The following is a 57,671-nucleotide window of genomic DNA, read 5'->3' on the forward strand; positions in this document are numbered from 1 at the left end:
AGGACGATGTTCTTTCTTGGCCCGTAATGCGCGTCGAGAGAGTGTACGCTGAGCTTTGGCTAATTTGCCCTTGATTGACCGGTAGAATCTCGGATTAGCGATTACGTTGGCATTGGAATCGGTCAGAAAATTATCTGTGTTTAAGTCAATTCCAATGGCTGATCCTGGTTTTGGCGTCTCTGAATCAACGAACGGCTGGTCGGATGCTAACTGCAAGGAAACGTAGTAGCGGCCTGTCGCGTCCATCGAGATCGTCGTTGTGCCAATACGGACCTGGGCTTTACGGGTAAGAATCTTAGTTGGCATGCCCTTAAATCGCAACCTTCCCAGTTTAGCTAGCCGGATATGGTTATCATCTAACAAGCGGACACTGCCGTTAAGCATATTGGGCAGATCATGCTTACGGTCATAGTGATTTGAGGTTTGGTATTTTTGTTCGGTTCGTTTCTTGTGGAATACTGGTGTCCCTGCGCGATGGACTTTATGGAAATTTATCCAAGCGCTGCGATAATTCTTGATGGCATTAGCCTTCATATCGCTGTCAATTGCTTTATCATTCAACCAACCGTGAATATTGGAAATATTAATCGCCGGATGCTTTAAGCGCTGCTTCAATATCTCGATTCGCGTCTGAACTAGCTTAATGGGTATTTTAACTTGGCGTAAAGCGAATAACTCCCGATTCATGCCGTTCATTTCGTTGTAAATAAAGCGACTGGCATCACTATTCAGCTTAATCAAGCGTTTCTGTTCATTTGATGGAAACACTCTTAGTTTTACCCCGTAATGATACGGTAACTGGGCCATCGTTTTACGCAAGTCAATTCCTCCCTTCACGGTGGAATTATGATATCATATAAGCCAATCAGATCGTACTAAAAACACTTATAAATAAAATCATAATAGAATACGGATGAGTAAAGAAATAACGAAAAACACATCGATAACCAATGCATCAAGAATCCTCGAAAAATAGTGACTGACATTCCTCTCCTGATTGAAATCAGAAGATTCCTGCCTTAGATATCATTGAAGAGTTCACGTTCTAAGAAATGGAAACGTTTACTGATTATAAGTTTAAGTGATTGGCCTTTGTGCGAACCAAATTAAAATCCATTAGGTAATGTAGGTAGTAGTTTACCGAAGATAAATTATCCCCAATGGGTCGAAATAATGGTTTAATCAATGGCATAAATCGTTTATCGGGCCATTTGCAATTCTACGGTATTAGATTTCTTCACAGAATACCAACGAGATATTTGCGCTGAAATTTAATCCAACCTGATATCCTTTTTTTGCAAAAAACAAAGAGTGACGACAGTTATTGTTGCATTAAGACTTATGGCTACAAAAGTTTTTTTGATAAAGCGTGATACTTGAAACTAGTTGGTTATTTTTAGTAGAATGTTAGTTATGGATAAAAATGAAGAATCAACTTTAGGTGAGATTACACAAATTATGGTTTTTAAAGCCTTAGCAGATCCTGTAAGACTGCAGATAGTTCAATATTTAAAGCACATAGAGCACGAGGTTGCATGTGGAGAGGTAGGTAAAGCGATTAATATCAGCAAAACCTCAGGTTCATATCACTTTAAGTTATTACAGTCCGCTGGATTGATAACAGCACGTAAAGAAGCAAGAGAGAAATATGTGACTTTAAATAAACAAACCTTTGATCAATTTGTTACTAATTTTTACGAAAATCTTTAAGGTATTTTTTTGAAACAGTATATGAAGAAATTTCTTTAACGAACAGGAATGCTTAAGTGCATTCCTGTTTTTTTACACGTTTTTTCTTGTCATATAATTTGTTGCATGTTAAGGTTAAATAGTTCAAAACTTGTTGAACTATTTAAATGACTTTTAGGAGATTAGGAATGCAAACGATGACATCAGCAACCGATACTTCGGTAATCAATGCAGCCAACTTAGATGCATTGATTACCGAAGCTGTTGAACAAGCACCAGAACAAAGCATCACTTATGTAGGTTCAGATTCAACTTAAACTATGTCACATCAAGCAACACTTGATGATGCAAAGAAAATGTTGGTCAATGATTCCTGAAGCATACCACATTGTACCAGTTCAAAGCCCAGGTAGCTTTATTTATAGTAGCCACAAATAGTTTTGTCGAAGGGAACGTTGATTAATGGAAAATAAAAAAACGAGTTCTGCATGGATATTGAGTTTAACCTCACTTGGCTTTTTTATGTCAATGATGGATTCAATGATTGTCACAACAGCGTCCACTGCTATTAGAACTGATTTTCATATTTCAGTTGATACACTCCAATGGGCATTGAATGCATATAATATCACGATTGCTTCGGTATTACTTGTTGGTGTTTCATTAGGCGAACGAATAGGGCGTCGTAAAGTATATAATATCGGGATTTTAATCTTCACGATTGGATCTATTTTATGTGCCATGTCAAACAACATTTCTTTTCTTGTTATAGCTCGGATCATTGAAGGTGTTGGTGCCTCAGTTATGACACCAATGTCCATGGCCATTTTAACAAACACACTACCTGCTTCGGAACGTGGTAAGGCATTAGGGATTTGGAGTGGCATTGGCGGATTGGCATTAATTGTTGGACCTTCATTAGGTGGATTTATTGTTGCAAGACTCGCATGGCAATGGATTTTTTGGATTAATATACCGATTGGCATCGTTGCTATTTACTTATCGAACAAAATGCTGCCAGAAAGTACAGGCAATAGCGATAAGATTAGCATATTAGACTCAATTTTAATTATGCCTTCTTCAGCCGGCATTATTTGGGCACTTTCAGAAATGACATCACCAAAACTTAGCATTGCCACAATTGTTGTTGGCCTAGTGAGTTTGACCATTATAATTTGGTTTGTACTTCGTCAGAAAAGAGAAGAAAAACCAATGATCCCGTTGCAATATTTTAAGTCAATGACGTTTACTGGTGGAAATGTGGCCACCTTTCTCTTATACGCGGCCATGTATGGCGTTGTTTTCTTTTTACCACAATTCCTACAAGTAGTAGGTGGTGCAGATTCGCTGCAAGCGGGACTTGAGATTTTACCGTGGACCGGAACTTTAGTTGTTGTTGCGCCATTTGCAGGTAAAGCGGTCGACTTGTTTGGTGAAAAATCAATTGCCACATTAGGCCTATTTCTTCAAGGGTTAGGTTACCTATTAATTGTGGTCTTTGTACATCAGCAAAGTTCGTATTTAGTTATGGTCATTCCATTGGCGGTAGCAGGAGTGGGTTTATCACTGGCAGGTCCAGCACTACAAAAAGGAGTTTTAGGTGCTGTTGAGCCTAAAGCTATTGGGAAAGCGTCTGGTATCTATAATGTTTTCCGCTTGTTAGGTGGGGCTGTTGGAACAACAGTTTCAGTAATTGTTTTCTACAAATTTGGTAGTGTAATTAATACGAACCAATTCGCGAGTGGTTTTAGATCAGCTATGTTGAGTGCAGCCACTTTATCATTTTTAGGTATCATTTTCTCATCCCAATTTAAAAGGGCGCAATAAGTTAATATACAAAGGCAAAATTGACTTTGAAAAGAAAGTTTTATGTTGCCGGATTTACTGTAATGCTCGTTCTGATGTGTCAATGGAAATTTGATAAGAGTAGAAAAGCTTGACTTGAAAAAAATGACTAGTTGACTTTAAATATAAAAAATAGAGTTAAATCAACAGCATGTGCTGGTTTAACTCTATTTTTTGATGTTCAGTTAATTTATAATGATCATTTCACGGATATAAAGTACGCTTTTTGCCAAAAAAACTGGGAAGTTTTACTTATTGCGTGACTTATTTTAATGAGAACTACATTTTCTCCAAGCCCTGCCGTTGTTCCTCATCAATAATGTGTGTGTACAGCCCCGTCGCGCTGGTTGAGTTCTGGCCGAGCTGGGTGGCTACTAACTGCTCATTTTTGGTGGCCAGGTAGAGCTTAGAAGCCAGCGTGTGCCGGAGCTTATGGGGCGTAATTCGGACCTTGAAGGCCGCCGAATATTTTGCGACCATCTTTTCCATGGAATTGGCCTGCATCCGCGAGGCCTGACCACGATAACTGCTGAGAAATAGGGCACGGTCGTTGCTGAGGGCGTGGTAAGTGGCCGTGCGGTGGTCGACATAATCCTGTATATATGGCAGCGTCCACGGTGCAATCGGGACGGTGTCGCGCTGGCCGCCCTTACGGATAACCCCAATCGTCCCGGTCTTGAGGTTTAGATGCCGCAGGTCGGCGTTGGCCGCTTCGGATACCCGGAGGCCACTGCCCAGTAGCAGGGCGTTGATGGCCAGATCCCGGCGTTTATCCCGGTGGAAGTAGCGCTTCTTAGCCGGCGACAAGAGCGCCTCATATTTCTGATCGATAAAGCCTAAGTAGTCGTGGTCGGTGTTGCCCAGCATGAGCTTGGTCTTGAGGTTGGCCGCCCGGGTGGCGTAGGTCTCGCTGGTGCGGACCAAAGCAATCTTGTGCATGACATTCCGGTCGAAGTAAGCCTCACCGTTGTCGTCTTCCGTATTTTCGGTTAGGTATTTAAAGAGTGAGGAGAGGGCGTTGAGCGAGCGATTGATCGTGGGGTGGGTACGGCTACCAGGTGCGCCGGTCAGTTTAGTCTGGTTCAGCAGGGCCGACTTATACAGTTCCACGGTTTCTTTCTTTAACGTCGCCAAGACCTGAATGTTGATATCGGCAGGACGTGTAGCAGGGGTCAAGCCTTCGCTAATCAGCCAGTTAAAGAAGCGGCGGAATTCCGTGAGATATTGGTATAACGTGGCCGGTGACAGGGGAATTGTGGCCTTGGCCTGGTAATATTCCTGCACGTACCAGGGTGCCGTGGCCAGTTCTTCGTTGATTAATTTTAAATAGTGCTGCTTTTCCATAGAAGAGGCCTCCAAACATATGTTCTCATTAACCATGATACCGGGGAAAAGAAAAATTAGCAAGTCCCCCCGTCTAATTTTTGCCTATTACTATCTTTAAAATATTTGTTTTAATGAAAGTAGTCGTAGAATTCGTTATCGTCAAAGCCTAGGTCACCTAAAATTGACGATATCACGGACACGTTATCAGATAGCAAAGAAACGCTGTTGTGACTGCGTTTAGCGTCATCTTATGCCGATTGAGACGTATTTTCTTTAAATTGATCGACCATTAGCATCAAATACCGGTATATCAACGATTATAACGGATTAAGGGACTTGGATTGGGGTTAAAATCCACGTTGCAAGCCTAATATGAGCCAGCTATGAAGTCGGCAGCGACCTTATTTGAATTATCTGGAATTACCCACAGACTAACGCAAGCAACATTAGCAGCTTAAGTATTGGCCGCTGAGTTTTAGGTACATTAGACTAGCTTAAAGTGACGATCGGTCGTTCAGCAGTCGCTTCGTCAGCAATTAAATCGACCGGCTCACGCCAGACCTGCATGGAACGGCAGTCACTGAGCCAACCAGTCTCAAGCGCTTATTTTAGACGTCGATTCTGAGCACACGTTCAGCAATTGGATGGAGACCTGACCACGAAATTAACGCAGAATACGCCTTAAAATAAAGCTAATCTGTGTCATTTTCGTACGTAACGACCGCAACCGGTGAAGCGGTGAGTTGCCATCGCATCGAGAACGGCTGGTAAAAATTCTGCTGTGATCTTTGACGAAGTAAATATAATCTCACCAGAATCTAGCGAATTAATTCACCTAGGAAGTCGTTAATAAAAATAGACAAGTAAATTGTGCGCTCAATCAAAACGGAATGGGGGCACCACCAAAACTCATGAAGAAAGTCATTTCATCCTCTACTTTACATAATATATATTATCGAAAGTAGACTCAAACTCAAAAAAATAAGGGCGTCTACGCGATCTGGTCCTTGGACCTTAATAATCGCGCTTAGCCCTTATCTTCTTAATTTAAATCTTGCCTTCACGATTCAACGCTTGTAAAATTCGTTGCGTGATTGGCGTGAGTTCTGCTGGCAACTCATCCAACGGAAAATACATGGCGCTGCTGGTTTCGGTTTGGTCCGCGTACAGCTTGCCGGTCGCCGTGAGCTGATAAACTGCGGTTACGGAATCAATCTGATCACCGTTGGGATACGTGTATTGCATGCCACGTCCACTGACCACCGTCAGCAATTTTGGTTGCCGGCCCGTTAAGCCCGTTTCTTCGTGGAGCTCGCGACCAGCCGTCATGGCCAGATCCTCTGTGAGTTCCTTGGAACCCGCGGGCAAGCCCCAAAGCGCGTTATCCGTTCGTTTAACCAATAAGAGCTGTTGTGCTGAAATCACCACGGCTGCCGCACCAACCACGATTAACGGTTGTGATCCAATCGTTTGGCGCAAGTCTAAAACGTAGCCCATACCGTTTCACCATCCTTTAAGCTAATTGTAACGCACTGATGGACAATTAGGCTTACCAATTTTTACGAATAAAAGCTTGCCGACCGCCCATTTCCTCGATCTGGTAACGCAATGGATTCTTACGGTAGAAGTCCTGATGTTCTTCTTCGGCGGGATAAAACGGTTGTGCTGCTTCAATGGTGGTCACGATTGGTGCGTCAAATTGCCCACTAGCCGCCAACTTGGCCTTGGAAGCCTCGGCGATTTTTCGCTGTTCCGGACTATTGACGTAAATCACTGGACGGTAGCTGTCGCCGCGATCCTGAAATTGGCCGCTGGCATCGGTGGGATCGGTTTGCCGCCAATAAATCTCAACGAGTTGGGCATAGCTGATGACGGCCGGATCAAATGTGATCTGGACCGCTTCGGTATGACCAGTGGTATGGCTAGCTACCTCGGCGTACGTCGGATTGACCGTATGACCACCGGTGTAGCCTGAGACGACGGCTTCAATACCGGGTTGGGTGTCAAACGGTTGGACCATGCACCAGAAACAACCGCCGGCAAAAGTTGCTGTATCCATATTTACAAAGTCCCCCTTTTTTATTTCTGATCGGGAAAAAGCTGTTCAAAGTCATGGTAACCTTGAGTTTCAAGCTCACTGGCAGGAATGAACCTCAACGCGGCCGAGTTGATGCAGTAGCGTAAGCCGCCGGATTCTTGCGGGCCATCATTAAAGACGTGGCCTAAGTGAGAATGCGCATCAGCACTGCGTACCTCTTGGCGGACCATCCCAAAGCTGTGATCCGTGTTTTCCTTGACGTTGTTGGCGTCAATTGGCTTGGTAAAGGACGGCCAGCCACAGCCGGCATCATACTTATTGGTGGAGCTAAAGAGCGGTTGGCCACTCACCACGTCCACGTAGATCCCGGGTTCATAAAAGGCATCATATTTGCCGGTAAAGGCCGGTTCTGTCGCGGCTTTCTGTGTCACCGCGTATTCTTCTGCGGTTAAGCGCTCTTTTAAATTTGCTGCTGATTCTGGTTGTTTCATCGTTCATATCCTCCAATCAATTGCGCACAATCTTTTGCTTAGTTCTAGTTTAGGACTCTTCGGCAAAAAGGCAACTAATTTGCCTAATGCCATTACAATATTAGTGTCCCAATTAGTCCCCTAACTAGCGGGGTATTCCTTTAGTCACCGATTCAAAAAAGCGCCGTTCCCTAAAGAACGACGCCTAACTCCTATTCAGCTGATTAGCTGGCTTGTCCAGCCGGTGTTTGATAGCGTTTCTTGACCCCATTGATATCAACCTGTTGGATGCCAACAGACCGGTTCTGGTAGTACATCACGCTATGCTTAGATGGATTGTGTGCCAGACCCATCGTGTGACCTAATTCGTGTTCTGCAACGTGTAAATCATCTGATCGAGAATAGCCGTAGCTGTGAAGCAAGGACGGGTTGAGCTCCGAATTGATCTTGTAGAAGTAATCATTTCTCGCCCAGAATTCTGTCAAACCAACATCCATGCCTAACCGCCGTGCTTGACTCTTTGAAGCCGTGCTTAGTTTAATCTGAGCCGACTTTTGGGATGCGAGTCTGAAGGTAAAGGCCCCCGTTTTGTTCCAGGCCTTAATTGCCGATCGCCAAATTTGTTGATAATACCCTGATTTGGTCGTAATCGCATAAGTCGCATGATCCTGTGCGAATCTTTCAGGGCCAAACGGCGTTGTGGTGGCTGCCGATGCTACAGCGCCACCAATTTGGCTGACAAAAAGACCGATCGCAACAATAGCTATTACGATTTTTTTGTACCAAGTACTTCTTGTCATGCATAATCCCTCTCTCTTATCAGAGGAAAATGCCCGACGCCTACCATCAACTTTTATTATATTCGGGTCGGCCCAAAGTTACGATAAAAACGCCCCACGAGGATCGATTTTCCTCGTGGGGCGTCAAAATTATTGTAAATTAACCGAATTAAGCGTTAAAAGCTTCAGTCAATGGTGGAACGACTTGCTTCTTACGAGAAACCACACCCGGTAAGCTGGCCCGATTAGCTGCCAACTTGGTGTTAAAGGCCTTCTCAACAACGTCCTTAGGTTCACCAGCAACGATCATTTCGGAGTCACTGTTTAAGACGTTCGTAGCTAACGTGATGAATAAGTCATAGCCGTCGGCGGCGATTTCGGCGTTCATTTCCTTTTCCAGTCCAGCTTGACGAGAGATAACATCGTCCAAGTCAACCGTGTTAATTTGACCGATACGAACACTGTGACCACTCATGTCGAAGGACTTGGCGTCACCATCGATCAGTTCCTTGTCGCTCTTAGCGGCCAGGTTGGTGCCGGCCTTCAACATGGCAATCCCGTAGCTTTGCACGTCGACGTCGGCAATTTCGGCCAAGGCGCGAACGGCTTCACGGTCTTTGTCCGTCGTAGTTGGGGATTGGAGCAACAACGTGTCGGAAATGATGGCGGATAACATTAACCCAGCCAATTTAGCAGGAATTTCGATCTTTTCTTCATCGAACATTTCCGTCAAGATGGTGCTGGTACAACCAACGGGTTCAGCCCGGTAGTACAGCGGCTGATCCGTTTGGAAGTTCGCAATCCGGTGATGGTCAACGACGAAGGAAACCTGCACCTTGTCCAAGTCGCTAACACTTTGTTGGGCTTCATTGTGATCGACTAACATAACTTGATCGACTTCGTTGGCCACCGTCTTGACCACCCGGGGTGCTGGTTCGTCAAAATGGTTTAAAACGTAGTTGGTTTCCATGTTGGGGTCGCCCAAGGCAACGGCTTCGACATCATAGCCCTTTTGGGTTTGGAAGTAGGCAAAGGCCTTGGCTGCCACAATGGCATCCGTATCTGGATTCTGGTGACCGAAAATTAACGCTTTACTCATGAGTAAAAAACTCCTTTAATCAATAATTTTAAATTTATTTGTTACGCAACTGTTTAAGACGCGAGATGTAATCGTCCGTGTGAAGATAACGGTCAAACTGCGCGAGAAAGTGGCTGATCCGTGGAATCTCCGCCTTGCCCTTGCGGAAGACAAAGGCTAAATCGAAGCGAATGTTGGGATCAAAATGCGCCGTCCACGTTTGGGGTAAGCTGTCTTGCCCGACCATAAACGAATTGGGCAACGCCGTTGATGCCCCGGTCTGCATCGAGAAATGCAGTAACTGGGTTGGCGTGGTGAAATTAGCCACACCCTTAGGAAAATCGGCCAATTGATTCTTGTAGGCCTCATGAATCGTCTGGTTCAGATAGTAGCCATCCGGATACATGGACCAGACGTTTGCCGTGGTGTCCTTGAATTTAATCCGGTGCTTCTTGGCCAACTTTTCATCGTGATGAATGAACAATAGGTCATCCGAAATAATCTTCTTGGATTCATAGGGCTTCCAATTCTTGATGGAATCATCCGGCAAATACATGATGGCCAAATCAATTTTGTTGTTTTCCAGCCGCTCCCAGATTTCCTTTCGCGTTAACATGTGAAAAGAAATCTTGAGTTCGGGGTTGTTTTGGTAGGACAAGATGGCAAAGTCTTCAAAGACGGCATCCTCAATGGAAGCCAATAAGCCAATGTTAATCTCCCCCTGAGTCGCACTGGTGGACTGCTGAATCTCGTCGGTCGCTTGATTCAAGATGGCATAAATCTTGTGGGTTGCGTCCAACATGGTATATCCAGCGTCCGATAACCGTAGTTTCTTCCCAACTGAGTAGAAGAGCGGCGCCCCCACAGTTCGTTCTAACTTCTTAATCTGCTGGGTCAAAGCTGGTTGGGTGATGCCCAAAATCTGAGCAGCCTGCGTATAATTCATGGTTTCTGCAAGTTGCAGAAAATACGTCAGGGTTTTAGAAGAAAAAATACTTTCTTGTTTCGTCTTCATCCGCATTTACTCCTTATGACTGGCGTGACGAACCGTCTAGCCGACACAACGTCAGCCTAATAGTAACTATTAATCTCTATAATAGGCTGTTTTGAATGAAAGCGCAACGATTACCGCTCGTAAATCCATGGACTAGGCTAGTCCAAAACGAGTTCGGCCGGTTTAACCCGTAGTGAGACGGGTGTCCCTTCCACGTCCGTATCGACGACGAATGACCCATTCGAATAGCGCCCACTCAGGGGATGTTCCGTCGGTAAGACATCGTGGGTTCGTTCGCGACTGGTCCTGATTTCCAGCGGCGGATTGCCCGCTGGAATGGTCATGAAGTCCACGACCCTGTGTGGATCACGCTTCAACTCGCGAAGCACGAGAACTCCACGGCGAGCCCGACTGGTGACGGAGAGTTCCTTCATGGCGAGGCGTTTGAACCCACCCCGCTGGGTAATCATGGCAATGGTATCGGCGTCGGTCACTAACGCTAGGTTCACGACCTCGTCATCATCGCGAAGATCCATCGACCGCACGCCAGTCGTCCGTGCACCGTTGATGGAAACCTCATCGACGGGATAACGGAGCGCATATCCATTCTTGGAAATCAACAGAATCCCCTGTTCGACGGGTTCCGTCAGGTAGGCGACGTGCACCACACGGGCATCGTCGTGCTTGAGTTTCTCGTAAACCGCCGCACGACTCTTGTACGTCCGGCCCGGGGTCAGATCACTAAAGGCGGTCTGCTTAACGTAACCATCGCTGGTCGCAATCAGGAAACGACCGGGTTCCTTTAATGACTTGAAGGCAAAGGTGGCGACAATCTCCTCATCACTGGCCAAGCCAATCGTCTGGGAGATGTGTTCGCCGGTTTCCTTCCACTTCACATCACTAATTTCGTGAACGGGACGGTAAATGAGGTTGCCCTTACTGGTGAACATCATCAGGTGATCGAGGGTGCTGAGCTTCTCCATAAAGATCGGATAGTCTTCATCCTTGAGCCCATTGTCTTCAGGATCAGACGCCGTATAAGACCGCACACCGGAGCGCTTGAGATAGCCATCATGACTCACTAGGACGACAACCTCTTCGTCCGCAACCGTTACCGTGGTCTTAATCTTCAGGTCCTCAATTTGGTCCTGAATTTCGGTCCGGCGGGGGTTCCGGTATGTCTTGGCGACGTCCTTGAGTTCCTTGCGCAGAACGGCATTTAGGGTCTTAGGTTCGGCCAGAATCTTATGATCCTGTTCGATGGCCGCCGAGAGTTTGTCGGATTCGGCCTGTAGTTGTGTCACGTCCGTATTGGTTAAGCGGTAAAGCTGCAGGGCCACGATGGCGTCCGCTTGCTTTTCCGAGAAATCATAGGACTTAACCAGATTGTCGCGGGCATCGCGTCGATCCTTGCTGGCCCGAATGGTGGCAATCACTTGGTCCAGAATGGACAATGCCTTGATGAGCCCCACCACAATGTGTTGACGATCTAAGGCCTTCTGAAGGTCGTACTTGGTGCGTTTCGTGATGACGTCGCGTTGGTGGTCAAGGTATGCCGTCAAAATGGTCTTCAAGCCCACGTGTTCCGGACGCATGTGGTTGATGGCCACCATGTTAAAGTTGTAGGTGATTTGTAGCTCGGTGTTCTTGAACAGATAATTCAAGACCCCTTGAGCATCCGCGTCCCGTTTTAATTCAATCGCAATTCGTAACCCATCGCGGTCCGTTTCGTCTCGAACTTCGGCGAGTCCTTCGACCTTTTTGTTCAGGCGAATTTCGTCGATTTTCTTGACCAATTGCGCCTTGTTCACTTCGTAGGGAATTTCGGTCACAATAATCTGACTTTTGCTTCCCCGTAGCGGTTCAATGGCCGTCTTGGAACGGACCACTACCCGGCCACGGCCGGTCTCGTAGGCTTTGACGATGCCGTCTTTACCTTGAATGATCCCTCCGGTTGGAAAGTCGGGACCCTGAACAAATGACATGAGTTCTTCAAGGGTCGCCTTGGGGTGACTGAGTAAGTAAACCAGCGCGTCCACGACCTCGCCCAAGTTGTGCGGCGGAATTTCCGTGGCATATCCGGCGGAGATCCCGGTGGACCCGTTGACTAACAGATTGGGAAAACGGGCGGGCAAGACGGTGGGTTCGTATTCGGTATCATCGAAGTTCAGAACCATTTCTACCGTGTCCTTGTCGATGTCGCGTAACATTTCACCCGCAAGCTTACTGAGCCGGGCCTCGGTGTACCGCATGGCGGCCGCCGGATCACCATCCATGGAGCCGTTGTTCCCGTGCATCTCAACTAAAGGCTCGCGAACCTTCCAGTCCTGACTCATCCGGGTTAAGGCTTCGTAGATGGAACTATCCCCATGGGGGTGAAAGTTACCCATGACGTTACCAACGGACTTCGCCGACTTACGAAACCCTTTGTCATAAGTGTTGCCATCCTTATTCATGGCAAATAAAATCCGGCGTTGAACGGGCTTGAGCCCATCACGAATGTCGGGTAGCGCGCGCTCTTGAATAATAGACTTGGAATACCGGCCGAACCGGTCGCCCATGACTTCTTCCAGAGTTAATTCTTGAATATTTTGTCCTTCACTCACGAAATATGTGCTCCTTTCACCGGTTATTTATCCGTTGATTCTGCGGATTCGGAAGCTTCCAGCAAGCTGGTGTTATCGTCTTCCAACGTAAACTGCACGTTATTTTCAATCCACTTGCGCCGGGGCTCAACCTTATCGCCCATCAACGTGGTTACGCGCCGTTCGGCCAAAGCGGCGTCATCGATTTGAACCCGAATTAAGGTTCGTTTGTCTGGGTCCATGGTGGTGTCCCACAGTTGTTCGGCGTCCATTTCCCCCAGTCCCTTGAACCGCTGGAGATTATAGCCATGCTTGGCAATCTTCTTGGTCTTCTGCTCGAGTTCGTCATTGGTCCAGGCGTATTCGATCGTCGACTTCTTGCCGGTCGTCTTAATCCGGTACAGCGGTGGTAGGGCAATGTAAACCCTTCCGGCGTCAATCATGGGCCGCATGTACTTGTAGAAGAAGGTGAGCAGTAGAATCTGAATGTGTGCCCCATCGTCATCGGCATCGGTCATGATGATAATCTTATCGTAGTTGGCGTCCTCAATGTTAAATTCGGCCCCAACCCCGGCGCCGATGGTATAAATCATAGTGCTAATTTCTTCGTTTTTCATAATATCGGGCAGCTTGGCCTTCTCGGTGTTTAAGACCTTCCCCCGCAACGGCAGGATGGCCTGAAACTTCCGGTTACGCCCCTGTTTGGCGGAACCACCGGCGGAATCCCCTTCGACCAGGAACAGTTCGTTCTTCGCCGAATTCTTGGATTGCGCGGGGGTCAGCTTACCAGACAGCAGGCGTTCGTGCTTCTTGTGACGTTTGCCATTACGACTTTCGTCACGAGCCTTGCGCGCGGCTTCACGGGCTTGACGAGCCTGGGTCGACTTGCGAATCAACATCTTCCCGAAGTCCCCGTTTTCCATGAGGTAGTAGCCCAGCTGTTCACTGATAATACTATCCACGGTCGCCCGAGCTTCCGGCGTCCCGAGCTTTTCCTTGGTCTGGCCTTCGAATTGCAAGAGGTTTTCTGGAATCCGCAGGGAGATCACGGCTGACAGGCCTTCTCGCACGTCGGTTCCTTCCAGATTCTTATCGCGATCCTTGAGTAGGCCCACCTTGCGCGCATATTCGTTAAAGGCCTTGGTCCACCCACTGCGCATACCGACTTCGTGGGTTCCGCCGTCCTTGGTGCGGACGTTGTTGACAAAGGACAGTAGGTTTTCCGTATAGCCGTCGTTGTACTGGGCGGCTACTTCAACCTCGATACCATCCTTTTTGCCATCGAAATACATGACGTCACCGAGGGTATCCTTATCCTCATTGAGATAGCTCACGAACTCCTTAATACCGTCTTCAAAATGGTATTCTTCGGCCTTCTCCTGGCCTTCGCGTTCGTCGGTCAGCGTGATCTTGACGCCCTTCAGTAGGAAAGCAGATTCACGCAGACGTTCCGACAGCGTGCCAAAGTTATAGACCGTTGTGGTGAAAATCTGGCTATCTGGCTTGAAGGTGATGGTCGTCCCGTTGTGGGCCCGCGTCTTGCCCTTCTTTTCGAGGGTGCCTTGCGGGTGGCCCCCCTTGGCAAATTTTTCTTGATACCGCACCCCATCGCGAACAATGGTGACGGTCAGTGAGCTGGAGAGCGCGTTAACCACGGAAGCCCCCACACCGTGTAGACCACCGGAAGTCTTATAGCCGCCTTGGCCAAATTTACCCCCGGCGTGTAGCACCGTCAGAATGACTTCGGGCGTGGGTAACCCGGAGGCGTGCATACCCACTGGCATACCCCGGCCGTGATCCACGACCGTAATACTATTGTCCTGGTGGATAGTCACGTTGATTTCCTTACCGTATCCGGCTAACGCTTCATCAACGGCGTTATCGACAATTTCATAGACCAGATGGTGAAGCCCCCGGCCGTCAGTGGAGCCGATATACATCCCAGGACGTTTACGGACAGCTTCCAATCCCTCCAAGACTTGAATAGAGGAATCGTCGTATTTAGGTTGTGTTTTCGCCATGCGTAAGTCCCCTTTACTTTTACTAGTTTCGAATTAACTTTACGATACCCTTTAGTTTACCGCAATGCGAACATATGTTCAAATGAATCGTTTAAATCGCATGGGGCGGGTTTTCAGTAACCACATTATCATACCACAGGAAACTAAAAGTTGGCGACTTTCCTGATATAATTGGCGGAACGACTAAAACATGCTAAAATATAGAACAGCTTATTAGTGGTACCGGTCACCCTGGGGTGGTCGGTACCGGGAGAAAGAGCGGAGGAATGACGTGTGAAATTAATTGGGTTACTCATTGTGGCCTACCTCTTAGGAGCGATTCCCAATGGCGTATGGGTGGGAAAGACCTTCTTCCATACCGATATTCGGCAATCCGGTTCCGGGAACATCGGAACGACCAATACCTACCGAGTGCTGGGCCCCTATGCAGGGACCGTGGTGATGGTTCTCGACATCGCTAAGGGAACCGTGGCCACCTTACTACCAACCTGGGGACACGTGACCACGGTATTGGGAACGGCAACGCCCCTACTATTTGGCCTGTTTGCCGTCCTGGGACATACCGTATCGGTCTTTGACCACTTCAAGGGTGGCAAGGCGGTTGCCACATCGGCGGGGATGCTGCTGGCTTACAACCCGATTATGTTCGTGATTGCGGCTGGCTTGTGGGTCAGCCTCATCTACTGGACCAGCATGGTTAGTCTGGCTAGCATGATCGCCTTTTCACTGATTACGGTGATTTCACTGGGCTTTCACGACTGGTACTTGACCGGAATTGCGTTAATTCTCACGATTTTCGTCTTTTATCGGCACCGGACGAACATCAAACGGATCAAAAACGGGACGGAATCACTGGTGCCGTTCGGGCATGGTTATCGGAAACGTCACGCTAAATAAGAACACGAGAGGCTCTCAACGACTTTTGTCGCTGGGAGCCTTTTTATGGTGTCACTGTCTGTTTAAAAATAAGTGATTTCGTATGCCGCGTTGAACGCTTCCTTGCCCGCCAACGTTTGAATGGCGACCTTACTGGTCAGATCGCCCGTGGCTTGGACGTCGTCGGCGAGGCCCCACCAAGGTTCCAAACAGACGAAGGGCGCCTGCTTCGGATACGGTGACCAGATTCCCAGGTATGGTGCCGCCACCGTCAGCGCGATACCGTGGTCGTCCGCTGGCGTGCTCAGCATGACCGTCGTCTCATGGTTGTCGAGCGTTAGCACCTGCGCGTCGTGATCGAATAGGTCGTGGTGCAAGGTTAGCGGTTGCGTAAGGTCCAGCGGCACGCTGTGGGTCGTATCGCTGTATGGTCCCACCAGCGGCACGCGTTGATACGTCTTCTTGGGCGAAACGGTCACGTGGTAGTCGGAGAAGTCGGCAGCGGCCCCCCCGAACGGCACGTTAAAGCCGGGATGCGCCCCAAACGAAAAGACCATGGGGGTGGTTGCCGGATTGGTTACGGTCGCTTGGACCTTGAGCTGATGATCAACCAGTTCATAGGACAGCGTCAGAATGAAATCTTGCGGGTACAGGGCCTTGGTCTGGTCGTCTGCCGTAAGTTCAAGGCTCACCTGAGTGGTGGTCTGGTCAATCACGTTAAACGTGCGATCACGGGCAAAACCGTGTTGTGTCAGGTGGTACGTTTGCCCGCCGAGTCGATACTGGTTGTCCTGCAATCGACCGACGATGGGAAATAAGATGGGGGCGTGCCGGCCCCAGTAGGCCTTATCGGCTTGCCACATATACTCTAAGCCGCTTTCGTTATCCTTAACGCTGGTTAATTCGGCACCCAGCGGATTAATCTCTACGGTCAGGTAATCATTCTTCAACGTAATCATCACAAAAGTCCTCCCACTTCACTTTGGTTCGAGTTGCTCCTATCATACCGTATTCAACGCAAAAGAGCCAAGACAACCGTCCTGACTCCCTGATCCGTTTATAGGATATACCGTGACAAGTCCTTGTTTTGAACAATGTCGCCAATCTTATCGTTCACGTAGTTTTCGGTAATCGTGACGTCACCGGTCCCCATGTCAGGCCCTTCGTAAAGCAGGTCTTCCAGAAGCTTTTCCAGGACCGTCTGTAGCCGCCGTGCTCCGATGTTTTGGTTCTCATGGTTGAGCTCGAAGGCCAATTCGGCAATGCGTTCAATGGCTTCCATCGTGAAGGTCACCTTGACGTTGTCGGTCCCAATCAACGCAATGTATTGCTTGATCAGCGCGTTGTTAGGTTCCGTTAAAATCCGGACAAAGTCTTGCTTGCTGAGGTCGTTTAATTCAACCCGAATTGGGAAACGACCTTGTAATTCGGCAATGAGGTCACTTGGCTTGGATTCAGCAAAGGCCCCGGCCGCAATGAAGAGAATGTGGTCGGTATCGATGGTCCCATACTTGGTCTTAACCTGTGTTCCTTCAACGATTGGCAGGATATCCCGTTGGACCCCTTCGCGGGAAACGTCGCCACTATTTTGGCCACTGCCCTTGGCAATCTTATCGATTTCATCGAGGAAGATAATCCCCGTGTTTTCGGCCCGCTTGATGGCATCGTGATTGATATCGGCGTTGTTGACCAACTTTTCGGATTCTTCGCTGACCAAGATTTCACGGGCTTCGGCCACCGTAACGGTCCGCTTAATCCGCTTCTTTGGCATAATGGACCCTAAGGTATCGTTCAGATCAATGCCCATTTGACCCAGCATATTGTTGTCGGTCGCACTCGCTTGTTGGGGATCGTCCATTTCGAGTTCAACGGTGTGATTCTCCAACAGGCCTTGGTTGAGTTGCTCCGTCAAGGATAGCCGTTCGTTGCGGATTTCATCGGTGACTTCTTCTTGTTCGCTCGGTGCGGTTGGCATCTGACCATTTTGCATCTGGGAGAACATGTTCATCATGTTCGAGAAGTCGTTGTTGTTCTTGTTTTCCTTCTTCTTAGCGGGGGCTAGCAGCTTCACCAAGCGCTTGTTAGCGGCTTGGGTCGCGTCGGTCCGAACATTCTTAAATTGATCCTGCTTTTCCATGGCGACGGAAACTTCAACCAGATCACGAACCATGGATTCCACGTCACGGCCAACGTAGCCAACTTCGGTGAACTTGCTGGCTTCGACCTTGGTGAATGGCGCATGCACAATCTTGGCTAACCGCCGCGCAATTTCGGTCTTCCCAACCCCGGTTGGTCCGATCATGAGCATGTTCTTTGGTGAAATTTCTTCTTGCATGGCAGCATCCAGCTGCATGCGCCGGTAACGGTTCCGTAAGGCAATGGCGATGGCCTTCTTGGCTTCATCCTGGCCAATGACGTATTGGTCCAGTAAGCCGACAATCTCTTTAGGTGTTTTATTAATGGCGTCCACTGTGCAGTCCTCCAGTTTTAAAGTTCTTCAGAAATAACGTTTTCGTTGGTAAAGATATCGATCCCACCGGCAATGTGAATGGCGCTTTCGGCAATTTCCTTGGCACTCATGTCGGTTGCGTGGTGGTGTAAGGCCGTGGCGGCGGCTAAGGCAAAGTTACCGCCGGACCCGATGGCGAGGATGTCATCATCGGGGGCGATGACTTCGCCGGACCCGGAGACCAGGAGCATCTCGTCCTTGTCCATGACGATCAGTAAGGCCTCGAGCTTTTGTAAGGCTTGGTCGGACCGCCACTGCTTGGCCAGTTCGACGGCTGCCCGTTGTAGATTGCCGCTGTATTCGTTGAGTTGGCCTTCGAACTTTTCTTCGAGATTAAAGGCATCGGCGACACTACCGGCAAAGCCGACGACCACTTGGTTATTATAGATCCGCCGAATCTTATGGGCGGTTCCCTTCATGATGACCTTTTCGCCCATCGTGACTTGGCCATCACCGGCCATTGCGTTGTGACCGTTGTGCCGAACCGCACAGATGGTCGTTGCTTCAAATTTTACTGGCATAATTATAATCTCCTTATGATTGTTTCGTGTGCGTGTGACCTTCAGTCGCCCGCGGGAAGAATTGGCGATAGTCGCGTTGCAAGTGCTCTCGCGTCACATGTGTATAGATTTGCGTCGTCGACAGGCTGCTGTGACCCAACAGTTCCTGCACCGAACGCAGATCCGCCCCGTTGTTCAAAAGATGGGTGGCAAACGTGTGGCGCAGCATGTGGGGATGAATCTCACTGGTGAGACTGCTGCGTTTGATGATCTGATTCAGCAAATAGGTCACCCCCGCCGTGGTCAGCTGACCACCGTGCGCGTTGATAAAGACAAAGTCGTGCTGTTGCTGGTAGCGCGTCATCAATGGCGTCCGCGCGGCCGTGAAATAGGTCGTCAGGGCATCGCTAGCGTAGTGGCCAAACGGCACGTAACGCTCCTTATTGCCCTTCCCGTGAATCAACATGATCCGATTATCAAAATCAATATCGTGCAGTGTGAGGTTGACGCACTCGCTGACCCGAATACCCGTTCCATACAGCACCTCGAGTACCGCCGAATCTCGGGTCGCCAACTGTCGATTGGCATTGCCCGCGGCGGCCGTGAATAGCGCCGTCATTTCCCGTTCGTAGAAGAAACGTGGCAGGTGATTCTGGTGATGCTTGAGCTGAATGTAGGCGAACGGATCATCCGTGGCTAGACCGTTACTCATCAAGAAGCTGTAGAACGACCGCAGAGTTGACAGCTTCCGCGCGATACTGGTTCGCGCGTAGTGGCGGTCGTAGAGGTTGCTGAGATAGACCTCCACGTCCAGCTGATCAATCTGCGTCCAGGGCTTCTCTCCGCCGTTGTCGCGAAGAAACTGGCTGAATTCGCTCAGATCTTCCTGGTAGGCCTTCACGGTTTCGGGTGAGTATTGCCGCTCCCCCTGCAGATACGTCATAAATTGTTCGACTGCTGAAGCCACGGCTGTCACCTCCTGTACGTGTTAATGCTAGCAAACGCGGTCTAAAAACTCAACTAACTCATCAAAAAATGGGCGCCCGGATAGTCCCCCTGCTGATGGAGTGCCGATTGTGACTATAATTGGTTGATAATCCGTTTACGATTATAATAAACAGAATTAATTCGGAGGCTTGGAGTCGAAGACAAAAATCAGATGACTGTCAGCTATATTCGAACGAAATCAGCCAATTGATTTAATGACTGTGTTGACAAATATGATAAACATACGTATGATGATAATCACTGGAGGGATACACGATGGCTCTAACCGATTTAACTTTAACCGAACTTGAACAGGGCTGGCATCAGACCGAGACCGCTTTCGTTTGTAATTACTGTGAGGCGACCTTTGAGACGACTCAGGTCTTTCCCGTTGCCGGTAAATTCTACCCTGCTGCGGAAATGATTCGACAGCATCTTACCACTGCCCACCCCAACGCCGTGGCCGATTTAATTCACACCTCAAGCAAATACAATCCGTTAACGGCGAAACAACAAGCCTTACTCGTTGCCTTTGCCAGCGGAAATAAGGACGCCGAGATTGCACGAGAAATGGGCGTTGCCGCCGCAACGATTCGGCACCAAAAGTTTACTTTTCGGGAAAAGGCAAAACGGGCGAAACTTTACCTGGCCATTTACGATCGGGTCTTTGATCAACCCGCCGCCGAGGATGCCCTGATTACCTTACCGGAGCAAGGTGGAGCGGAAGATGATCGATTTGCCTTGACCACCTCGGAGTACCAACAGATGCTGGCGAAATACTTTACGTCCATGAGTCCACTACGGTTACAACGTTGGCCCAAGAAGCAAAAGCCAATCTTGGCTGTTCTCAGAGCCGTTGCCGCCACTATCCCCAGTGATCAGCGTTTCACGGAATCGGCATTGACGGCCCGTCTAAAGCCTATTTACGCAGACTATCCGTTGTTGCGGCGCTATCTCGTGGATTATGGTTTTCTCAAGCGAACGACCAGTGGGCGTGCCTACTGGCGCAATTCCGATTATAAGATCTAACGCAGAAATGACTGCATGAACAAGCTAAAGGAGCTATTATGACCGACTTAAATACTGACTTCACCCCAATTGACCAACAGAACTGGTCTCGTCGCGACTATTTTTACTATTTCACCAAGATGATGCCGACCGGCTTTACCCTAAACGTGGACATAGACGTCACGACGACTAAGACTTGGCTGGCGGCGCGGCAGTTAAAATTTAACGCCGCTTACCTGTACCTCATCTCTAAGGTCATCACTCAGATCCCGGAATTCAGGATTGCGCGAACCCAGGATCAGCAATTGGTCCGATACGCCGTGCTTCACCCCGCCTACTCGGTAATGCACGCGGACGATCATAGTATTTCCAGTCTTTGGACGGCCTACGATCCGGACTTTCGGCAATTCTATCGCAATTATCTGACGGATCAGGAAACGTATGGGGCCCAACATTCGCCGATGCCCAAAGCCCCGCAAAGTGAAAACACCTATATGATTGGCAGTATCCCGTGGACCCATTTTACCAGCTACACCCCGCTACCCTTCACGCCGCTAAACACGTTTTTCCCCGTGATCCAAGCGGGTCGGTACACGTTGGTCGACCAACGGTGGCAAATGCCGCTGTCGGTAACAATTCATCATGCGGTCGCGGATGGTTACCACGTGAGTCAATTCTTAAACCAGGTACAAGCGGCGTTCAATCACCCAGAGACTTGGCTGATGACTGCATCGGGTGATGACTAATTTAATGGTGATAAGCCTTACCAGCTGGGGACTGGAGCGTGTTCGTGAACTTTCAACCTTTAGTAAAACCAGCCTTAAATTTGATGAAGAGGTCTGAGACAAGCATTTCAGGCCTCTTTTCATTTGCGCAAAAAGAGCCTGGGATACAGTTATCCCAGGCTCCGTCTTAAATCGCTTAAACTGTTGGTTACTTCTGTGGTGCTTCTTCATAATCGCCGTTTGGACAAACGATCTGAACACCGCCACGAATCTTCTTGGCAACCAGATAGTGACCATCCTTAGGACAATCACGACCGACTGGTTTATCCCATGACACGAAGTCACAGTCCGGATAGCGAGAACATCCGTAGAAGATCCGGTTCTTCTTAGACTTCCGTTCGATGACCTGACCCTTATGGCAAACGGGACAGGTGACGCCGATTTCCTTGACGATTGGCTTCGTATTTCGGCAATCTGGGAAACGTGAACAAGCGTAGAACTTCCCGTAACGGCCCATCTTGATGACCATAGGTGCCCCACAAATGTCACAATCGAAGCCAGCAGGTTCGTCACGAATCTGAATCTTCTCAATGGCATCTTCGGCATGTTCGACTTCGGTTGAAAACGGCTTGTAGAAGTCATCAATGACCTTGACCCAGTCTTGCTTACCTTCTTCAACCCCATCGAGCTCACCTTCGAGGTCGGCCGTAAAGCCAACGTCCACGATGTCGGGGAAGTAGTCCTTGATAATCTTATCCACGATTTCACCCAGTTCGGTGGGTTCAAACCGTCGTCCTACCAATTTAACGTAGTAACGGCGTTGAATCGTATCCAACGTTGGGGCATAGGTAGATGGTCGACCAACACCGTTTTCTTCCAGTGCCTTAATCAAATTGGCTTCGGAATACCGTGCTGGCGGCTGCGTAAAGTGTTGGGCCGGATCGGTCTTGGCCAGTTTCACTTGGTCACCGATCTCAAGGTCGGGTAGGAGGTTATCCTTTTCCTTACCGTCCTTGTAAATCTTCAAGAACCCTTCAAACTTCATCTTTGACCCGTTGGCCCGGAACGTTACGCCATTTTGTTCCAACGTCACGGCCATGGTGTCCATCACGGCATTGGTCATTTGACTCGCAACAAACCGATTCCAGATAAGCTGGTATAACCGGAATTGATCCTTGTTCAGTCGTTCCTTTAAGCTGGCTGGCGTCCGGAATACGGAGGTCGGCCGGATGGCTTCATGGGCATCCTGTGCGCCTTCGGGTAATTTCCCCTTGATGGGCTTGGTGGCGGCGTATTCGGCACCGTACTTTTCATGAATAAACGTGGATGCTTCATGCTTTGCAATCGTCGAAATCCGCGTGGAATCGGTCCGCATATAGGTGATGAGCCCCTGCGTGCCTTCCTTGCCCAGGTTAATCCCTTCGTACAACTGCTGGGCGGCCATCATGGTCTTACGCGTCCGGAAGTTCAACTTCCGGTTGGCGTCCTGTTGCATGGAACTCGTAGTAAATGGAGGTTGCGGCGAGCGTTTCCGTTCCTTACGTACCACGTTGGTGATGTCAAAGTCGCCCTTTTTATCGAGCTTGGCCAAGACATCTTGGACCGCGGCGTTGTCCTTCAGACCCGCCTTCTTCCCGTTAAGCCCGTAGAAACTGGCGCCAAACGTGTGCCGTGATTTTTTGAAATCAGCGTCGATTGTCCAGTACTCTTCCGGTTGGAACGCCTTAATTTCTTTTTCGCGTTCCAGAATCAGTGATAGGGCAATGGACTGTACCCGACCGGCACTTAGCCCCTTCTTAACCTTCTTCCACAGTAACGGCGAGATGGAATACCCCACCAGTCGATCCAAAATCCGCCGCGCCTGTTGCGCATTAACCAGATTCATGTCGATAGAACGCGGGGTCTTAAAGGCCTCTTTAACGGCATCCTTGGTAATTTCATTAAAGGTCACCCGGTTCTTGTCGTTCACATCCAGATTCAAGATGTGGGCCAAGTGCCAAGCAATGGATTCCCCTTCACGGTCAGGGTCAGATGCGAGGTAGACGGCCTTGGCCTTTTTAGCCTCGGATCGCAGTCCCTTGATGACATCACCCTTACCACGAATGGAAATATAATGTGGGTCATAGTTGTTATCGAAGTCGATTCCCATCGAACTCTTAGGTAAATCTCTGACGTGGCCGAGACTAGGCACAACCTTATAGGTGCGGCCTAAATATTTTTCAATGGTCTTAGCTTTAGCCGGTGATTCCACGATAACTAATTTCTTTTGCGGTTTCCGCCGCTTTTTCGTACTAGCTTTCGCTTTTGTCTTAGTCGGCAAATGACATTACTCCCTCGGTGGGTAGGCAACCAAGTCCCGCTGTGTGCGAGCCCGGGTGCCTACGTACTTGTTTTTACGACGAACGCGTTGTTCGCTAAATTTTTCACTATAATCCCACTCATCGTATTTCAAGTTAGGGTAACTTGTCAACTAAAAGTTCTTCCATTATATGTTCAGAATTCAAGATTGGTTTCGCACCGGCCAGAATTAATTCGTTGGTTCCCACGGAATTTTGGCCGTCAATCGTACCCGGAACGGCCAAAACATTTTGATTTTCCTGTAAGGCAATATTGGCCGTAATCAGGCTCCCCGAGCGGTGTGCGGCCTCCACGACCAAGACACTCTGGGACAATCCGGCGATGATGCGATTTCGTTCTGGAAAATGGTGACGAGCGCCGGGGGTGCCCCACGGATATTCCGATAAGATTAATTGTTGATGGGCCAAAATTTTCATCAACTCCCGATTGGCCGCCGGATAACAGCTATCTAATCCGGTTCCAATGACGGCAATCGTTGTGCCCCGATGTGCGAGCGCGACTTGATGGGCCAACGTATCCACCCCTTGAGCCAATCCCGACACTAAGCAAACGCGCTGCTCAACCACATCTGGTAGTAGCTGGCGCATGGCGCGTAAGGCATAATCCGTGGGATGTCGAGACCCGACAACGGCGAGCTGGGGTCCCCGCAATCGCCTTAAATCGCCCAGAAAGTACAAGGCCAGTGGCGGCGCGTAGGTCTCGCGCAATTGCTCGGGATAAGCGGCATCGGCAATTGTGAGACACCCGCTGTGCGTTAGGTTCTCCGTGACGGTATCGTTGGTCTCTCGGCTAAATAGGTCGAGCTGTAACGCCGCCGTCAACGTTGCGTTCAACCCTAACGCCTCCGCCAGTTGGGTGACCACGGTCGAATCCACGAGTTGAATTTCGGGATGAATCAGGAGCCAGCGCCAACAGGCATTGGCTGTGCGTTGACCGATGCCGCGTACCAAGTTTAGCCGCATGAAAAAATCACGAAGTGTCAGTTGCATCACAACAACCTCCTAGTCTCTTTAGGACTAACTCCGTGATTGGGCGTCAATTATTTTTTGAACCGGCGAAAAAGTTTTGCGATGAATAGGCGTGACGCCCCGATCGGCCAGTCCAGCTAGATGTTCGGCCGTGCCATAACCTGCGTTATGCCTAAAGCCATAGCCGGGGTAGAGCCGATCGTAGGTGTCCATCAGGTGGTCCCGGTAGACCTTGGCGACGATGCTGGCGGCGGCGACACTGGCACTCTTCGCGTCACCCTTAATTAACCGCGTTTGCGGCAGATCAACCGGAATCTGCATGGCGTCTACGATGAGATGTTGCGGGGCCACGCCTAGGCCCAGGACGGCCCGCTGCATGGCTACCCGCGTTGCTTGGTAAATGTTGATCTGATCAATTAAATCACTACTGCCAATCCCCACGCTAACGACCGTCGCCTGGGCCAAAATCAGTGGGTACAGTCGCTCACGCTCCTTGGGCGTCAACTGTTTGGAATCGTTGACCAACGGAATGTCGAAGTCTTCGGGCAAAATGACTGCACTGGTCACCACCGGACCGGCGAGTGGACCGCGACCGACCTCATCGATTCCGGCGACCAGCTTCCCGGCGGCCCAGAGTTCACGTTCGTAGTGGAGTCGCTCCTGAAAAGCACGTTCAGCGGCCGCCTGCTTGTCCAGGCGCCGTTTAATCTGGCTAAGGAGCTGTTGGGCCCCCTTGCGTGAATCGGCCGCCAGCGTGACGAGACGCGGGTCAGTGGGGTCGGCCAGATCGGCCAAATCTCGTTTGAGGCTGGCAAGGCTAGGTTGTTTACTGCTCACTGGAATCACCAGCTAATGGTGCCCGATCGAGTGTGAATCCGCCTAATTTCTTACGCCGAGCATCTAAGATTAGTCGTTCACTTGCCCGTTCATAGTCGTCGCGCATACCGACTTTTGCCGTAATCTTGAGTAACAGGTCCACATCACTCAGATCAAGGTCGGCATCGTTCAGGTGGTACCGTTCCAGCAGTGCCGCTGCGTGGTATTTACGGAAGAAGCTAAGCGCGTACAGGGCAACGTCGTCCTTAGCGTACAGCTTGTCTTTAATCGCGCCAGTTAAGGCTAATTTCTGTGCGGTTTCCTGATCCTTGAACTTTGGCCAGAGAATGCCCGGGGTATCTAGCAACTCCAAACGATTGCTGGAACGTAGCCATTGCTGCCCCTTGGTGACCCCCGGGGTATCCCCAACCTGTGCGGCCTTACGGTTGACCAAATGATTCAACAGCGTGGATTTCCCCACGTTCGGAACCCCAACCGTCATCGCACGCATCGGGCGTTCTTTCAAGCCCTTGGCCTGTTCGGCGGCCAACTTATCCGCTAGAATGTCCAAGGCAATCTTCGTGATCTGCTTGGGCGTCACGTTGGCCCGCGAGTCAATGGCGATAGCGGCCTGCTGATGGGCGCGGTAATAATTGAGCCAAGCCGCGGTTTGTTGCGGATCAGCGAGATCCTTCTTGGTTAAAATAATTAAATGGGGCTTGTGTTGCGCGATTCGGGCGACCTCGGGATTCCGTGAGGCGGCGGGAATCCGCGCGTCCACGAGTTCAAAGACGATATCGACCAGGTGGATGTTTTCCTCCATCTGCCGAATGGCCTTCGCCATATGCCCCGGGAACCAGTTAATGTTGCTCATAGTGTTCTCTCCTTTGTGATATCAACGTTTATAGCGTTTTTTAAATTTTTAAATGACTAGAATGTACCCTTGATTTGTCATGTGCCCGAGGCAGTTGGAAACCTAGAGGATCACCACTTCAAGCGACGATGATTTTCTAAGTCAATCATCGTTTTAGAAACTGACAAACCAGACCAATACCGCCCTTTATTCTACCATTTTATGCCCAACTATAGCGCGAAATTATCGGACATAACGGGATGGACACTAAAAATCCACCAGCGACAGGCCAGTGGATTTTTGTCGCAGTCAGATTAAGCCAATGCGGCCAAATACATCTGCCAAGCATCATCAAAGATGGTCATGGATGGTAAATACGCCGCGTTTTCTTCAAGATACTTGGACAATGGATCAAATTCCGTTTCCTGCTTGGGGAAAGAACTATCCAAAAAAGCGTTGTTTGCAAAACTGGCTACGGGATCGTAACTTTCAGGATTCCGTTGGGTCATGAGAAACTGGTAAAACGTCTTAGGCATGGGGTGCCTCCTTCATTAATCCGGAATCCGGGCTTGGAAGACAAACTTACCGGCGCCGGACATATCAATCTTCTTCGCTGCATACGACAGCTTCTTACCGTTGCCAATTGCGGTTAAGTGCAGGGTGGCAATCTTTTTGTGACTATCCATCGATACCCAGTTTGGTAGCGGATAATTCTTGGCCACGTAGTTCATGACGAAACTAACCGGGACGGGCAACGACCCCACCGACAGCTTTTCCGCCTTTAACTGCACGTCTCCCGAGGATAACACGGTTGGCTTCAGGAGTAAAACAAAATTCACGTTGGCTCCCAAAACCTTGGTTGATCCCGTCAAAATGGCGTGGTCGGTGACCTGGAAGCTGTACTTGACGGACTGGCCCTTTAAGGACTTATTGACGTAGTAGTCGGCCAACGCATTGACCTGTTTCTTGTTCAAAGTGACATTGATGTTGGTGGTCGCCGTGGCAGGCGTTGCCGTGGAATCAATCTTGGTCGTCCCCGTTGCCTTGACGCCCAGGGTGATTAAACCAATCACCAGTAGCGCAACGAGGGCTAGAAACCCCCACTTCCACCAATTTTGCGTTTTATCTTTAGGCGCTGAATGACGTTGCATTATAGATGACTTCCTCCTTACTTTTCAATTTTTACGCTGCTCATCGCAACAGCCATTGTTGATGGGCTTGCATCTCCTTGAAGGCGTAACGGGTCATTAATCGATAGCCCTTGGCGTTGGGATGGAAATGGTCGGCCGGTGACAGATAATTATTCAGCTCATCGCTCGCATCACTAGCCAGAATGGTCGCCTGAAAGGTCTGCGTTGAAATCTTTCCGTTATTAATGTCTTGAGAACTGCGCTTGAGTTTCGCTTGTTGTGTTGCCGACTTAAATTGCCCAACTGAAAGCGCCCGGTTAATGTCGATCCAGTGCAGGTTGTGATACCGGCTCGCCGTCTTCTTCGTCGCCACGTTCCAGTCGTCAACCGCGTTAGTCACCTGATCGATGTTGGCGAAATAGACATAGACGGGATTGTAAATAGAATAGAGAAAGATGGGTGCCTTAGGATTATATTGACGCACGGTATTGAATAGTTGACGTAATTTTTGCTGATAGGTGGTTTCGGCGCTATCCAGCTGGGTGTTCAGTCGAGACTGCTGGTTAATCGTGACGTTCTTGGTCAACGTTTGCAGCAGGTCATTGCCTCCCACCGTCATCACAATGGCCTGCGCCTGTTTGACCTGTTGCTGCATAGCGGGACTATTGACCAACCGCTTCTCAATCTGATCACTTCGGTCACCAGACTTGCCGTAATTGTGCATGACAACCTTGACCTTATCGCGGTGATGAATCATGGTCTTCAGTCGGCCAGTATAACCGCCCTTCTTCTGTTGATCCCCCACGCCTTGGGTGAGTGAATCTCCCAGGGCCACGACACGCACAACCTTACGCCGGTTGACGGCGGGATGCGGCCCACTCAGGGTCGTGCGTGCCCCGGGATGCCAGTAGGTCAATGCCGCCAGCAAGACCAGAACCACGAGGAGCACCACCCCCGTAATTTTGCTGAACCCTTTTACGTTTTTCATAAAAATCCCCCCTCGGGATAAAGAAAAAGCGGTGGCGAGCCACCCCTTTCCCAGTGAATTATTTATTTGGTCGGATCGGTGTAGTACATGAGTGCGAAGGCCCCAGGACCCCCGTGGGTGGCAATGATGGGCACCGTTTCGCGAACTAAGACATCTTTATCCGGTAAGATCTCATGTAGGTGACTTTGAATCTTGTCAACGGATTCGAAGGCCTCCACGTGAGAGATCCCAATTGCTTTAATATTAGGTGTTTGCTTAATCTGTTCATAAACTTTGTCAAAGTACCGGTCGATGGTCTTCATACCCCGACCCTTGGCTCTAATCTTCAGTTCACCACCAGTAACCTGCAGGACAATCTTGATGTTCAGTAGCGACGTCAACATGCCGGCTGCTCGGCTCAGACGGCCCCCTTTTAGAATGTTCTCGAGGGTCACGATGCCCATGAACAACTTGGTGTGGTCCCGAACGGCTACCGCCCGATCCAGGATTGCCTGCTTGTCGCCACCTTCAGCTGCCAGTTTGGCCGCTTCAACCACTTGAAAGGCCAGCGCCTGATCGGTGTATTGACTATCAACCACCGTGACATCCGTCTTCGATAACTTTGCCGCTTGTTCCGCCGTGTGGACTGTACCACTGATTGCGGCCAACATGTTGAAACAAATGACGCTACTGCCGTCTTCGCCAAGCTTATCAAATGTTTCCACAAATTTACCCAACGGGGGCTGACTCGTCTTCGGTAGGACCTTCGAGGCCTTCATTTTTTCAATGAACTCTTTATTGGTGATGGATTCCCGTTCAACGTAAATGGTGTCATCGATCATGACCGTCAACGGGATAATGGTAATATTGTAATCCTGGATTTGCTGGTCGGTTAAACCGGCAGAAGAATCCGTAACAATTTTAATTTTAGCCATGGGTATCCCACTCTTTCTGACCAGAGATTTTGGTTTATGCTACAATATGCGTAATGAAACATACGGTAATAGTATAGCAGAATTGTTGAACTTTTTCAGTAATTCTGCGAACTCACCGCGGCGATTATCGGAATTTATCGCTAATCAGCCCTAAAGGAGGAATTTGTTTGGTAAAAGAACGGAGTCGCACCTACCAGATTGTTAATGAGGTCCTGAATGCCGTGACCCATGGGATTGGAGCCGCACTGAGTATTGCGGGATTGGTCATCTTGATTTTGCAGGCCCATGGTAAGGGTGGTAGCTTACGGATGACTACGTTCCTGGTCTACGGCATTATTTTGGTGCTCTTCTACCTAGCGTCCACGCTCTTCCACGGCTTGTACTTTACCCGTGCCAGCCACGTCTTTCAAATATTTGATCACTGCGCCATTTATTTATTAATTGCGGGGACCTACACGCCATTTAGTTTGTTAGTGGTCGGGGGTAAACTTGGATGGTGGATGTTTGGCATTATCTGGGCAATGGCGGTGGCAGGCATTATTTACAAAGCCATCTGGTTGGGAAAACTTCAGACCTTGTCGACCGTGATCTACGTCATCATGGGGTGGATGTGTCTCATGGGGATTGGCCCGTTGTACCGCGGCTTAGGTCCAATTGGGTTTACGTTGCTGTTCTTCGGGGGTGTGGCTTTTACCCTGGGTGCCGTTATTTACAGTTTCAAAGGGGTACCCTTCGGCCACGTTATCTGGCACCTCTTCGTCATGCTGGGGACGGCGCTGATGTACTTCTCGATTCTGTTTTACGCTTAACTGTTTGGAATAGCCGTTGCTGGTCATCTACTTGGTGTGGGTGGCCAGCAACGGCTATTTTGTGGCTTGTAGGTCGTTTGGCAAATCGCCGGAGATCAGGACAATTCGTTCGTTAAAAACAAAGACGTTACGCAATCATGATAGGATTAGGTAACGTCTAAAGCGCGCTATTTGGCAAAATTACTGATCCAGAATTTCGTGAGATCCCGTTGCGACCAGCAATAAGATTAATTCATCGGGGTTCAAGCGATAAATCACAATCCAATTATCGAGATTCTGACTATGGCCGCCACCATATCTTGCGGGATGAAATTCACGATAGCCTTTCCACTTCCCTTTTAAGGCATGATCTTTAATTCGAGTTAACTTTGGGGAATCTTTCTCAACGATTGCCCTTAGACATGGCTTTAACACAGAAATTGGAAAGTGCTTCCTAGCTAATCGTTTTAATTGGCGTTCAAACAATGACGTCCGTTTAATTTTCATCTAGTTTGTCGATCCAATCTTCAAAATCCGATAGCGAACCAATAGTCTCCACTTGGCCAGCCTCGGCTTCTTTTTTGGCAGCCAATGCTTCTGGAGAATCTAAAAAGCTTACAAGACGGACTTCATTATTAGCTGCTTTGATCAACGACAACCGAATATATTCGGAGATTGTCAAGCCTTGCTTAGCCAAGTTATCCTTGGCACGCTTGCTTATGTCTGCAGTCACACGTGTTGAAACGGTTTTATTTTTAATAACACTGACATCCATAGCACTCACCTCTTCATTTTTTGTTTACCATCGTATGACACTATTATAACTTTTTGTTTCTTTTTTGACAAATGAAGTGATTTTCAAGACTGGTCTCATACCACTATCACCGATCCCAGCTAACCTGCCGTCACCAAAATAAGCTGGCTATCCCCAATATTTAGAGATGGCCAGCTTATTTCCCGACGTCGTTAACGCCGCTGATACTGTTCAAAATGATAATCGTAGGGATTCTGATCGTTCCGAATTCCCGGTTGGGTCGCGATTAATTGGAACTTATCGTAATCGATGACGGGCATCCAGGTATCGCCGGTAAAATTAGCGTCAATCACCGTGCGGTACAGAAAGTCCACGTCGTCCAGTAAGCCCACAAAGAGCTGCGCCCCACCGACCACGAAAAGCTTCTCATCGTGATGGGCGGCGGCATACTGCCGCACGGCGTCCAAACTGTTGAGCACAATAACGTCCTCCGGAAAGTCACTGGCCGGTCGATGGGTCACCACGATGTTTTGCCGATTCGGCAGGGGGCGCTTAAACGACCGGTACGTTCGGGCCCCCGCAATCACCGTGTTGCCGGTGGTCATCGTCTTAAAGAAATGCATATCTGCTGGCAGATGCCAGGGCAACTGGCCGTTTTCGCCAATCACACCATTGTGCCCTTCCGCCCAAAGAAAAATCAGCATGAAAATCCCTCCAATTTCAGTTAAACCGCAACGGGTGCTTTGATGGCCGGTGCGGGATCGTACCCCGTGACCTTAATGTCGGCCATATCATAGTCAAAGATGCTGGATTTGTCCGGATTCAACCATAGTTTGGGGGCGTCTCGGGGCGTCCGCGCCAACTGGGTCTTCACCTGCTCGATATGATTGCTGTAGATGTGAGCATCACCTAGGGTGTGAACAAAGTCGCCTACTTCTAAGCCCACTTCCTTGGCGATTAGTGACGTCAACAGGGCGTAACTGGCGATGTTAAACGGGACGCCAAGGAAGATGTCGCCACTTCGCTGGTAGAGCTGACAGCTCAATTTACCGTCGTTAACGTAGAACTGGAAGAGCGTATGGCACGGCGGTAGCGCCATAGCCGGTACGTCGGCTGGATTCCATGCGGACACGATCATTCGACGGGAGTCGGGATGGGTCCGCAATGTGTCGATCACGTTAGCAATCTGATCAATCGTTTCGCCGTTCTTCCCCTGCCAAGCACGCCACTGGCTACCGTAGACCAGACCCAAGTCACCATAATGGTCGCCAAAGGCCTGATCGTTAAGAATTCGATCGTCAAAGGCCTTTTTTTCAGCCCGATACTGCTGATTGAAGTCGGCATCTACCAGGGAACGGCGGCCAAAGTCAGTCATATCCGGGCCATGATAGTCCGGACTCTCGATAAACCGTTGAAAGGCCCACTCGTCCCAAATGTGGTTGTGGTGCTGGAGCAAAAAACGAATATTCGTATCACCGCGTAAGAACCATAACAATTCCGACTTAATTAACCCAAAGGGAACCTTCTTGGTGGTTAACAGTGGGAATCCCGCTTGAAGGTTGAACCGCATTTGGTAGCCAAATAAGCTCAACGTCCCTGTCCCGGTTCGATCGGATTTTTGATGCCCTTCCGTTAAAACCTTTCGGGCCAAATCCAGGTATGCATCTTCTAACATTCAGGTCGTCTCCTATTCAGCATATTCGCTGAGATATTCCCAGCGCGTCATTTTTTCATCAAGTTGCTTGTCTAAATCATCCAACTGTGCCTGCAAGTCTGCCAGCTTGTCGTAGTTATCGCCGTTGGCATTCATCGCGTCCTGAACCTGTGATTTCTGGTCCTCTAGACCATCGATGACTCCTTCGATCCCTTCCCATTCCTTTTGTTCGGCATAGGTCAACTTGACCTTTTGCTTGGGTTTGGCGGGTTCGCTTGCGGCCGGTTTGGCTGGCTTTTCCTTGGCGGGCTTGGCCTTACTCTGTTTCTGGGCGGCGGCCAGGTAGGCACTGAAACGACCGGAATACCGTTCAATCTGACCGTTGCCATTAAAGATTAACAGGCGATCCGCGACCTTATCCAGGAAGTATCGGTCATGGGAAACGGTGATGACGGTGCCGGCAAACTGGGAAATATAATCTTCCAACACGGTTAACGTGCTGATATCCAAGTCATTGGTTGGTTCATCTAGGAGTAAGACGTTGGGCTGTTCCATCAGAAGCTTCAACAGATAGAGGCGCCGTTTTTCACCACCGGAAAGCTTACGGATCAGCGTTCCATGCATGAAGCGTGGAAATAAGAATTGTTCCAACAACTCGGTAACGCTGACGGAGTTTCCGGCCTTGTCGGTAACGTTTTGGCCAACCTCAGACAGGTAGTTAATCATCCGTTTATCATCGGGAATGGGTTCGATCTGTTGGGTATAGTAGGCCATCTTCACGGTTTCCCCGATGGTCACGATACCGGAATCTAGCGGTATCCGTTGGGCAATGACGTTGAGCAGACTGGATTTCCCTGCGCCATTTTCACCACTAATACCGATCCGTTCGCCACCCTGAATCAGGTCGCTGAAGTCTTTGAGAATGGTGTGGCCGCCCAGTGACAGGTTGGCATCCTTTAACTCGATGACCTTCTTACCCAGACGCTGTTGCCCCAACGAAATGGATACGTTGCTTTGAACCTGTCGCGTGCCAACGTTGCTGGCCAAGTCGTTGAAGCGGTTAATTCGGGCCTGTTGCTTGGTAGAACGGGCCTTGGCACCGGCCTTCATCCAGGCGAGCTCCTTTTTGTAGAGCTGTTGTTGCTTCTGATCAGCGTCTGCCTCTTGACTGACGCGCTCGGCCTTTTCCTGAACGTAAGCCTGGTAGTTTCCGGAATATTGGTAGAGTTTCCCAAAGTCCAGCTCCCAGATCTGGTTGGCGACTTGATCCAAGAAGTACCGATCATGGGTTACAACGAGGAGGGCGCCCTTGTAAGCAGCCAAATATTGCTGCAGCCAAGCGATGGAATCGAAGTCCAAGTGGTTGGTTGGTTCGTCCAATAGGAGTAAATCAGGCGATTCGATCAGCACTTGTGCCAAGCCAACCCGCTTGATTTGTCCCCCGGACATCGTCTTAATCGACTGAGAGAGATCCGTAATCTTCAGCTGCGTCAAAATCGTCTTGACATCGCTCTCGGCCGTCCAAGCTTCCTCTTCGTTCATCTGGGCCTCAGCGTCCAAGTAACGCTGTTGGGCCTTGGCATCTTCCGGATGCTCGCCGTAAGTGGCCAGGGCCGCTTCATACCGCCGAATGGTGGCAAAAACCGGCTGATCACCAGAGAAGACGGCGTCCATCACGGTGAGGTTCTCGTCCAGATCTGGTTTTTGCGTCAGATAGCCAATGGTATAGTCCTTCGGGGTTGTCAATTCACCCGACTGTTCGGTACTAACACCGGCCAACGTATCCAGTAAGGACGTCTTCCCACTCCCATTGACCCCAATCAAGCCGATTCGGTCGTGTTCGTTAATAATAAAGTTTAAGTTATCAAATAGTGTTTTTTCACCATAGGTTCGGTGTAAATTTTCTGCACGTAAAGTTTGCATAGTCTCTTCACTCTCTTAATTAAAATTCTTAAGCCGTTGCACGCGCTACCAGGGCCGCCCGATCATTGGCAACGGCGCCCGTGACGACTTGATATTCCAGATCGCCCAGGATAGCCCCCAATTGTGGTCCGGGTTGAATGCCAGCTTGCATGAGGTCCTTCCCGGTGACGGCCAATTCTTTCTTGTGTTGAATGGGCAAGGCCGCTAGCCGTTGTGCCAGTGCCGGTTGCCGATCGTTAGCGCCTAAGATGACCGCGACCTCGTTAGCTATTGCGATGAGGTCGTGCCCACATTGGTACAGTTGCCAGGCGTTTAGATCGCCCTGAAGCAGTTGTCCAGCGGTTTTACTAGCCGTTTGAACGGCTGTCGCGGTCTGGTTAGCGGTCTTCCAGTGCTTCATAAATGGTGTCACCTTGGTGGGCTCCAGGCCAAATGCCGTAACCAGTAACGTCCATGCCGCAATCTCCGAAGAAACGCCGTGCGTAAGCCGTTGTGCCAACGTTTGTAAGGCATGCTCGTGAGCCGCGAAGTCGGGACAATACCGCCATAGCCCTGTGGCCAACATATCGGTTAGCCCGCGCTGCGGTGTCTTTCCCGTCAAGAGCTTAAGGAGCTCCACTTGCGTCCGCTCGACGGCAATTTTATCCAGCAATTGTGCGTGGGCGGTAATGGCGGCTAAGGTCTCTGGCACAATTGTAAAGTCGAGCTGACTGGCAAAGCGCACGGCCCGCATCATCCGTAGCGCGTCTTCGTGAAACCGTTCCTGCGCATCACCAACGGCTCGAATCCGGTGACTTTGTAGGTCACTTAATCCCTCAAATAAGTCGATAACTTCACCGTTTTCTCGCATGGCCAGGGCATTGATGGTAAAATCACGGCGCTTTAGATCCTCGGCCAGTGACCGGACGAATGTGACGTGGTCGGGTCGACGAAAATCGGTATAGGTAGATTCCGAGCGAAATGTCGTGGTCTCGTAGCCCGTCCCATGATCGAGAATCATCACGGTACCATGCTCGATTCCGGTGTCCACGGTACGCTTAAACAGGCCCTTAATCTCATTGGGATAAGCACTAGTCGCAATATCAACGTCGTGAATGGGCTTGCCGAGAATGGTATCCCGGACACTGCCACCGACAAAGTACGCTTCGTAGCCAGCCTGTTCAATGGTCTGTAAGACCGGTCGCGCCAGTTCAAATTCTTGTGGTAAATGTTCCAACTTCATTGTGTAGGTCACCTTTCGCCGGCTGTAATAGCCAAATGTCCGCACGATTTTTCATCGTGAACCTTCTATATGCCAGTCTAACAGATTGAACGGCATAATTGAATTCAAAGTAATTGTTGGGTGGGAGTTTCTCGTCTACTGACGCTTGCACTGTGCTATGATGGAAAAGTAAAAAATTCTTGGTTAGGAGGAAACGTCATGTCACAAGTGAAAGACGAATCCATCCGGCTGATTGACCTGTTGATGATTGGGATTGGTTGTGCGACCATGGCTTTTAGTCTGGTCTTCTTTAACATCGCCAATAATTTGGCGGACGGCGGAATTTCGGGGATTACCCTGATTATTCGGGCCCTTTTTCATCTCGATCCGGCCTATTCAACCATTTTGATCAACGCTCCCCTGCTCTTAATTGGGTATCGTTTCTTGGGTCGGCAATCACTGATCTATACGATTTATGGCACGTTCATGCTGGCCCTCTTCCTGTGGATCTGGCAACGGGTGCCATTTGCGATTGACCTCCATAAAGACTTGCTTCTGGCCTCACTGGCAGCTGGGCTAACTGGGGGCTTGGGCTCCGGTCTACTCTACCGGTATGGTGGTACGACCGGTGGGACCGACATCGTGGCCCGCATTATGGAGCGGTTCTACGGCATACCCATGGGGCAAACCCTGTTGTGGCTAGATGTCGTCATCCTGTTGATTTCATTGGTCTACATTGATATTCCGCACATGGCGTACACCCTGATCTATTCCTACGTGTTTGCCCGGCTAGTGAACTTTACGCAGGAAGGTGCTTACGCCGCTCGAGGGACCATCGTCGTCTCAGATCACTATCAGGAGATTACCGATAGCATCATGGACGAACTGCAACGTGGGGTGAGTCTGATCAATGGCGAAGGTGGCTTCTCCCACCGGCCGCGGCAAATGATTTACGTGGTGGTGGCGCCGAGTGAGTTACACCGTCTCCGCCAGATTATCTCGCGACATGATCCTAAAGCCTTCGTTTCGGTGATTAATGTGAACGAGGCACTGGGTGAAGGTTTTTCGTTTGCGCGCCCAAAGAAGAGTTTTTTGAGCAAGTTCAAGCCCTAGTGATGGGTTGGCAACCGCGGTTTTTGCGGTTGCTTTTTTGGTGAGTTATAAGTTAAAGTAATTTTTGTGTGTTTGCGTCATTAAAAAAGAATGATTCACATGAACCATTCTTTCCTCATTCTTAGATTCTAGTCGTCTTGATACCCTTCCAGCATGAGCGCCATTTCCTCATCGTCCGGAACGACCTTCAAGTACGCCGTCAATAGCTTCACTACTTGGTCAGTCGCGCCTTCTTCTCGATAAAAGTAGATGGCTGGTTTCAAGAAGTCTGGCTGATCCGTAAAGAACGGTACCGCGGCATCGTAGTACTTCCGTGCGGCCGCGAAATCCTCTTGGTGTTCGGCCGTTACGGCGAGGTTCCAATACAATTGAGGATCGGCGGCCTCCGCCTTCACGTATGGCTTGGCCAGCGCCGCATTCTCGTCCCATCGTTCCTGTTTGACGTAGAGATTACTCAACTGAATCACCGCGGCGAGATCATCGCTATCGAGTGCATGCCCCTTCTTCAGGTACTTCTCGGCCAACGCTTCATCGTCGAGCTTAGTGGCCACGTGGGCGGCCTGAAGCCAGAGTTTTTCGTTATACTGGTCCACACCCAGACCTTCTTGCAGCGCCGTCAGGGCCTCGGGTAAGCGATTCTCTTGCTCCAACGCCTGTCCCAGGTACGGGTACAGCGAAGTATAGTGAGCGTCGCTATCCTTCAACTCATTGAAAAGTTTGATGGCCTCGGGACGTTCCTTGAGCTGGAGGTAGGTAAACGCCGTTTCAAACTTCACGTCGGGCGTCATATCACCCGTGTGAATCTGTTTCAGGTAACCAATCGCCTGTTCGAAACGTCCAGCATTCGCGTAAGCTACCCCGAGTCGTTCCACCAGATTAACCTTGGAGAGTTCCGTTGTTCCGGCCGTAATGAGGTCTAAATACAGCGGAATAGCCTTTCTGAACTCACGCATGGTGAAGTAGAGCTCCGCCAAGGCAAACGTGATCACGGGCTCGTCAGGGGCCAATTTCTTTGCCGTCAGTAGTTTCTGTTCGCTGACCTCGAAGAGCTCCTGCGTCTGGTACAGATCCGCCGCCACCATCAAAGCCTCAACGTAGGCTGGGGAATCCGGACTGACCTGGTTCAGGTAGTCCAGCGCCTCGTCGTTCTTATCTTCATCAATCGCGATGTCCGCCAGATTCGTTCGTAATTCGTCTTCGTCCGGGTACTTCTTCAACAATTTCTCATAGATTCGCCGCGACTGGTTCAGAAACCCTAGCGAATAGAGTTCCTCGCCCAGGCTAAACAGGGTGTCATCATCGTCGTGCCGCAACGCCAGGGCATACTGCTTCTTAAAGTCCGCCAGTTGCCCCTTTTCTAATTCATCGAGTGCTGTTTGTGCGTAGCTCATAACCCGCCTCCATCTCAATCTACGATTCTTTTTATGACCCGTTCACCAGCCAATTTTATCCAATTGGTGCGGGGAATTATTCCAGTAAAAAACAACAGCTTTCATTATACGCAATCCGGTCAAACATGGAAACAATCAACACTTGGCTATCCCAATTTTTGCCGAATAAAAAACCAGTCCGACAATCGCCGTCCTGGCCCTTTACTCGTTAAATAATTAAGTATAATTACTTAACAGCATCCTTTAAAGCTTTACCTGGCTTGAATGCAGGTACCTTGCTTGCTGGGATTTGGATTTCTTGTCCAGTTTGTGGGTTACGGCCCTTACGAGCTGCACGTTCACGTACTTCAAAGTTACCAAAGCCGATCAATTGAACCTTTTCGCCTTTTGCTAACGTTGCTTGGACAGAATCGAATACTGCATCAACTGCAGCAGTTGCGTCCTTTTTAGTTAAACCAGTTGCAGTTGCAACGTCGCTAACCAATTGTGCTTTGTTTGCCATGTTTGAATTCACCTCCTGCAATGAAGATTAGATGAATGCCATCTAGTAATCATTTTTGAGTGGTCCAAAAATGATGAAACAAATACGGTCAACCGCATCATTTCTTAATCAAAGATAGCACAGGAAGCCTTATATGACAAGGGATAACGCCATTTTTTAGCAATTATCCATGATTTTTACGTTTTTTAGCCGAAAATCGGCCGAAATCAGCCTTAGAGTAGGACTAACGCCACTTTTCCTACTTCCGCGCCCGCTCGATCAGGTGGATCGGCGTGCCCTCAAAATCAAAGTGTTCCCGGATCTGATTTTCCAAGAACCGTTCGTAGGAGAAGTGCATCATCTTCGGGTCATTAACAAAGACCACGAAGGTTGGTGGGGCCACGGCGACCTGGGTCGCATAGTAAACCCGTAGACGCTTTCCGTTGTCGGATGGCGTTGGATTGAGCGCAATGGCGTCCATCACCACATCATTTAGCGTGGCAGACTGTACCCGCTTATTGTGGTTCTCGGAGACCCGCTTAATCATCGCTGGCAACTGTTCAAGTCGTTGTCCCGTCTTAGCCGAAACGAAAATAATCGGTGCATAACTCAAGTATTGGAACTCCAAACGAATCAAATTCTGGAAGTCCGTCAGCGTGTGGTTGTCCTTCTTTAAGGTGTCCCACTTGTTGACCAGGATGATGATCCCCCGACCAGCCTCATGGGCGTAGCCAGCGACCCGCTTATCCTGCTCGCGAATGCCTTCCTCGGCGTTCATCACCATTAGCACCACATCGGAGTTATCGATGGCGCGCATGGCCCGCATGACACTGTATTTTTCAGTATTCTCGTAAACCTTACCACGCTTCCGAATCCCGGCGGTGTCGACCATGGTGAACTTGGTGTCATCGGCCGTAAACTTGGTATCAATGGCGTCTCGCGTGGTCCCGGCAACGTCGGAAACAATCACGCGATCTTCACCAAGAATGGCATTAACCAACGACGACTTGCCCACGTTGGGCCGACCAATCAGACTAAAGCGAATGGAATCATCCTTGGGCGCACCCGTATCGTCTGGAAATTCCTTGACGACGGCGTCCAACAAGTCCCCCAAGCCCAAGCCGTGAGCCCCAGAAACGGGATACGGATCACCCAGGCCGAGTGAATAAAAGTCATAAATGGATTCCCGAACTTCGGGATTATCCGCCTTATTAACGGCCAGCAAGACCGGCTTATTGGCCCGATACAAAATTTTAGCGACGTTTTCATCAGCATCCGTCACCCCTTCAGGAGCACTGGTGATAAAGACGATGACGTCAGCTTCTTCAATGGCAATTTCTGCCTGTTGGGTAATTTGCGTAATGAACGGTTCATCACTGAGGTCGATTCCCCCAGTATCAATCATCCGAAATTCGGTTCCTAGCCATTCGGCCCGCGTATAGATGCGATCACGCGTAACCCCCGGCGTATCTTCAACGATTGAGATCCGTTCACCGGCGATCCGGTTGAAGAGGGTCGATTTCCCCACGTTTGGGCGACCCACGATAGCGACTACTGGATAAGCCACGACAAATCCCTCCTTTTTCTTTCAAATCAAGTTTAATGGTACGTTCTTTTGGATTGCCGCCCGACCGAATAGCCGGGGGGCAACCAACAAGTATCTTAGTCTACACGACAATGATGGGTCTGTCAAAGACCGCCACCATCGCGCTGAACTGTATTGCATGATAGCAGGTTGACAACAAAAGGGTCTGGTGCGAAACCAACAAAGTTCCGCGCCAAACCCTTCTTCAACCAAACAAATTACTTGTTTTCGTTGTCTTCCATGTCCTTCTTCAAGCTGTCACCAATCAGATCGCCCAAAGAGAAACCGGTGCTTTCTTCTGGGGCGTTAGCCGTTGAAGTTTCAGCAGAGTTCCGGTTGTTACGACGACGGTTGTTGTTCCCACCGTTGTTGCTCCGGCTCCGGTTATTGTTGTTGCTACGGTTTTCGGAAGCTTCGTCACCAGATTGTGGCTTTTCTTCCAAGGCCTTGATGGATAAAGCCAAACGGTGATCGTTTGGACGAACATCTAAGACCTTAACCTTGATTTCTTGACCAACCTTCAAAACGTCAGCAGGCGTTGCGATGTGTTGGTGAGAAATTTGGGAAATGTGAACCAAGCCTTCAACGCCAGGGAACACTTCAACGAAGGCCCCAAAGCTCGTCAAACGCTTAACAGTTCCGTCTAAGACGCTGCCTTGTGGGGCTTTATCTTCGATACCATCCCAAGGTTCTGGTAAGGTTTGCTTGATAGAAAGGGAAATCCGGTCACGGTCTGGGTCTACTGATAAGACCTTAACCTTAACTTCTTGGCCCACCTTCAAGACATCGCTAGGCTTTTCAACCCGTTCAAAGGCGATTTCTGAAACGTGAACTAACCCATCAACACCACCAAGGTCAACGAAGGCACCAAAGTTGGTCAAACGCGCAACCTTGCCTTCGACAATGTCGCCAGCGGTCAACTTGGCCATGATTTCGGCCTTTTGTGCTGCCCGTTCCTTTTCAACGATTGCACGGTGAGAAAGGATCAGACGGTTTTCGCTAGGTTCGATTTCGACAATCTTGAATTCCAGGGTTTGACCCTTGAATTGAGATAAGTCTTCAACGAAGTGGTCAGATACCATGGATGCAGGAACAAAGCCCCGTACACCGGCATCAACAACTAACCCACCCTTAACCACTTGGGTAACGGGTGCAGTCAACGTGTGACCTGCTTCGAATTCCTTTTGGATGTCGTCCCAAACCTTACGGGCTTCCAAACGACGTTGTGACAGTAAGTAACTGCCGCCTTCCTTGTCAGTACCAATACGAGAAATTACGACGAGGTCTAAAACGTCCCCGACTTTAATTACAGAATTAATATCATCAACTGGCTTCGTGGAAAGTTCCTTCTTTGGAACAACCCCTTCAATCCCAGTGTCAGCAATACCGACGATTGCTTGTTGGTCGTCATCAATCGTTAAGACTTCACCCTTAACGACGTCACCGACTTTAACGTTATCGATGCTATTTAAAGCATCCAATAGTTCGTTATTTTCATTGTTTTGACTCGTGCCATTTTCACTCATGCGAATTTTTCCTCCTTGCGACAACTCTAAATACCATTTTAGCTGATTATGCTGTTAAAAGCTAGTAAAATGCCCATTTCTATAGGGATTCTTTTTCTTGGATAATTTCAGCGATCCGATCCGCCACTTCTTGGATGGACATTGACGTCGTATCCAGTCGAATGGCGTCCGCCGCCTGGGTTAATGGCGAGATCTTCCGGGTGGAGTCTTTTCTATCCCGTTCCTCAATCTCATGCTTCAACGTCGCTAACGGCGTGTCGATGCCCTTGGCAGCATTGTCCTTTAACCGTCGTTGTGCGCGTTCATCCACACTGGCGACCAAGAAAATCTTGACTTCCGCGTGTGGTAAGACCGTGGAGCCAATGTCGCGGCCATCCATAACGATGCCCCCAGCTTCAGCGATTTGTCGTTGCCGTTCCGTCAATTCTGCCCGTACGGCAGACTGTGCGGAAATCTGTGATACGGCATTGGTCACGTCGGGTTGTCGAATCGCCAATGTGACTTCCGTATCGTCCACGAACACCTTTTGAACGGGGGTTCCCGGTTCAAAACGAATCGTGATCTGATCCAATAATTGCTTGACCGCTGACTCATCGTCCAGCGCAACGCCCGCTTGCAACACCTTCCAGGTGATGGCGCGGTACATTGCTCCCGTGTCACAATATATGTAGTGAAATTGTTGGGCCACGATTTTAGCGACCGTACTCTTACCGGCTGAAGCTGGGCCGTCGATCGCGACCTGCAAACCTTGTTTTTCCATGCAAACCAAACTCCCTATTCATGAATTAAACGCTACTTAACCCGTAACTTTTGACCAGGATGTAGTGAAGCTCCTGAAGAAAGTCCGTTGAGTTGTAATAATTTATCCACCGAAATCCCGGCGTTCGTCGCCACACGGTAGACCCCTTGCCCAGATTCGACCGTGGCATACTTCTCACCGGCCGTGGAACTTGAGCTCGTTGACGTGCTTGTAGACGCAGAGCTACTGCTTTGGGTGGTAACCGAAGAACTGCTAGTCGTTTTTGCCGAACTAGCAGTCGTGGTCGAAGTTGTCGATTTTTTAGAACTTGCTGAAGAAGTCGCCTTCTTCGATGATGCCTTGGATGATTTCGTCGTGCTCTTGGCCTTTTTAGAAGACGAGCTGGACGAACTAGCCGCGACCTTCTCTGTATTTTGTGGCCGGTTGACCGCGCTTTGCCGGGCCAGGCCGTAGACCAACGAGGCTGCCGCAATCACAATGATGATTGCCACCAAAACAACAGTGACCATGGTATTGCTATGATTTTGTCGCCGCATTTTCGTTCGTGACAGGTTTCCCTGATCGTCGCGATCATCGGCAAACGAGGAGTCCCATGGATGGGATTCCTGCTCCTTCGACGTTTGATCGTCACGCTTTTGACTCATCATCTAACCTCCCTGAAAAACTTTCAACCGTAATTGTACCATACCAGCCCGGCTAATTCTCTAAATTCTTCTTAAAATAACTGCCGTAATCGGGCGACCCAGTCTTCAGCCACATCAGTCGGTGCCTTCTGCGGCGTTGCACGTAAGCCCAGCCGCATCAAATCAAGGGGCATCCCCGCGGGTGAACAACACTGCTCATCGTGAGGCCGACTCTGCTCATCGAACGCCTGTAGCCAGTTGTGGCGCAAACAGTGGGGCTCTCGGACGTAGGCCAGCATCTGAGCCAGTGCCCGATTGCGTTCCCGCTCGCGCCGACTAAACAACTGAATCACGGCCGCTTCACTAATCCCGTGTCGCCGGTAGAACCCCAACAACGCAATCGCTGCATCGTCTTCGTTAAAGGCTTGGGGCCGCGCATAGTAGCGGTGGATAGTATCGGCTTCGGGGCGATTGAGCTGACCGAGCATTAGGGGAAGTTGCTCATCCCCACTGACGTACAACAGGATGGCCACGCTGGGTAACCCGTCTCTGCCTGCCCGGCCAATCTCCTGCGCGTAACTTTCGAAGTCCGCTGGTAAATGATAGTGAATGACGTAGCGCACGTCATTCTTATCGATGCCCATGCCAAACGCACTGGTCGCACAGATGACATCCAACTGGCTTGCCATGAACTGCTGTTGAATCTTGAAGCGGTCCTCGCTACTCAGCCCGGCGTGGTATGCCGCTACTCGACGCCCCGTTTGCTGCTGCAGCCGCAATGCCGTATCACTGGCCTGCTGCTTACTGGAAAAGTAAATGACGCCCGGCCCTTGGAGTTGATCGACTAACGCTGTCAACCGCTCCTGTTTGGCCGGCTCCGTATCGAGCTGCTCAACATCCAGATAGATATTCGGCCGATCGACGGATTCAGCGACAATTGTCGGTTGACTACGCAATTGTTTCGCGATTTCCTGTCTCGTCGTGGTCCCAGCCGTGGCCGTCAGCATCAGGGTTAACGGGTGATTAAGCTGCGTTCGAATCGCACCGAGCAGTAAGTACTCTGGTCGGAAATCCGGTCCCCATTGCACGATACAGTGCGCCTCATCAATCACCAACAAGCTTAAGGGCAACTGTTTGACCTGCGCTAACATTTGCGGTTGGGCTAACATTTCTGGGGACATAAACAGGAATTGATAGTCACGCAAATGGCGCTGAATCTCCTGTCGCTCCACATAACTGGTCAACGAGTTAATCGCCGCTGCTTGGCGAAACCCCGCCATGTGCATCCGATTCACCTGATCATTCATCAGCGATAGCAAGGGTGAAATAATGAGGACACATCCGGGGTGCCGGTAACCGTAAAGCTGATAAATTAACGTCTTCCCCGCGCCCGTTGGCAACACCGCTAACGTATCCTGCCCAGCCTCCAGTGCGGTCAGGGCAGCCTGCTGTCCCGTCCGAAAGTCGTGGAAACCAAAGACCTTCTCTAGGCTTGTGGTTAAGGGTTCAAGCATCCTGTTCACCTCGTTTATCAGTCCAAATCGCATAAAGCCGAAAATAGAAAAATGCATAGCGGGCCTGCACCGCCTCGGGCAAGGCCGTATACTGCCAGTCATCGATGGGACCCGTTAACGCTGTGGCAAACGTCTGCCGAATCGTCGGCGTTAAAATCTCGTCATAGGGGAAGTCCTTAATTGGCAACAGAATTGCGGCCTCCAAGAGGTGTTCCCGCACGGTACTGGCTTTGATGCCCCGTACTGCCACAATCTGTTCTAAGCTCCGCCCCTGCCCAACCGCGGCCAGCGTCTGTTGGGCACTACGCGACACTGGTGACTGCCACATGGGCTGTAGCAATTTGGTCAACGGCTGAGACTGCTTTTGCGCATCCTGGGCTATCTGCATCACTCCATCTAGCTGCATGAGCAGAATCTCCCATGACGTGCACTGCCTATCCTGCGCCAATTGCGCGGCCGTTTGTCCCGGCTGCTGATACCCGCTAAACAGCCGAGTAACCACCTCGGCTACCGGTTCGGGCAATTGGATCAGGCTGTTTTGAAGTGATGTGAACATTTGTTCGGAAAGGTTAGGCCCTTTTACTTGGTAGAACCAACGGCGAACGGCTTGCCGCGTCTCGAGTGCCGTGGCTAACGGGTAGTATCGCTTGGTCGAATGCGCATACTGACTGACGACCTGGACGGCCAGCAAGATGCGCTCCCGAATTGCCATTAGATTAACCTGTCCCCAGTCCTTGGCCGTCTGCGACCGATAATAGTTGACATTGCGTTGGGCCGTTAATCCAGCCGGCGTTAACTTAATCTGATCAGCGGTTTCACCCGCCACAACGAGTCCCTGCTGTTCGAGGGCCCGCGCCGGCGCATCCAACGCCCCTCTGGGTAACTTCTTCGCCAACCCCATCAGGTATAAGAGTCGATACCGTTGTCCCCAGTAAAGGGTCGACACCGTCTTCTTCTCGCGCAAGAGGTTTTCAATCACCCGGAGTCGCCGAAATTGTTGCCCATCGAGCAAGGCGAGTAAATCCGCCGTTTCCATGGTTCAGTCCCCTCTCGTTTTAGTCTGCACCTAGTTTACCATACGAAAAGGGCTGACAGGATGCCAGCCCTTGATTTCACAAGAATTCGTTATTTCATCAATCATGATAGCGTGTGCTTTCGTAGCCAGGGCGCCATCCGTCGATTAAGGAGGATAAACAAGACACCGAGAACCACCCCTTTAATCAGGTTAAACGGAATCACGCCGAATAAAATCAGCTGATTCACGGGCAAGCCTAGCGACATCCCCCAGACCTTTAAGTACAGCGGCGTAATGATCCCCCAGTTTGCCAGTGACAGGACAATCGTCAGACTCAACGTCCCCACAATTACCGCGACAATCTGGCGTTTGAGTGTCCATTCATGGTGTCGCAAAACGGCACTAATCGGCAAGACCAGGGCTAGGTCGGCAATAAAGGCCGTCAGCACCCCAATGAAGTTGACAATGTCTAACCCCGTGGTCACAAAGTACAGCAGTTCCTTGACCGCGGCGACCATGATGGCCCCCATTGGCCCAAAAACACCGAGTCCCAACAGAACCACCAAATCACTCAAATCGAGCTTCATGTACGGCACAATCGGAATGATGGGCACCGACACAAACATTAAGACGTAGGACACGCCAGCAAACAACGCCATTTCAACCATTGCCCGCACGCTGAGTCCTTTTTGACTATTTTCCATGAAACCAATTCCTCCTTGCGGCCATCCCAGTGACGCGACCCACCAAAAAAAGGCCTCGCCACAGAAGAGCAAGACCTTGGAGTTTACGTCAAAATTAAGCTACGCAAAAAGCAACGTCTCATCTTCTGCATACCAGACTATACTGTCGGTTCCGGAATTGCACCGAATCAACCGCTCACGCGGGTCGCGGACTTTACCGCCGGTCGGGAATTGCACCCTGCCCTGAAGATGAACCATAAATTTTTAGTACACCCTTAATGTACTAAACGAACCAACGCCTGTCAACCATTTGACTTAGACCAGATCCGTTAACCGCCGGAGTTCCTTGACCTCTTCGGGTTTCAGGTGTCGTGATTCACCCGGTTGGAGGCCCTTAAGCGTCAAGAAACCGTATTCTTCACGCTTCAGCTTTTCAACGGGATAACCCACGGCCGCTAACATTTTTTTGACCTGATGATTCTTGCCTTCGTGAATCGTCAGTGACACAATCGCAATCTTTTTCTTGTCATCACTGCTCAACAGTTTGGCCTTAGCCGGCGCGTACTTGACGTCATCGACCGTGATGCCCTGGCGGAGTTGCCGCAAAGCATTATTGGTCGGAATTCCCGTCACCCGGGCCACGTAGGTCTTCTCCACGCCGTACTTTGGATGCGTCAGCCGGTTAGCCAGCTCACCATCGTTGGTCAGCAAGAGGAGGCCCGTCGTATCGTAATCCAACCGGCCGACCGGATAAATCCGCTGATCAACGTCTTCGATCAAGTCAACCACCGTCTGCCGACCCTTATCATCGTTAGCCGTTGACACCACGCCCCGCGGCTTGTATAGCAAGACGTAGGCGGGGGCTTCACTGGTAATGGGGACACCATCCACGAGGATCTTATCGTGCACTCCGACCTTGGTCCCAAGTTCCGTGACCACGCTTCCGTTGACCTTCACGCGGCCACTCATGATTAACTTCTCTGATTGCCGCCGTGAAGCCACACCATCATGGGCTAAAACCTTTTGTAGTCGTTCCATCTATGCTTCATCTCCTGTTTCTCCTGATTGATTCAATTGCTGATTAAAGGCCTGTAAGAACAGGTCGCCACCGTCGCCATCATCCTGTTCGCTGGGATTGACCGCTGCGGGCAACGGCGGTAACGCCGTCAATTGCTTTAGACCAAAGTAGTCTAAGAAATACGCCGTGGTCCGGTACACCTTAGGCCGCCCCGGCTCGTCCAAGCGCCCGGCATCTTCGACCAGCCGCCGCAACACGAGCTTCTGTACTGTCGAGGCACTCTGCACGCCCCGGATCTCATCGACCTCAATTCGGGTGATTGGCTGGCGGTAGGCAATGATGGCCAAAACTTCCAAAGAGGCCGGTGAGAGGCTTGTACTCAACGGATTCTCGAAGTACTGCTTCACCACATCGCCGACCGCCTCCTTGGTCACCAGACGGTAGGTCGTGTCATTTACCATCAGCTCCAGAGCGGAGTCCGGATCGGCCGCATATTTTTGGGCCAATCGTTCCAAAGAGGCCAGAATCGCCGGCCGCAAGAGACCCGTTGCCGCAGCTAAGTCCGCGACCGTAATGCCCTCATCACCACTGACGAATAATAAACTTTCAATCTGTGCTAGAGGTGACATCTGCGCTATACCGTCCTTTCATTCGAATGAAGTTAACCTGTAACGGTACCAAGCGACTCACCTGTTTAAGCGCTACTTGCCGTTGCCGTGCCAGTTCTAAGACGGCCAAAAAAGTCGTCACGATCTCGGCCAACACCGGCGTTCGGCCAATCAGCTGTTCAAAGCTGAGGGGGCCGTGGCTATGTTCGAGACGCGTCAGCACCGTGGCCATCTGATCCTTAATGGTGTAATGGGCCTGCTGGATGCTCTGCGTAACCGGTTTAGCGACCATGGCACGATGGACCAACTTGGCCAACGCCGCCTGCAGATCCGCAGTTTCAATTCCCGGGGCCACCGATAAAGCGACCGACTCCGGCACCGCCATAGCCGGCCGGGTAAAGTGTCGCTGACGTTCCTGCGCACGGGCCTTTAGAACCTGTGCCGCCTGCTTATAGCGTTGATATTCCAATAGCTGGTTCACCAAGTCCTCTCGCGGATCGTCCGGCTCATCCTCATCACTGGGGGCCAACGTTTGGGGCTTGGGCAACAACAATTTCGCTTTAATCGCCATCAAATTGGCCGCCATCACGAAGTACTCCCCGGCAATATCGAGCCGCAACGTCCGCATCTGATGCAGATAGTCCAAGTACTGACTTGTGATGGTGGCGATGCGGATATCGTAAATATCCATTTCGTTCGTTTTAATTAAATGAAGCAATAAATCCAGCGGGCCTTCAAAATCACTGACCTGAATCAGCGGCTGGCCGCTTGCTGTGGCTTTGTCCATGGTGATACTCCCATTTCGCAATAATCTTAGCTGTGGAGAGGGTCCCCATCAGTCGTTTCGTCGGTAATGTCTTGGCGAGTTGATCCAACAACTGCCAGGTGTTTTCCGTTAAATCCTTATCCGGCATAAGTGTCAACAGTTGGACAATCAGATAATCGCCCTGAACCTGTGTGCCCACCACACCGGCAAAGTCATCGTGATCGTCCTTCCAAAGGTACAGGGTCCGTTCTTCACTACTCTGATACCAGGCCAGTTCCCGTTGCAGGCGATCCCAGTCCTTAAGGCTCGGCATCAAACTCAACAGGCCCATCGCAATTTTTTGATAGTCACTCCGATATTTCAGTAGCATGTTGTGCCTCCGTTAAATCGTCTTCATACTCTACCACACTTGACCGCCACTTGGCTAGGCCCGCGGATGGTAGTGATCGTAGACCGCTGCCAAGCGTTTCTTGGAAATGTGCGTGTAGATCTGGGTGGTCGTAATATCCGCGTGGCCCAGAAGCTCCTGGACCACCCGCAGGTCCGCGCCATTCTCCAAGATGTGCGTGGCAAAGGAATGGCGGAGCGTATGGGGCGTCACGTTTTTTTGAATGTCAGCCAACGCCACATAATGCTTAATTTTTTGCCAAATAGCTTGGCGTGACAATCCCCCACCGTGAGCGTTCAGGAACAAATAGGGGCTGGTTCGCTGTTTAAGCAACAATGGTCGGCTGTGCGCCAGGTACCGTTGAATCCAGTCCGTGGCCACGTCGCCGATGGGAATAATCCGTTCCTTGTCGCCCTTACCGAGGGTCTGGATGAGTCCCATCTCCAGATGCAGATCCGCCAATTTCAGGTGAACCAGTTCGCTGACCCGCAAGCCGGTGGCATACATGACCTCCAAGATGGCCCGGTCGCGCAAACCATATTTATCCTGGGTATTCGGCGCCGCTAACAAGCGGTCAACCTCGGCAACCGTCATAACGGCCGGTAAATGTTCCGCATGCTTGGGGGCCGCGATATTAGCCATCGGGTTATCCGCCAACTGATGCGTCTGTACCAGATACCGGTAGAACTTACGGAGTGCCGAGACGGCGTGAATCACGGAATTACGCGACTTCCCACTCGCCGTCAACGCACTCAAATAATTCATCACGGTCAGCCGATCAACGTTTAAGAAACTGGACAACCGTTGTTCGGTCAGATACGCCGCAAGATTGTGTAGCTCCTGCGTATAACTCGTGACCGAATTCTTGGCGAGGCCCTGCTCCACGGTAAGGTAGTGGGCAAAGTCGACCGTCTGATCAGCCAATTCCGTCATCCGCGTCCCTCCTAGTCCGTTTGCTGGTCCTCAGCGGAAACCAGCCAGAGTTGGCCATCGTGTTGGGTAATCTTACGTGCCTTCAGCAGGTGCCCAATGGCCCGTTTGAATTGGCCCTTGCTGATACCAAAGTAGGCCTTGATTGCCGCCGGGGCACTCTTATCGCTAAAGTCCAAATGACCATCTTCGCTGTGTTCCAGCGCTGCTAGTAGCATGGCGGCGTCATCATCAATCGCTTCATACGTCCGGGGACGCAGGGAAAGATTCAACGTCCCGTCGTCGTGCACACCGATGACGCGCGCGTGTAGCTCTTCGCCCAAACGTGGTTCCGTTTCCCGTTCGGAAGGGTGAATGAACCCCAGCTCGTAGTGGTCGGTCATGACCCGTGTTCCCACCAGCTTTAATTGGTAGGCTCGCGCCACAACATTGGAATTCTGCATCATTTTTTTAGCGGGTTGGGCAATGGCTGCGTAAATATCCCCATCGGCCAGCACACCCCAGAGACGATGCTTATTATCCTCACGAAGCGCAATCAATAAGCGATCGCCTTGTTGCGGCCAGAGTTCCATCATATCTGGTAGATCATCCAAGGAAACCACGATATCCTTGTTGGGCAAGCCAATATCCACGAAAACACCCAAAGTCCGTTGTGTCCGCACGACCGTCCCGAAGCCATAATGGTCAACCTGAACCTGCGGGGCATCCCGGGTAATTTGCATGTCATGGTCTTCATTTTCATAGGCGAATCCCTTGAAGTTAGACCCCAGCTTCAGTGGCTTCTTGATCTCTGATTTATCCAGCCGAAAGGTTGTCCCCGCAACTTGGACGTAATAATCGTTTTCGTTTTCGTCGGTAACTTTTCCCGCGATGATGCGGCCTAATAGTTCTTCCATAATCTCCTCAATTCTACTGGTCACCCAGTTTACCGTTCATAAGTGTCTAGTCCTTATTTTACACGGAAACCGACCAACTAGCGAGCCTTAATCTGACAAATTTAGTGATAAACCTGACTGGTCATCCAGCCACGAACCCAAATGAAAACGGACCCCCGACAGAGGGTCCGTTTTCAATAACAGGTTTATCTCTTATTAAAGCGCGTTGGAAGCACCGTGGTAAACGATCCCGCGACGTGAGTCAACGGTGATCAATTCGCCATCGGAGATCTTTTCGCTGGCACCGGTAGCACCAACGATAACAGGAATCCCCATGGAAATCCCAACAACAGCTGCGTGAGAAGTCAATCCACCGTTTTCAACGATCACGGCGCTAGACTTTTCGATAGCTGGCAAGTAGTCCTTGTCGGTGTTCTTGGCAATCAAGATACCACCTTCAACGACTTTAGCGTTGGCATCAGCAGCGGAGTTTGCGATAACGGCCTTGCCGATTACCGTGTCATCACCGACACCTTGGCCTTGAACTAACTTTGAACCGATCAATTGGATCTTCATCAAGTTAGTCGTACCGCGTTCGCCAACGGGAACACCGGCAGTGATTAAGATCAAGTCGCCTTCCTTGGCCAAACCAGTTTCAACGGCCTTGGCAGCGGCTAAATCAAACATTGCGTCCGTGTTAGCAGGCTTTTCGGTAACGATTGGGTAAACACCCCAGTTAACCATCAAACCACGACGGGTCCGATCGTCAAAGGTAACGGCTAAGATATCAGCATTTGGCCGGTACTTAGAAATCATCTTGGCAGTGTAGCCGGATTCCGTAGCTGCAACGATGGTCTTAACGCCCAATTCGTTAGCAACCCGGGCAACGGAAGCACCGATAGATTCCGTAACGTCACCGTTATCGAAGTCCAAGTTGTCACGGCCAAATTCTGCCAAAGCATTTTCAGCCTTGATGTCGATCCGGTTCATCGTAGCAACGGATTCTACTGGGTATTCACCGTTAGCACTTTCACCAGAAAGCATGGTTGCGTCAGTCCCATCAAAGACGGCGTTAGCAACGTCAGAAGCTTCGGCACGCGTAGGACGTGGGTTTTCTTGCATGGAGTCCAACATTTGGGTAGCGGTAATAACTGGCTTGCCTAAGATGTTGCACTTCTTGATCAAAGCTTTTTGTACCAAAGGCACATTTTCCGTTGGAATTTCAACACCCATGTCACCACGAGCGACCATCAAACCATCGGAAACCTTGATGATGTCATCAAAGTTGTTGATACCTTCTTGAGATTCGATCTTAGGGAAGATTTGAACGTGTTCCATGTGCTTTTCTTCGAGGAGTTCACGGATGTCCATAACATCTTGTGGCTTCCGTACGAATGAAGCAGCGATGAAGTTGATTTCGTGATCCAAACCAAAACGAATATCATCGGAGTCCTTTTCAGTGATCCCTGGTAAGTTGATGGAAACGCCAGGTGCGTTAACACCCTTACGGGAACCTAAGACACCATCGTTTTGAACCTTAACAACTAATTCCTTAGTTGCATCGTCTTTCTTTTCAACGACAGTATCTAATAAACCATCATCGAATAAGACGTGGCCGCCTTCGTGGACGTCATCGTATAAACCAGGGTAGGTAACAGCGATCTTTTCCTTGGTACCTTCGAGTGATGCATCCATGGAGATCCGGAATACGTCGTCGGTATGGAAGTCAAGCTTGCCACCCTTTTCAACAGTCGTCCGAATTTCGGCACCCTTAGTATCTAACATGATACCAACGGTCTTACCAGTAATCTTTTCAGCCTTGTGGACCTTTTCCAAACGGTCTAAATGTTCTTCATGGTCACCGTGTGAAAAGTTGAACCGGAAGATGTTGGCGCCGGATTCGATTAACTTAACAATCGTATCAACGTCAGTACTTGCAGGACCAAGGGTACTTACGATCTTGGTTTTCTTCATTAGAAAAATCTCTCCTTTAGAATTGGCCGAAACGGTCACCAATCTCGTTAAAAATTGGCATGCAAAAAGTTTCGGCTCAAATTTGATTCCAAAATCATTCTATCACTTTTAAAAATTTATGTCTGCTATGTTTATCGATTTTTCGTCACTTTGTACACAATTTCTCAAAGTAAGCGTTTTCCCTTACCGACCGGGGCTGAAAACCGATGACTAACTACTCGTTTCATAACCTATTCGTTATCGTAAAAATAATCTAGTAGTTCAAACTGCGATGAACATTCGTTGCGCGTTAACCGCATTTAAAAGTGATGGCCGCCGTAAACCACGCTGATTACCGGTTTTTCTCACAGTGATCCAGACTCCATTTGACGAGCGGTATACGTGATTATCAAAGGATGCTAGCTGCTTTCTATCTTTCAACCTTCAGCTATTCGTAAAAAAGTTACCGTCCTCGGGCAGGTACACCCAGACGGTAACTTTCAGAAGGCTATTTCAACGAATCGGCTTAGGCCTGTGCCGGCACCGGAATGGTGAAGCCCAAGTCGGCAATATCTTGGTCGAACGTCTTCACGGTGTCCACTGACACTTGGAAGGCATCCTTACCGAACTTGTCGAGCTTGTTCAAAATCTTAGGTGGGACCGTGATGATGTCGCATCCAGTCTCATCGGCCTGAATCACGTTAATGGACTCCCGGGTGCTTGCCCACAGCAGGGCCACGTTAGCTTTGCTGTGACATAGGGCCGCCGACTGCTTCATCAGTGGCACGGGGTCAACACCGGTATCGGCCACCCGTCCAGCAAACACGGATACAATTCCCCCCGTTTGTTCGTTCAACGCGTCCACCGCCAATTTAACTTCGGATAGCGTGGTAATTGCGGTCACATTCACGCGTACACCAGCATCGGACAGGGCCGTAATCACGGCTGTGTTGTCTGCACCATTCGCCCGAATAATCGGCACCTTAACGGCCACGTGTTGACCGAGTCCGGCCAAGACCTTCGCCTCGGCTAGCATCCGTTCCGGCGTGTTCCCGAACACTTCAAAACTGATGGATTGATCGGGGAAAGTCGCCACGGCTTCCTTGGCAAAGGCCAAGTAGTCCGTAATCCCCGCGGCCTTCATTAGGCTCGGGTTGGTGGTAAAGCCCTCGACCAAGCCCTTAGCGGCCACGGCCTTCATATCCTCTAATTGCGCACCATCGGAATAAACTTTTACGTTTAATTTCATTAAAAAATACCTCCAGAGTCTGATATCTTGTTCATTGGTATATATAATACAGAACTTGATACGATTAGTCTAGAGGTATTTTTATTAAAATTGGTCTATCCATTTTCATAAACTACATTACCGACACCCATCAACCGCTCCAGGGTTCCCTTGAGCTGGGGATCAGCCGGAAGCCACTGCGTCTTAGGCAGGAGGCGTTTCTGATCGGTCTGTGGTTGATAAACGATCACGGGCACGGTTCCCGCGTGACTGCGTAGCAACTGCGCTAATTGCTGGGCCACCGGGCGTTGGTCGTGTTCGGCATCGACCCGAATAAACCAGCGTTGGCCCGCCGATTCCGTCGGCGTTGGCTGCAGGCTTTCTGCCAGATCCAATCGATCGGCCACAATCTGTAGCCCCCGCTGCTGCTCCACCTTTCCGCGCACCACGATCACCTGATCCGTCTTGAGCCACTCACTCGCTAACCGATACTGATTGGGAAAGACGGTAATACTAACGTCAGCCGTCTCATCTCCCCCAGTGATAAACGCCATGGGCTCGCCGCGTTTAGTCCGAATGGTTCGAATCCGGGTGACGTACACCACCACAGTTACGCGACTATTGACCGTTAAATCGCTGATGGTCACGGCATGTAACCGCTGCGCCAACCGTTGAAATTGGGCGACGGGATGGCCGGACAGGTAGGCACCGAGGACGGCCTCCTCCTGCGTTAGCTTCGTCATCAGGTCAAAGTCCGGCTTGCGGGTCACCTTGGGTGCCAACGCCGCAAACAGTTCCACGTTATCCCCGGATAGTTCCACACTGCTCAAGAATTCCGGCAACGCCGCAATGAGTTCGGCCCGATTGTAACCGAAATGATCGAACGCCCCAGCATAGACCAGTGCGTTGAGAAGATCGGCCTTGCGGTACTTCCCGTCGATTCGCTGTAAGAATTGATGAAGGTCGCGGTATGGCCCGTGCTCATGGCGATCCGCCAAGAGTTCCCGTAGGAAGTCCCGCCGCACGCCCTTAATAGAACTCAATCCGAAGATAATGGCCCCGTCACGCAGGTTAAAGTAGGCCGACGACTGATTAATATCCGGCGGCAAGATCGTCACCCCATGACGTTTCGCCTCGGTCAAGTACAGCTTGGTCTTAACCGGCACGTTGATCACCGAGTTCAGCAGTGCCGCGTAAAATGGCCCCGGATAATGGGCCTTGAGATAGGCCAGCTGAAAGGCCAGCTTACTATACGCCACGGCATGTGACCGGTTGAACCCGTAGTTGGCAAAACGATCCATATAGGCAAAGACCTGCTGGGCCGTTTCGGTCGCATAACCCAGTTGCTGGGCCCCGCTAACGAATTTCTTCTGCATGGCGTCCATGGTCTGCTTCTTCTTTTTACTCATGGCCCGTCGCAACAGATCGGCCTCACCCAATGTGAAGCCGCCCATTGTGCTGGCCACCTGCATGACCTGTTCTTGATAGACCAGGACGCCATAGGTTGGCCCGAGAATCGGCTTGAGCGCCTCGGCCGCGTAGGTCACCCGTTCCTTGCCATCCTTACGTTTGATAAAAGTATCAATATTTTCCATGGGCCCCGGGCGGTACAACGCGTTGACCGCGGCGACCAGTTCAAAGCTATCCGGTCGGAGCTGGCGAAGGACGCGCTTGATGCCGGACGACTCAAATTGGAAGACCCCGTTCGTCTCCCCCTGTGCAAAGAGCTTGAGCGTTGCCGCGTCATTCAAATCAACGGCGTTAATGTCCAGGGATTGTCCCGTCTGCTTCTTAACTAGCGCCAAGGCGTTTGCCAGGATACTCAGATTACGGAGGCCTAAGAAATCCATCTTCAATAGGCCCACCGCTTCAACCGTGTCCTTGGGGTATTGGGTCATCAACAGGGTCCCTGCGCCCGGTTGAAGGGGCACGAGATCCGTCAACGCCCCCTGACTCAATACAATCCCGGCCGCATGGGTCGAGTAGTTTCGCGGTAACCCCTCCAGCTTACTGGCCGTTTCGTAAAGCAATTTGTTCTGATCGCTATCGGCCACTAAATTGCGCAGTTTCTGGGATTGCTGGTAGGCCGCGGCCAACGTGATATGCAGTTGATTGGGAATGGCCGCGCTCCAATCGCTCATCTGGTAAGGGGCCATCCCCAAGACACGCCCCACGTCTCGCAAAGCCGCCTTGGCCGCCAACGTGCCAAAGGTAATGATCTGGGCTACCCGCGAATGCCCATACTTATCGTGGACGTACGTCAAGACCTGCTCTCGTTTGTCATCCGGAATGTCCAGGTCAATATCGGGCATCTGGGCCCGTTCTTCATTCAAGAACCGTTCAAATAACAGGTTATACGCCAACGGATCAACTTCCGTGATGGCCAAAACGTAGGCCACCAACGAACCGGCCGCCGATCCCCGCCCCGGTCCCGTCTGAATGTGGGCCCGGTGCGCAAAGTTCATGACGTCCCAAACGATCAAGAAGTAGTCGTCAAACCCCATCCGATGAATAACGCCTAACTCGCGTTCTAAGCGCTGTTGATAAGGTTGGCTATCCGTCACGCCATTGGCCGCTAGCCGTTGCTGGAGACCCTTTAAACACAGCTGACGTAGATAATCCTGGGAGGCCTGCCGATTTGGCGTGGGAAATTGGGGCAGCTGGGGTTGTTGAAACCTTAACGTCACGTCACACGTCGCCGCCACCCGCTCGGTCGCCGCCACGGCCGCCGTTAAACCGGCGTGGGCGAAACGTTCCGTCTCTTCGGCTGCCGGGCGTAACCAGTGCGTGCCTAAGGTGGCCTGCGCCGCGGGTAAATCGTCGATCACCGCGCCGGCATCAATCGCCCGGAGCACGGTCACCGCAAAGTGGTCCTCGCGGTTGAGGTAGTCTACCGGCGTGACTCCCACCAAGGGGACTTGGGTGGTCGCCTGAAGCTGTTGAAGCTGCTGGCGGATGTCCGCTGACAGATCGGGACTAACGCCCACGGTGACCTGTTGAGGTGCCCACTGCTGAAGCTGGCGAACAACGCGAGCCGCCGCTGGGGCATCCCCAATCTCCAACAACTGATGAATCTCACTATCAAGGGGCGCCACCACGTTTAAATGGGTTAGATTCGCCGTTTGCTGGCTCAAATCGACCGGTTCTCCCGCCACTTGATAGGCCGTGGACAACAGCATCAGTTGCTGATAACCCGTGAAATCACGCGCCAAAAAGAGCAGCTCGGTCGGTTGGGTGGCCTCGCCAACCGCTTGCGTCGTCAGGGTCAGCCCCAAAATGGACTTGATCCCCGCCGCTTGACAGGCGTTATAAAAGGCCACCTCACCGTACATGACGTTCTTATCCGTCAATGCCAGGGCGGTATATCCCCGGTCCTTTGCCGTCTGCACCAGTTCAGGGATTCGGTTGGTACTCTGCAGCAGGCTGTAGGTGCTCAT

54 protein-coding genes and 1 riboswitch (1 of these 55 running past the window's edge) are annotated in these 57,671 nt (G+C 50.3%); of the genes, 8 read left to right on the plus strand and 46 right to left on the minus strand.

Annotation, left to right across the window (positions count from 1 at the left end; all coding sequences use genetic code 11):
- Positions 1-819: RNA-guided endonuclease TnpB family protein (locus HEQ50_RS00735; protein ID WP_168898556.1), on the minus strand; the 819-nt coding region annotated here is incomplete at its 3' end.
- A gap of 594 nt (positions 820-1,413) precedes the next feature.
- On the opposite strand from HEQ50_RS00735, the gene HEQ50_RS00745 reads away from it, so the two are divergent.
- The 3 genes from HEQ50_RS00745 to HEQ50_RS00750 all read left to right on the plus strand — a co-directional run bounded on the left by HEQ50_RS00745 (position 1,414) and on the right by HEQ50_RS00750 (position 3,516).
- On the plus strand, positions 1,414-1,710 hold the full coding sequence (locus HEQ50_RS00745) for a helix-turn-helix transcriptional regulator (RefSeq protein ID WP_168898557.1): 297 nt from the start codon (positions 1,414-1,416) through the stop codon (positions 1,708-1,710).
- A gap of 167 nt (positions 1,711-1,877) precedes the next feature.
- A complete protein-coding gene (locus tag HEQ50_RS12860) occupies positions 1,878-2,006 on the plus strand; it encodes a hypothetical protein (RefSeq protein WP_255459830.1) in 129 nt (42 codons plus the stop codon).
- Positions 2,007-2,151: 145 nt separating this feature from the next.
- Entirely contained in the window at positions 2,152-3,516 is a 1,365-nt protein-coding gene (locus HEQ50_RS00750) for an MFS transporter (RefSeq protein WP_168898558.1), read from the plus strand.
- 297 nt (positions 3,517-3,813) lie between these two features.
- Here HEQ50_RS00750 and xerS read toward each other — a convergent pair whose 3' ends face one another.
- From xerS to parE, 9 genes are all read right to left on the minus strand, one after another.
- On the minus strand, positions 3,814-4,878 hold the full coding sequence (gene xerS / locus HEQ50_RS00755) for a tyrosine recombinase XerS (RefSeq protein WP_168898559.1): 1,065 nt from the start codon (positions 4,876-4,878) through the stop codon (positions 3,814-3,816).
- Between the two features lie 1,029 nt (positions 4,879-5,907).
- Positions 5,908-6,357 (minus strand): NUDIX domain-containing protein, encoded by a 450-nt coding sequence (locus HEQ50_RS00760; protein WP_168898560.1) that lies wholly within the window; start codon positions 6,355-6,357, stop codon positions 5,908-5,910.
- A 52-nt stretch (positions 6,358-6,409) separates the two neighbouring features.
- Positions 6,410-6,919, minus strand: coding sequence for a peptide-methionine (S)-S-oxide reductase MsrA (gene msrA / locus HEQ50_RS00765; protein ID WP_168898561.1), 510 nt, complete (start codon positions 6,917-6,919; stop codon positions 6,410-6,412).
- Between the two features lie 20 nt (positions 6,920-6,939).
- The gene (gene msrB / locus HEQ50_RS00770) at positions 6,940-7,389 is read right to left on the minus strand and encodes a peptide-methionine (R)-S-oxide reductase MsrB (RefSeq protein WP_168898562.1); all 450 of its coding nucleotides are present in this window, start codon (positions 7,387-7,389) and stop codon (positions 6,940-6,942) included.
- A 203-nt stretch (positions 7,390-7,592) separates the two neighbouring features.
- Positions 7,593-8,168, minus strand: a complete 576-nt coding sequence (locus tag HEQ50_RS00775) for a matrixin family metalloprotease (protein WP_168898563.1) — start codon at positions 8,166-8,168, stop codon at positions 7,593-7,595.
- A gap of 148 nt (positions 8,169-8,316) precedes the next feature.
- The gene (locus HEQ50_RS00780; RefSeq protein WP_168898564.1) at positions 8,317-9,246 is read right to left on the minus strand and encodes a manganese-dependent inorganic pyrophosphatase; all 930 of its coding nucleotides are present in this window, start codon (positions 9,244-9,246) and stop codon (positions 8,317-8,319) included.
- 34 nt (positions 9,247-9,280) lie between these two features.
- Positions 9,281-10,240, minus strand: coding sequence for a LysR family transcriptional regulator (locus HEQ50_RS00785; RefSeq protein WP_168898565.1), 960 nt, complete (start codon positions 10,238-10,240; stop codon positions 9,281-9,283).
- Positions 10,241-10,377: 137 nt separating this feature from the next.
- Positions 10,378-12,825 (minus strand): DNA topoisomerase IV subunit A, encoded by a 2,448-nt coding sequence (gene parC / locus HEQ50_RS00790; protein WP_168898566.1) that lies wholly within the window; start codon positions 12,823-12,825, stop codon positions 10,378-10,380.
- 23 nt (positions 12,826-12,848) lie between these two features.
- Positions 12,849-14,825, minus strand: coding sequence for a DNA topoisomerase IV subunit B (gene parE, locus HEQ50_RS00795; RefSeq protein ID WP_168898567.1), 1,977 nt, complete (start codon positions 14,823-14,825; stop codon positions 12,849-12,851).
- Positions 14,826-15,098: 273 nt separating this feature from the next.
- Here parE and plsY point away from each other — a divergent pair, with 273 nt between their 5' ends.
- Complete coding sequence (plsY, locus tag HEQ50_RS00800; RefSeq protein ID WP_168898568.1) at positions 15,099-15,722, plus strand: glycerol-3-phosphate 1-O-acyltransferase PlsY; 624 nt, start codon at positions 15,099-15,101, stop codon at positions 15,720-15,722.
- A gap of 62 nt (positions 15,723-15,784) precedes the next feature.
- Here the strand turns inward: plsY and HEQ50_RS00805 are convergent, their stop codons facing one another.
- The 4 genes from HEQ50_RS00805 to xerC all read right to left on the minus strand — a co-directional run bounded on the left by HEQ50_RS00805 (position 15,785) and on the right by xerC (position 19,653).
- Positions 15,785-16,660: an aldose 1-epimerase family protein gene (locus HEQ50_RS00805; protein ID WP_168898569.1), complete on the minus strand. Its 876-nt coding sequence runs from the start codon at positions 16,658-16,660 to the stop codon at positions 15,785-15,787.
- Between the two features lie 98 nt (positions 16,661-16,758).
- Positions 16,759-18,171: an ATP-dependent protease ATPase subunit HslU gene (hslU, locus tag HEQ50_RS00810; RefSeq protein WP_168898570.1), complete on the minus strand. Its 1,413-nt coding sequence runs from the start codon at positions 18,169-18,171 to the stop codon at positions 16,759-16,761.
- A gap of 17 nt (positions 18,172-18,188) precedes the next feature.
- Positions 18,189-18,731 carry an HslVU peptidase proteolytic subunit gene (hslV, locus tag HEQ50_RS00815; RefSeq protein WP_057732546.1) on the minus strand — a complete coding sequence of 181 codons (543 nt, stop codon included), beginning with the start codon at positions 18,729-18,731 and terminating at the stop codon, positions 18,189-18,191.
- A gap of 13 nt (positions 18,732-18,744) precedes the next feature.
- Positions 18,745-19,653 carry a tyrosine recombinase XerC gene (gene xerC / locus HEQ50_RS00820; RefSeq protein ID WP_211089147.1) on the minus strand — a complete coding sequence of 303 codons (909 nt, stop codon included), beginning with the start codon at positions 19,651-19,653 and terminating at the stop codon, positions 18,745-18,747.
- Between the two features lie 320 nt (positions 19,654-19,973).
- Between xerC and HEQ50_RS00825 the strand changes: the two genes are divergently transcribed.
- The gene (locus tag HEQ50_RS00825) at positions 19,974-20,726 is read left to right on the plus strand and encodes a DUF2087 domain-containing protein (RefSeq protein ID WP_168898572.1); all 753 of its coding nucleotides are present in this window, start codon (positions 19,974-19,976) and stop codon (positions 20,724-20,726) included.
- Positions 20,727-20,764: 38 nt separating this feature from the next.
- Positions 20,765-21,451: a chloramphenicol acetyltransferase gene (locus HEQ50_RS00830; protein WP_168898573.1), complete on the plus strand. Its 687-nt coding sequence runs from the start codon at positions 20,765-20,767 to the stop codon at positions 21,449-21,451.
- Positions 21,452-21,638: 187 nt separating this feature from the next.
- On the opposite strand, the gene topA is transcribed toward HEQ50_RS00830, so the two are convergent.
- The 8 genes from topA to HEQ50_RS00870 form a co-directional block, all read right to left on the minus strand.
- Positions 21,639-23,750, minus strand: coding sequence for a type I DNA topoisomerase (gene topA / locus HEQ50_RS00835; protein ID WP_168898574.1), 2,112 nt, complete (start codon positions 23,748-23,750; stop codon positions 21,639-21,641).
- Positions 23,751-23,883: 133 nt separating this feature from the next.
- Positions 23,884-24,777: a DNA-processing protein DprA gene (gene dprA, locus HEQ50_RS00840; protein WP_168898575.1), complete on the minus strand. Its 894-nt coding sequence runs from the start codon at positions 24,775-24,777 to the stop codon at positions 23,884-23,886.
- 27 nt (positions 24,778-24,804) lie between these two features.
- Positions 24,805-25,593 carry a ribonuclease HII gene (locus HEQ50_RS00845; protein ID WP_168898576.1) on the minus strand — a complete coding sequence of 263 codons (789 nt, stop codon included), beginning with the start codon at positions 25,591-25,593 and terminating at the stop codon, positions 24,805-24,807.
- Positions 25,583-26,446, minus strand: a complete 864-nt coding sequence (gene ylqF, locus HEQ50_RS00850; RefSeq protein ID WP_168898577.1) for a ribosome biogenesis GTPase YlqF — start codon at positions 26,444-26,446, stop codon at positions 25,583-25,585. The genes HEQ50_RS00845 and ylqF overlap by 11 nt, the downstream gene beginning before the upstream one ends.
- Positions 26,447-26,739: 293 nt before the next feature.
- The gene (locus HEQ50_RS00855) at positions 26,740-26,961 is read right to left on the minus strand and encodes a YozE family protein (protein WP_168898578.1); all 222 of its coding nucleotides are present in this window, start codon (positions 26,959-26,961) and stop codon (positions 26,740-26,742) included.
- Positions 26,962-26,976: 15 nt separating this feature from the next.
- Positions 26,977-27,576 (minus strand): YpmS family protein, encoded by a 600-nt coding sequence (locus HEQ50_RS00860; protein ID WP_168898579.1) that lies wholly within the window; start codon positions 27,574-27,576, stop codon positions 26,977-26,979.
- A gap of 40 nt (positions 27,577-27,616) precedes the next feature.
- Positions 27,617-28,543, minus strand: coding sequence for an SGNH/GDSL hydrolase family protein (locus HEQ50_RS00865; protein WP_168898580.1), 927 nt, complete (start codon positions 28,541-28,543; stop codon positions 27,617-27,619).
- Between the two features lie 62 nt (positions 28,544-28,605).
- Entirely contained in the window at positions 28,606-29,457 is an 852-nt protein-coding gene (locus HEQ50_RS00870) for a DegV family protein (protein ID WP_168898581.1), read from the minus strand.
- Positions 29,458-29,624: 167 nt separating this feature from the next.
- Here HEQ50_RS00870 and HEQ50_RS00875 point away from each other — a divergent pair, with 167 nt between their 5' ends.
- Complete coding sequence (locus HEQ50_RS00875) at positions 29,625-30,266, plus strand: hemolysin III family protein (protein WP_168898582.1); 642 nt, start codon at positions 29,625-29,627, stop codon at positions 30,264-30,266.
- A 180-nt stretch (positions 30,267-30,446) separates the two neighbouring features.
- Here HEQ50_RS00875 and HEQ50_RS00880 read toward each other — a convergent pair whose 3' ends face one another.
- The 6 genes from HEQ50_RS00880 to HEQ50_RS00905 all read right to left on the minus strand — a co-directional run bounded on the left by HEQ50_RS00880 (position 30,447) and on the right by HEQ50_RS00905 (position 35,798).
- On the minus strand, positions 30,447-30,752 hold the full coding sequence (locus HEQ50_RS00880) for a type II toxin-antitoxin system YafQ family toxin (protein ID WP_168898583.1): 306 nt from the start codon (positions 30,750-30,752) through the stop codon (positions 30,447-30,449).
- A complete protein-coding gene (locus HEQ50_RS00885; protein ID WP_168898584.1) occupies positions 30,742-31,020 on the minus strand; it encodes a type II toxin-antitoxin system RelB/DinJ family antitoxin in 279 nt (92 codons plus the stop codon). Before HEQ50_RS00885 ends, HEQ50_RS00880 begins: the two co-directional genes overlap by 11 nt.
- A 191-nt stretch (positions 31,021-31,211) precedes the next feature.
- Positions 31,212-31,703, minus strand: a complete 492-nt coding sequence (locus tag HEQ50_RS00890; protein ID WP_168898585.1) for a dihydrofolate reductase — start codon at positions 31,701-31,703, stop codon at positions 31,212-31,214.
- A gap of 20 nt (positions 31,704-31,723) precedes the next feature.
- On the minus strand, positions 31,724-32,674 hold the full coding sequence (locus tag HEQ50_RS00895) for a thymidylate synthase (RefSeq protein WP_168898586.1): 951 nt from the start codon (positions 32,672-32,674) through the stop codon (positions 31,724-31,726).
- A gap of 12 nt (positions 32,675-32,686) precedes the next feature.
- Positions 32,687-34,576 (minus strand): ABC-F family ATP-binding cassette domain-containing protein, encoded by a 1,890-nt coding sequence (locus HEQ50_RS00900; protein WP_168898587.1) that lies wholly within the window; start codon positions 34,574-34,576, stop codon positions 32,687-32,689.
- 28 nt (positions 34,577-34,604) lie between these two features.
- Positions 34,605-35,798, minus strand: a complete 1,194-nt coding sequence (locus HEQ50_RS00905; protein ID WP_168898588.1) for a CCA tRNA nucleotidyltransferase — start codon at positions 35,796-35,798, stop codon at positions 34,605-34,607.
- A 198-nt stretch (positions 35,799-35,996) separates the two neighbouring features.
- Between HEQ50_RS00905 and HEQ50_RS00910 the strand changes: the two genes are divergently transcribed.
- The gene (locus HEQ50_RS00910) at positions 35,997-36,890 is read left to right on the plus strand and encodes a YitT family protein (protein ID WP_168898589.1); all 894 of its coding nucleotides are present in this window, start codon (positions 35,997-35,999) and stop codon (positions 36,888-36,890) included.
- A gap of 128 nt (positions 36,891-37,018) precedes the next feature.
- Here the strand turns inward: HEQ50_RS00910 and HEQ50_RS00915 are convergent, their stop codons facing one another.
- The 18 genes from HEQ50_RS00915 to dnaE all read right to left on the minus strand — a co-directional run.
- Positions 37,019-38,281, minus strand: coding sequence for a lipopolysaccharide assembly protein LapB (locus HEQ50_RS00915; protein ID WP_168898590.1), 1,263 nt, complete (start codon positions 38,279-38,281; stop codon positions 37,019-37,021).
- A gap of 226 nt (positions 38,282-38,507) precedes the next feature.
- Positions 38,508-38,783 (minus strand): HU family DNA-binding protein, encoded by a 276-nt coding sequence (locus tag HEQ50_RS00920; protein ID WP_011667553.1) that lies wholly within the window; start codon positions 38,781-38,783, stop codon positions 38,508-38,510.
- A gap of 238 nt (positions 38,784-39,021) precedes the next feature.
- Positions 39,022-40,329 carry a ribosome biogenesis GTPase Der gene (der, locus tag HEQ50_RS00925; RefSeq protein WP_168898591.1) on the minus strand — a complete coding sequence of 436 codons (1,308 nt, stop codon included), beginning with the start codon at positions 40,327-40,329 and terminating at the stop codon, positions 39,022-39,024.
- Positions 40,330-40,565: 236 nt separating this feature from the next.
- Positions 40,566-41,873 (minus strand): 30S ribosomal protein S1, encoded by a 1,308-nt coding sequence (gene rpsA, locus HEQ50_RS00930; protein ID WP_168898592.1) that lies wholly within the window; start codon positions 41,871-41,873, stop codon positions 40,566-40,568.
- Between the two features lie 79 nt (positions 41,874-41,952).
- Entirely contained in the window at positions 41,953-42,633 is a 681-nt protein-coding gene (cmk, locus tag HEQ50_RS00935) for a (d)CMP kinase (protein ID WP_168898593.1), read from the minus strand.
- Between the two features lie 32 nt (positions 42,634-42,665).
- Positions 42,666-43,277 carry a LysM domain-containing protein gene (locus tag HEQ50_RS00940; protein ID WP_168898679.1) on the minus strand — a complete coding sequence of 204 codons (612 nt, stop codon included), beginning with the start codon at positions 43,275-43,277 and terminating at the stop codon, positions 42,666-42,668.
- A 71-nt stretch (positions 43,278-43,348) separates the two neighbouring features.
- Positions 43,349-44,770 (minus strand): ATP-dependent DNA helicase RecQ, encoded by a 1,422-nt coding sequence (locus HEQ50_RS00945; RefSeq protein ID WP_168898594.1) that lies wholly within the window; start codon positions 44,768-44,770, stop codon positions 43,349-43,351.
- The gene (locus tag HEQ50_RS00950; protein WP_168898595.1) at positions 44,763-45,806 is read right to left on the minus strand and encodes a helix-turn-helix domain-containing protein; all 1,044 of its coding nucleotides are present in this window, start codon (positions 45,804-45,806) and stop codon (positions 44,763-44,765) included. Before HEQ50_RS00950 ends, HEQ50_RS00945 begins: the two co-directional genes overlap by 8 nt.
- Positions 45,807-45,907: 101 nt before the next feature.
- Positions 45,908-46,489, minus strand: coding sequence for an ECF transporter S component (locus tag HEQ50_RS00955; RefSeq protein ID WP_168898596.1), 582 nt, complete (start codon positions 46,487-46,489; stop codon positions 45,908-45,910).
- Between the two features lie 116 nt (positions 46,490-46,605).
- A riboswitch (FMN riboswitch) is annotated at positions 46,606-46,723 on the minus strand.
- A 60-nt stretch (positions 46,724-46,783) separates the two neighbouring features.
- Positions 46,784-47,506: a pseudouridine synthase gene (locus HEQ50_RS00960; RefSeq protein WP_168898597.1), complete on the minus strand. Its 723-nt coding sequence runs from the start codon at positions 47,504-47,506 to the stop codon at positions 46,784-46,786.
- The gene (scpB, locus tag HEQ50_RS00965; protein WP_168898598.1) at positions 47,507-48,115 is read right to left on the minus strand and encodes an SMC-Scp complex subunit ScpB; all 609 of its coding nucleotides are present in this window, start codon (positions 48,113-48,115) and stop codon (positions 47,507-47,509) included. It lies immediately after the preceding gene.
- Positions 48,093-48,881, minus strand: coding sequence for a ScpA family protein (locus HEQ50_RS00970; RefSeq protein WP_168898599.1), 789 nt, complete (start codon positions 48,879-48,881; stop codon positions 48,093-48,095). Before HEQ50_RS00970 ends, scpB begins: the two co-directional genes overlap by 23 nt.
- The gene (locus HEQ50_RS00975; protein WP_168898600.1) at positions 48,835-49,230 is read right to left on the minus strand and encodes an N-acetyltransferase; all 396 of its coding nucleotides are present in this window, start codon (positions 49,228-49,230) and stop codon (positions 48,835-48,837) included. The genes HEQ50_RS00970 and HEQ50_RS00975 overlap by 47 nt, the downstream gene beginning before the upstream one ends.
- Positions 49,231-49,284: 54 nt before the next feature.
- Entirely contained in the window at positions 49,285-50,181 is an 897-nt protein-coding gene (gene xerD, locus HEQ50_RS00980; protein ID WP_168898601.1) for a site-specific tyrosine recombinase XerD, read from the minus strand.
- Positions 50,182-50,192: 11 nt separating this feature from the next.
- Positions 50,193-51,074 (minus strand): S1 RNA-binding domain-containing protein, encoded by an 882-nt coding sequence (locus tag HEQ50_RS00985; protein WP_168898602.1) that lies wholly within the window; start codon positions 51,072-51,074, stop codon positions 50,193-50,195.
- A 195-nt stretch (positions 51,075-51,269) separates the two neighbouring features.
- Positions 51,270-53,027, minus strand: a complete 1,758-nt coding sequence (gene pyk / locus HEQ50_RS00990; protein WP_168898603.1) for a pyruvate kinase — start codon at positions 53,025-53,027, stop codon at positions 51,270-51,272.
- A 505-nt stretch (positions 53,028-53,532) separates the two neighbouring features.
- Positions 53,533-54,255 carry a transaldolase gene (locus HEQ50_RS00995; RefSeq protein WP_168898604.1) on the minus strand — a complete coding sequence of 241 codons (723 nt, stop codon included), beginning with the start codon at positions 54,253-54,255 and terminating at the stop codon, positions 53,533-53,535.
- Positions 54,256-54,350: 95 nt separating this feature from the next.
- On the minus strand, positions 54,351-57,671 hold the 3' portion of the coding sequence (dnaE, locus tag HEQ50_RS01000; protein ID WP_168898605.1) for a DNA polymerase III subunit alpha. Its footprint extends 21 nt past the window's final position; the window shows 3,321 of its 3,342 coding nt (coding positions 22-3,342); its start codon lies beyond the right edge, outside the window; its stop codon occupies positions 54,351-54,353.

The organism is Lactobacillus sp. HBUAS51381, from assembly GCF_012641095.1.
Taxonomy (GTDB): domain Bacteria; phylum Bacillota; class Bacilli; order Lactobacillales; family Lactobacillaceae; genus Levilactobacillus.

Coding starts and splice junctions, on each gene's coding strand:
- HEQ50_RS00745 (WP_168898557.1), top strand. CDS start 1,414: ATGGATAAAAATGAAGAATCAACTTTAGGTGAGATTACACAAATTATG.
- HEQ50_RS12860 (WP_255459830.1), top strand. CDS start 1,878: ATGCAAACGATGACATCAGCAACCGATACTTCGGTAATCAATGCAGCC.
- HEQ50_RS00750 (WP_168898558.1), top strand. CDS start 2,152: ATGGAAAATAAAAAAACGAGTTCTGCATGGATATTGAGTTTAACCTCA.
- xerS (WP_168898559.1), bottom strand. CDS start 4,878: ATGGAAAAGCAGCACTATTTAAAATTAATCAACGAAGAACTGGCCACG.
- HEQ50_RS00760 (WP_168898560.1), bottom strand. CDS start 6,357: ATGGGCTACGTTTTAGACTTGCGCCAAACGATTGGATCACAACCGTTA.
- msrA (WP_168898561.1), bottom strand. CDS start 6,919: ATGGATACAGCAACTTTTGCCGGCGGTTGTTTCTGGTGCATGGTCCAA.
- msrB (WP_168898562.1), bottom strand. CDS start 7,389: ATGAAACAACCAGAATCAGCAGCAAATTTAAAAGAGCGCTTAACCGCA.
- HEQ50_RS00775 (WP_168898563.1), bottom strand. CDS start 8,168: ATGACAAGAAGTACTTGGTACAAAAAAATCGTAATAGCTATTGTTGCG.
- HEQ50_RS00780 (WP_168898564.1), bottom strand. CDS start 9,246: ATGAGTAAAGCGTTAATTTTCGGTCACCAGAATCCAGATACGGATGCC.
- HEQ50_RS00785 (WP_168898565.1), bottom strand. CDS start 10,240: ATGAAGACGAAACAAGAAAGTATTTTTTCTTCTAAAACCCTGACGTAT.
- parE (WP_168898567.1), bottom strand. CDS start 14,825: ATGGCGAAAACACAACCTAAATACGACGATTCCTCTATTCAAGTCTTG.
- HEQ50_RS00805 (WP_168898569.1), bottom strand. CDS start 16,660: ATGATTACGTTGAAGAATGATTACCTGACCGTAGAGATTAATCCGCTG.
- hslV (WP_057732546.1), bottom strand. CDS start 18,731: ATGCCAGTAAAATTTGAAGCAACGACCATCTGTGCGGTTCGGCACAAC.
- xerC (WP_211089147.1), bottom strand. CDS start 19,653: ATGACGTATCTGCAGGGGGAGCGGCAATACTCACCCGAAACCGTGAAG.
- HEQ50_RS00825 (WP_168898572.1), top strand. CDS start 19,974: ATGGCTCTAACCGATTTAACTTTAACCGAACTTGAACAGGGCTGGCAT.
- HEQ50_RS00830 (WP_168898573.1), top strand. CDS start 20,765: ATGACCGACTTAAATACTGACTTCACCCCAATTGACCAACAGAACTGG.
- dprA (WP_168898575.1), bottom strand. CDS start 24,777: ATGCAACTGACACTTCGTGATTTTTTCATGCGGCTAAACTTGGTACGC.
- ylqF (WP_168898577.1), bottom strand. CDS start 26,446: ATGAGCAACATTAACTGGTTCCCGGGGCATATGGCGAAGGCCATTCGG.
- HEQ50_RS00855 (WP_168898578.1), bottom strand. CDS start 26,961: ATGCCTAAGACGTTTTACCAGTTTCTCATGACCCAACGGAATCCTGAA.
- HEQ50_RS00860 (WP_168898579.1), bottom strand. CDS start 27,576: ATGCAACGTCATTCAGCGCCTAAAGATAAAACGCAAAATTGGTGGAAG.
- HEQ50_RS00865 (WP_168898580.1), bottom strand. CDS start 28,543: ATGAAAAACGTAAAAGGGTTCAGCAAAATTACGGGGGTGGTGCTCCTC.
- HEQ50_RS00870 (WP_168898581.1), bottom strand. CDS start 29,457: ATGGCTAAAATTAAAATTGTTACGGATTCTTCTGCCGGTTTAACCGAC.
- HEQ50_RS00880 (WP_168898583.1), bottom strand. CDS start 30,752: ATGAAAATTAAACGGACGTCATTGTTTGAACGCCAATTAAAACGATTA.
- HEQ50_RS00885 (WP_168898584.1), bottom strand. CDS start 31,020: ATGGATGTCAGTGTTATTAAAAATAAAACCGTTTCAACACGTGTGACT.
- HEQ50_RS00890 (WP_168898585.1), bottom strand. CDS start 31,703: ATGCTGATTTTTCTTTGGGCGGAAGGGCACAATGGTGTGATTGGCGAA.
- HEQ50_RS00895 (WP_168898586.1), bottom strand. CDS start 32,674: ATGTTAGAAGATGCATACCTGGATTTGGCCCGAAAGGTTTTAACGGAA.
- HEQ50_RS00900 (WP_168898587.1), bottom strand. CDS start 34,576: ATGCAAACTTTACGTGCAGAAAATTTACACCGAACCTATGGTGAAAAA.
- HEQ50_RS00905 (WP_168898588.1), bottom strand. CDS start 35,798: ATGAAGTTGGAACATTTACCACAAGAATTTGAACTGGCGCGACCGGTC.
- HEQ50_RS00910 (WP_168898589.1), top strand. CDS start 35,997: ATGTCACAAGTGAAAGACGAATCCATCCGGCTGATTGACCTGTTGATG.
- HEQ50_RS00915 (WP_168898590.1), bottom strand. CDS start 38,281: ATGAGCTACGCACAAACAGCACTCGATGAATTAGAAAAGGGGCAACTG.
- HEQ50_RS00920 (WP_011667553.1), bottom strand. CDS start 38,783: ATGGCAAACAAAGCACAATTGGTTAGCGACGTTGCAACTGCAACTGGT.
- rpsA (WP_168898592.1), bottom strand. CDS start 41,873: ATGAGTGAAAATGGCACGAGTCAAAACAATGAAAATAACGAACTATTG.
- cmk (WP_168898593.1), bottom strand. CDS start 42,633: ATGGAAAAACAAGGTTTGCAGGTCGCGATCGACGGCCCAGCTTCAGCC.
- HEQ50_RS00940 (WP_168898679.1), bottom strand. CDS start 43,277: ATGAGTCAAAAGCGTGACGATCAAACGTCGAAGGAGCAGGAATCCCAT.
- HEQ50_RS00945 (WP_168898594.1), bottom strand. CDS start 44,770: ATGCTTGAACCCTTAACCACAAGCCTAGAGAAGGTCTTTGGTTTCCAC.
- HEQ50_RS00950 (WP_168898595.1), bottom strand. CDS start 45,806: ATGGAAACGGCGGATTTACTCGCCTTGCTCGATGGGCAACAATTTCGG.
- HEQ50_RS00955 (WP_168898596.1), bottom strand. CDS start 46,489: ATGGAAAATAGTCAAAAAGGACTCAGCGTGCGGGCAATGGTTGAAATG.
- HEQ50_RS00960 (WP_168898597.1), bottom strand. CDS start 47,506: ATGGAACGACTACAAAAGGTTTTAGCCCATGATGGTGTGGCTTCACGG.
- scpB (WP_168898598.1), bottom strand. CDS start 48,115: ATGTCACCTCTAGCACAGATTGAAAGTTTATTATTCGTCAGTGGTGAT.
- HEQ50_RS00970 (WP_168898599.1), bottom strand. CDS start 48,881: ATGGACAAAGCCACAGCAAGCGGCCAGCCGCTGATTCAGGTCAGTGAT.
- HEQ50_RS00975 (WP_168898600.1), bottom strand. CDS start 49,230: ATGCTACTGAAATATCGGAGTGACTATCAAAAAATTGCGATGGGCCTG.
- xerD (WP_168898601.1), bottom strand. CDS start 50,181: ATGACGGAATTGGCTGATCAGACGGTCGACTTTGCCCACTACCTTACC.
- HEQ50_RS00985 (WP_168898602.1), bottom strand. CDS start 51,074: ATGGAAGAACTATTAGGCCGCATCATCGCGGGAAAAGTTACCGACGAA.
- pyk (WP_168898603.1), bottom strand. CDS start 53,027: ATGAAGAAAACCAAGATCGTAAGTACCCTTGGTCCTGCAAGTACTGAC.
- HEQ50_RS00995 (WP_168898604.1), bottom strand. CDS start 54,255: ATGAAATTAAACGTAAAAGTTTATTCCGATGGTGCGCAATTAGAGGAT.